General features: G+C 46.1%; 52 protein-coding genes (1 of these 52 running past the window's edge). 18 read left to right on the top strand and 34 right to left on the bottom strand.

All coding sequences use genetic code 11. The features are described from left to right. The 3 genes from AC3WU2_RS14995 to AC3WU2_RS14985 form a co-directional block, all read right to left on the bottom strand. Window positions 1-580, bottom strand: the 5' portion of a protein-coding gene (locus AC3WU2_RS14995; protein ID WP_492455431.1) for an ATP-dependent DNA helicase. It extends 1355 nt beyond the left edge of the window; the window shows 580 of its 1935 coding nt (coding positions 1-580); its start codon is at window positions 578-580; its stop codon lies beyond the left edge, outside the window. Between the two features lie 87 nt (window positions 581-667). After that, window positions 668-1762 carry a winged helix DNA-binding domain-containing protein gene (locus AC3WU2_RS14990; RefSeq protein ID WP_492455429.1) on the bottom strand — a complete coding sequence of 365 codons (1095 nt, stop codon included), beginning with the start codon at window positions 1760-1762 and terminating at the stop codon, window positions 668-670. 16 nt (window positions 1763-1778) lie between these two features. Further along, entirely contained in the window at window positions 1779-3488 is a 1710-nt protein-coding gene (locus AC3WU2_RS14985) for a proline--tRNA ligase (protein ID WP_492455427.1), read from the bottom strand. Window positions 3489-3898: 410 nt separating this feature from the next. Here AC3WU2_RS14985 and AC3WU2_RS14980 point away from each other — a divergent pair, with 410 nt between their 5' ends. From AC3WU2_RS14980 to AC3WU2_RS14970, 3 genes are all read left to right on the top strand, one after another. Next, window positions 3899-4225: a PadR family transcriptional regulator gene (locus tag AC3WU2_RS14980; protein ID WP_492455425.1), complete on the top strand. Its 327-nt coding sequence runs from the start codon at window positions 3899-3901 to the stop codon at window positions 4223-4225. A 1-nt stretch (window position 4226) separates the two neighbouring features. After that, window positions 4227-4964 carry a VanZ family protein gene (locus AC3WU2_RS14975; protein WP_492455423.1) on the top strand — a complete coding sequence of 246 codons (738 nt, stop codon included), beginning with the start codon at window positions 4227-4229 and terminating at the stop codon, window positions 4962-4964. Window positions 4965-5087: 123 nt separating this feature from the next. Next, complete coding sequence (locus AC3WU2_RS14970; protein ID WP_492455421.1) at window positions 5088-7397, top strand: glycoside hydrolase; 2310 nt, start codon at window positions 5088-5090, stop codon at window positions 7395-7397. A gap of 90 nt (window positions 7398-7487) precedes the next feature. On the opposite strand, the gene AC3WU2_RS14965 is transcribed toward AC3WU2_RS14970, so the two are convergent. From AC3WU2_RS14965 to AC3WU2_RS14935, 7 genes are all read right to left on the bottom strand, one after another. Next, window positions 7488-8213 (bottom strand): endonuclease/exonuclease/phosphatase family protein, encoded by a 726-nt coding sequence (locus tag AC3WU2_RS14965; RefSeq protein ID WP_492455419.1) that lies wholly within the window; start codon window positions 8211-8213, stop codon window positions 7488-7490. 142 nt (window positions 8214-8355) lie between these two features. Next, window positions 8356-9963 carry a sensor domain-containing diguanylate cyclase gene (locus AC3WU2_RS14960; RefSeq protein ID WP_492455417.1) on the bottom strand — a complete coding sequence of 536 codons (1608 nt, stop codon included), beginning with the start codon at window positions 9961-9963 and terminating at the stop codon, window positions 8356-8358. A gap of 83 nt (window positions 9964-10046) precedes the next feature. After that, window positions 10047-11156: a YheC/YheD family protein gene (locus tag AC3WU2_RS14955; RefSeq protein ID WP_492455415.1), complete on the bottom strand. Its 1110-nt coding sequence runs from the start codon at window positions 11154-11156 to the stop codon at window positions 10047-10049. Between the two features lie 103 nt (window positions 11157-11259). Then, entirely contained in the window at window positions 11260-12486 is a 1227-nt protein-coding gene (locus AC3WU2_RS14950; RefSeq protein WP_492455413.1) for an MFS transporter, read from the bottom strand. 203 nt (window positions 12487-12689) lie between these two features. Further along, on the bottom strand, window positions 12690-13706 hold the full coding sequence (locus tag AC3WU2_RS14945; RefSeq protein ID WP_492455411.1) for an S-layer homology domain-containing protein: 1017 nt from the start codon (window positions 13704-13706) through the stop codon (window positions 12690-12692). A gap of 404 nt (window positions 13707-14110) precedes the next feature. Beyond that, complete coding sequence (locus AC3WU2_RS14940; RefSeq protein ID WP_492455409.1) at window positions 14111-18637, bottom strand: endo-alpha-N-acetylgalactosaminidase family protein; 4527 nt, start codon at window positions 18635-18637, stop codon at window positions 14111-14113. A gap of 141 nt (window positions 18638-18778) precedes the next feature. Then, window positions 18779-22777, bottom strand: coding sequence for a family 20 glycosylhydrolase (locus AC3WU2_RS14935; protein WP_492455407.1), 3999 nt, complete (start codon window positions 22775-22777; stop codon window positions 18779-18781). A 441-nt stretch (window positions 22778-23218) separates the two neighbouring features. On the opposite strand from AC3WU2_RS14935, the gene AC3WU2_RS14930 reads away from it, so the two are divergent. Continuing rightward, the gene (locus tag AC3WU2_RS14930) at window positions 23219-24049 is read left to right on the top strand and encodes a MerR family transcriptional regulator (protein WP_492455405.1); all 831 of its coding nucleotides are present in this window, start codon (window positions 23219-23221) and stop codon (window positions 24047-24049) included. A gap of 83 nt (window positions 24050-24132) precedes the next feature. Here AC3WU2_RS14930 and AC3WU2_RS14925 read toward each other — a convergent pair whose 3' ends face one another. After that, window positions 24133-25032, bottom strand: coding sequence for an alpha/beta fold hydrolase (locus tag AC3WU2_RS14925; protein WP_492455403.1), 900 nt, complete (start codon window positions 25030-25032; stop codon window positions 24133-24135). 236 nt (window positions 25033-25268) lie between these two features. Between AC3WU2_RS14925 and AC3WU2_RS14920 the strand changes: the two genes are divergently transcribed. Then, on the top strand, window positions 25269-25724 hold the full coding sequence (locus AC3WU2_RS14920; RefSeq protein ID WP_492455401.1) for a RidA family protein: 456 nt from the start codon (window positions 25269-25271) through the stop codon (window positions 25722-25724). A 22-nt stretch (window positions 25725-25746) separates the two neighbouring features. Here the strand turns inward: AC3WU2_RS14920 and AC3WU2_RS14915 are convergent, their stop codons facing one another. The 5 genes from AC3WU2_RS14915 to AC3WU2_RS14895 all read right to left on the bottom strand — a co-directional run bounded on the left by AC3WU2_RS14915 (window position 25747) and on the right by AC3WU2_RS14895 (window position 28088). After that, window positions 25747-26325 carry a DUF1572 family protein gene (locus AC3WU2_RS14915; protein ID WP_492455399.1) on the bottom strand — a complete coding sequence of 193 codons (579 nt, stop codon included), beginning with the start codon at window positions 26323-26325 and terminating at the stop codon, window positions 25747-25749. Between the two features lie 13 nt (window positions 26326-26338). Then, window positions 26339-26707 (bottom strand): glyoxalase superfamily protein, encoded by a 369-nt coding sequence (locus AC3WU2_RS14910; RefSeq protein WP_492455397.1) that lies wholly within the window; start codon window positions 26705-26707, stop codon window positions 26339-26341. After that, window positions 26704-27204, bottom strand: coding sequence for a cysteine hydrolase family protein (locus AC3WU2_RS14905; RefSeq protein WP_492455395.1), 501 nt, complete (start codon window positions 27202-27204; stop codon window positions 26704-26706). Before AC3WU2_RS14905 ends, AC3WU2_RS14910 begins: the two co-directional genes overlap by 4 nt. A 3-nt stretch (window positions 27205-27207) precedes the next feature. After that, window positions 27208-27681: a VanZ family protein gene (locus tag AC3WU2_RS14900; RefSeq protein ID WP_492455393.1), complete on the bottom strand. Its 474-nt coding sequence runs from the start codon at window positions 27679-27681 to the stop codon at window positions 27208-27210. Window positions 27682-27812: 131 nt separating this feature from the next. Beyond that, window positions 27813-28088, bottom strand: coding sequence for a hypothetical protein (locus AC3WU2_RS14895; RefSeq protein WP_492455391.1), 276 nt, complete (start codon window positions 28086-28088; stop codon window positions 27813-27815). Window positions 28089-28206: 118 nt separating this feature from the next. On the opposite strand from AC3WU2_RS14895, the gene AC3WU2_RS14890 reads away from it, so the two are divergent. Further along, window positions 28207-28422, top strand: coding sequence for a hypothetical protein (locus tag AC3WU2_RS14890; RefSeq protein ID WP_492455389.1), 216 nt, complete (start codon window positions 28207-28209; stop codon window positions 28420-28422). A 37-nt stretch (window positions 28423-28459) separates the two neighbouring features. On the opposite strand, the gene AC3WU2_RS14885 is transcribed toward AC3WU2_RS14890, so the two are convergent. The 8 genes from AC3WU2_RS14885 to AC3WU2_RS14850 all read right to left on the bottom strand — a co-directional run bounded on the left by AC3WU2_RS14885 (window position 28460) and on the right by AC3WU2_RS14850 (window position 34843). Continuing rightward, complete coding sequence (locus AC3WU2_RS14885; protein WP_492455387.1) at window positions 28460-28996, bottom strand: hypothetical protein; 537 nt, start codon at window positions 28994-28996, stop codon at window positions 28460-28462. Between the two features lie 16 nt (window positions 28997-29012). Next, window positions 29013-29489 carry an SRPBCC family protein gene (locus tag AC3WU2_RS14880; RefSeq protein ID WP_492455385.1) on the bottom strand — a complete coding sequence of 159 codons (477 nt, stop codon included), beginning with the start codon at window positions 29487-29489 and terminating at the stop codon, window positions 29013-29015. A gap of 196 nt (window positions 29490-29685) precedes the next feature. Continuing rightward, window positions 29686-30177: a GNAT family N-acetyltransferase gene (locus AC3WU2_RS14875; RefSeq protein ID WP_492455383.1), complete on the bottom strand. Its 492-nt coding sequence runs from the start codon at window positions 30175-30177 to the stop codon at window positions 29686-29688. Between the two features lie 24 nt (window positions 30178-30201). After that, a complete protein-coding gene (locus AC3WU2_RS14870; RefSeq protein ID WP_492455381.1) occupies window positions 30202-30810 on the bottom strand; it encodes a hypothetical protein in 609 nt (202 codons plus the stop codon). Window positions 30811-30832: 22 nt separating this feature from the next. Continuing rightward, entirely contained in the window at window positions 30833-31390 is a 558-nt protein-coding gene (locus tag AC3WU2_RS14865; RefSeq protein WP_492455379.1) for a class I SAM-dependent methyltransferase, read from the bottom strand. A 144-nt stretch (window positions 31391-31534) separates the two neighbouring features. Then, window positions 31535-33382: an FtsX-like permease family protein gene (locus AC3WU2_RS14860; protein ID WP_492455377.1), complete on the bottom strand. Its 1848-nt coding sequence runs from the start codon at window positions 33380-33382 to the stop codon at window positions 31535-31537. An 18-nt stretch (window positions 33383-33400) separates the two neighbouring features. Then, window positions 33401-34162: an ABC transporter ATP-binding protein gene (locus AC3WU2_RS14855; RefSeq protein WP_492455375.1), complete on the bottom strand. Its 762-nt coding sequence runs from the start codon at window positions 34160-34162 to the stop codon at window positions 33401-33403. 252 nt (window positions 34163-34414) lie between these two features. Continuing rightward, entirely contained in the window at window positions 34415-34843 is a 429-nt protein-coding gene (locus tag AC3WU2_RS14850; protein ID WP_492455373.1) for a c-type cytochrome, read from the bottom strand. 72 nt (window positions 34844-34915) lie between these two features. On the opposite strand from AC3WU2_RS14850, the gene AC3WU2_RS14845 reads away from it, so the two are divergent. From AC3WU2_RS14845 to AC3WU2_RS14830, 4 genes are read left to right on the top strand one after another with little or no spacing between them, the layout of a single operon-like run. Then, window positions 34916-35689, top strand: coding sequence for a gluconate 2-dehydrogenase subunit 3 family protein (locus AC3WU2_RS14845; protein ID WP_492455371.1), 774 nt, complete (start codon window positions 34916-34918; stop codon window positions 35687-35689). A gap of 31 nt (window positions 35690-35720) precedes the next feature. Beyond that, complete coding sequence (locus AC3WU2_RS14840) at window positions 35721-37442, top strand: GMC family oxidoreductase (RefSeq protein ID WP_492455368.1); 1722 nt, start codon at window positions 35721-35723, stop codon at window positions 37440-37442. A 35-nt stretch (window positions 37443-37477) separates the two neighbouring features. After that, window positions 37478-38203 (top strand): twin-arginine translocase subunit TatC, encoded by a 726-nt coding sequence (gene tatC, locus AC3WU2_RS14835; RefSeq protein WP_018758139.1) that lies wholly within the window; start codon window positions 37478-37480, stop codon window positions 38201-38203. Window positions 38204-38229: 26 nt separating this feature from the next. Further along, window positions 38230-38427 (top strand): twin-arginine translocase TatA/TatE family subunit, encoded by a 198-nt coding sequence (locus AC3WU2_RS14830; protein ID WP_314588575.1) that lies wholly within the window; start codon window positions 38230-38232, stop codon window positions 38425-38427. A 79-nt stretch (window positions 38428-38506) separates the two neighbouring features. On the opposite strand, the gene AC3WU2_RS14825 is transcribed toward AC3WU2_RS14830, so the two are convergent. Continuing rightward, a complete protein-coding gene (locus tag AC3WU2_RS14825; RefSeq protein ID WP_492455365.1) occupies window positions 38507-39397 on the bottom strand; it encodes an EamA family transporter in 891 nt (296 codons plus the stop codon). A gap of 98 nt (window positions 39398-39495) precedes the next feature. After that, window positions 39496-40266 carry a DeoR/GlpR family DNA-binding transcription regulator gene (locus AC3WU2_RS14820; RefSeq protein ID WP_492455363.1) on the bottom strand — a complete coding sequence of 257 codons (771 nt, stop codon included), beginning with the start codon at window positions 40264-40266 and terminating at the stop codon, window positions 39496-39498. Between the two features lie 285 nt (window positions 40267-40551). Between AC3WU2_RS14820 and AC3WU2_RS14815 the strand changes: the two genes are divergently transcribed. The 4 genes from AC3WU2_RS14815 to AC3WU2_RS14800 all read left to right on the top strand — a co-directional run bounded on the left by AC3WU2_RS14815 (window position 40552) and on the right by AC3WU2_RS14800 (window position 44127). After that, on the top strand, window positions 40552-41754 hold the full coding sequence (locus AC3WU2_RS14815) for an MFS transporter (RefSeq protein WP_379347434.1): 1203 nt from the start codon (window positions 40552-40554) through the stop codon (window positions 41752-41754). 125 nt (window positions 41755-41879) lie between these two features. Further along, complete coding sequence (locus tag AC3WU2_RS14810) at window positions 41880-42734, top strand: carbon-nitrogen hydrolase family protein (protein ID WP_492455360.1); 855 nt, start codon at window positions 41880-41882, stop codon at window positions 42732-42734. A 10-nt stretch (window positions 42735-42744) separates the two neighbouring features. Then, window positions 42745-43410, top strand: coding sequence for a GNAT family N-acetyltransferase (locus AC3WU2_RS14805; RefSeq protein WP_492455358.1), 666 nt, complete (start codon window positions 42745-42747; stop codon window positions 43408-43410). 45 nt (window positions 43411-43455) lie between these two features. Then, window positions 43456-44127: a GNAT family N-acetyltransferase gene (locus AC3WU2_RS14800; RefSeq protein WP_492455848.1), complete on the top strand. Its 672-nt coding sequence runs from the start codon at window positions 43456-43458 to the stop codon at window positions 44125-44127. A gap of 80 nt (window positions 44128-44207) precedes the next feature. Here AC3WU2_RS14800 and AC3WU2_RS14795 read toward each other — a convergent pair whose 3' ends face one another. From AC3WU2_RS14795 to AC3WU2_RS14785, 3 genes are all read right to left on the bottom strand, one after another. Continuing rightward, window positions 44208-48758, bottom strand: coding sequence for a discoidin domain-containing protein (locus AC3WU2_RS14795; protein WP_492455356.1), 4551 nt, complete (start codon window positions 48756-48758; stop codon window positions 44208-44210). Window positions 48759-48999: 241 nt separating this feature from the next. Continuing rightward, a complete protein-coding gene (locus AC3WU2_RS14790; RefSeq protein ID WP_492455354.1) occupies window positions 49000-49344 on the bottom strand; it encodes a GNAT family N-acetyltransferase in 345 nt (114 codons plus the stop codon). A 138-nt stretch (window positions 49345-49482) separates the two neighbouring features. Next, window positions 49483-49977 carry an HAD-IIIA family hydrolase gene (locus tag AC3WU2_RS14785; protein ID WP_492455352.1) on the bottom strand — a complete coding sequence of 165 codons (495 nt, stop codon included), beginning with the start codon at window positions 49975-49977 and terminating at the stop codon, window positions 49483-49485. A gap of 98 nt (window positions 49978-50075) precedes the next feature. On the opposite strand from AC3WU2_RS14785, the gene ku reads away from it, so the two are divergent. From ku to ligD, 3 genes are read left to right on the top strand one after another with little or no spacing between them, the layout of a single operon-like run. Continuing rightward, window positions 50076-50930 (top strand): non-homologous end joining protein Ku, encoded by an 855-nt coding sequence (gene ku, locus AC3WU2_RS14780; protein ID WP_492455350.1) that lies wholly within the window; start codon window positions 50076-50078, stop codon window positions 50928-50930. Between the two features lies 1 nt (window position 50931). After that, window positions 50932-51873: an ATP-dependent DNA ligase gene (locus AC3WU2_RS14775; protein ID WP_492455348.1), complete on the top strand. Its 942-nt coding sequence runs from the start codon at window positions 50932-50934 to the stop codon at window positions 51871-51873. Between the two features lie 19 nt (window positions 51874-51892). Further along, window positions 51893-52795, top strand: a complete 903-nt coding sequence (gene ligD, locus AC3WU2_RS14770) for a non-homologous end-joining DNA ligase (protein ID WP_492455346.1) — start codon at window positions 51893-51895, stop codon at window positions 52793-52795. 3 nt (window positions 52796-52798) lie between these two features. On the opposite strand, the gene AC3WU2_RS14765 is transcribed toward ligD, so the two are convergent. Together AC3WU2_RS14765 and AC3WU2_RS14760 are read right to left on the bottom strand one after the other, a co-directional pair. Beyond that, on the bottom strand, window positions 52799-54118 hold the full coding sequence (locus AC3WU2_RS14765; RefSeq protein ID WP_492455344.1) for an FtsW/RodA/SpoVE family cell cycle protein: 1320 nt from the start codon (window positions 54116-54118) through the stop codon (window positions 52799-52801). Then, on the bottom strand, window positions 54115-54447 hold the full coding sequence (locus AC3WU2_RS14760) for a PadR family transcriptional regulator (RefSeq protein ID WP_492455342.1): 333 nt from the start codon (window positions 54445-54447) through the stop codon (window positions 54115-54117). Before AC3WU2_RS14760 ends, AC3WU2_RS14765 begins: the two co-directional genes overlap by 4 nt. Before the next feature lie 251 nt (window positions 54448-54698). On the opposite strand from AC3WU2_RS14760, the gene AC3WU2_RS14755 reads away from it, so the two are divergent. Further along, on the top strand, window positions 54699-55262 hold the full coding sequence (locus AC3WU2_RS14755) for a GyrI-like domain-containing protein (protein WP_492455340.1): 564 nt from the start codon (window positions 54699-54701) through the stop codon (window positions 55260-55262). On the opposite strand, the gene AC3WU2_RS14750 is transcribed toward AC3WU2_RS14755, so the two are convergent. The 3 genes from AC3WU2_RS14750 to AC3WU2_RS14740 all read right to left on the bottom strand — a co-directional run. Further along, on the bottom strand, window positions 55263-56072 hold the full coding sequence (locus tag AC3WU2_RS14750) for a PEP/pyruvate-binding domain-containing protein (RefSeq protein WP_492455338.1): 810 nt from the start codon (window positions 56070-56072) through the stop codon (window positions 55263-55265). It abuts the gene before it with no gap. Beyond that, on the bottom strand, window positions 56069-56791 hold the full coding sequence (locus AC3WU2_RS14745) for a PEP-utilizing enzyme (protein WP_492455336.1): 723 nt from the start codon (window positions 56789-56791) through the stop codon (window positions 56069-56071). The genes AC3WU2_RS14750 and AC3WU2_RS14745 overlap by 4 nt, the downstream gene beginning before the upstream one ends. A 497-nt stretch (window positions 56792-57288) precedes the next feature. Beyond that, window positions 57289-57671 (bottom strand): transposase (locus AC3WU2_RS14740; RefSeq protein ID WP_492455334.1); only part of this gene is annotated, 383 nt, incomplete at its 5' end.

The following is a 57671-nucleotide window of genomic DNA, read 5'->3' as shown; positions in this document are numbered from 1 at the left end:
GGAACACATCCCAGCCTATTCTCCCCCATTGCTCATCCGATAGATGCGGAAATTCCTTCCGGTTGCCGTATGGGTGGAACGCTTGCATCGTGTCCGGGAAATGAACAAAATCCGGCAGATCTTGATAAATCGTTTGGTAGCTCTCTGCATCCTCAAATCCTGACTTGGCTTCATCGAGTTTATTCAGGCAAATATATTGTGTCGGGGATTTACTCAATCTCGCATCGATCGTGAGGTCCAAATAGCGAGCAAGCTTGGCGATATCTCCTTCCGGCTTGACCAATTGTTCGATTAAGGACTCATCAGCACATGCAATAACCGCAGGTTTCCGCGTATATCTTGCGTAACTGATCGCATAGAGCAGGTAGACGAGCGTCTTGCCGGTTCCAACACCCGCTTCAGCGAAAATCGTCTGCTTCTCACTATAGGCCCGTTCCAGCTGAAACGCCATATAGATCTGTTCGTCCCGGATTTCAAAGCCGGCTTCCGGTAAAATCTCATAGAATACATCCGCGATCCAATCACCAGCTTGTTTCATGAAAGACTCTCCGGGGTTAAATGCAAATGGGTACGTAGTCAATCGAATTTTGCCTCCAAATCATTAAGAAAAATACTTCACAAAAAACACATCCTACTACTATACACTAAAAATACCGATCTGTGTGCTTCAAATCCCTTGTATTTCCCGGAAAGTCGTATCCGGCGCTGTAAAAGATAGCAGCCTTGTCCCTTCCTCCATCAATGCTTGTCGTATATCCAGTTCCAGCGGAGCAAAAGGTTCAATCGTTAACACTGCTTGTTTCTTCTTGTTCTCGATTTTCCATAGACCTTGAACGAACCCGTCAATTAGAATTGTCGACCGAATGATACCATTATCGGTAAATACACGGGTACGATATTCATCAGCCATGATCCGACTTCGATCCGCGAAAGATAGCAGCATATTATCGAACTCACCAAGGAATCGAACGGGCGCTTGCGTATCCGCTGACGGACGAGGTGCATCTGGTAAATCATAGAGTATATGTCCTTCTTCATTTTGAAACGTCAGCAGCTGAGGCAATAGACGATCTATGGCCTCACGAAGCTTCGTTAACCCGCTCCATGTCTGCATATCCTGCACCGTTGCCGGGCCGAAGGCAGCAAGGTACCTCAGAATCATTGCATCAGGGCTCGTGGTGGTAGTGAGCGCTTGACCAAGCCATGCTTCGATTGTCGTATGCGTCGCACTCCCGCTCTTCCCCCAGAGACCCCGCGGCGGAATTTGGACAAGCGGAACCTTATTCCGAACGGCATTGGCTAGCGCAGCAGCATTATGATCAGGCCACTGCAACTGTAGGAGTTTGCCTAATTCAGCGAATGTTCGAGGATGCTCTTCTACCAGCTTTCGACCAGATACAGCGACCTCCTCGAGATCAGCTCCCTGTAACTGTCGCCCATAAGAGCCCTGAAGACCACGATCCATCACAGGTTGAAGCATAGGTCTAAACGTGAGACAATCTTGATCTGTCACAAGGTGAATCGTGGAGCGCATCAGACTAATGCGTACGACACGTCGAGACAAGATTAATGCCGATAAATCGTCTGGTTGAAATTCTCGTAGGCGTGACCATAATCCGAAATAAGGTGGATTCGGCACCTGTGATTGCATACCTACTAAATGTTCAATCGCATTGTAGACGGGCATATCAGCACGCTCTAATAATAGCTGGCGCGCGAGTAATGAGCGGTTTAAGGCTCGTTTATTTAACATTTGAACCATGGATTACCTCCTCTTTCTATGCATTCATTCGCACGATAACTTCTTCGAATGTCACCACTTCGGCATCCTTCTTGTTGCGCTGCTTCAGTTCAACCTTTCCTTCGGCTGCTTGCTTTCCGACAACAATACGATACGGTATCCCAATCAAGTCCGAATCTTTGAATTTAATGCCTGGTCGTTCCTCGCGATCATCGAGCAGTACTTCGACACCGTTAGCTCGCAAACGTTGATATAAGGAATCCGTCAATTCCGCTTGACTGGTATCCTGCAATGACACTGGAATAAGGTGTACATGAAATGGAGCAATTGCTTCTGGCCAGCATATTCCATGCTCATCATGCTGTTGTTCAACGACGGCCGACAATATTCTCGACACGCCAATCCCATAACATCCCATAACCATCGTCTGTTCGCGTCCGGATGCATCTAAGAAAGCTGCTCTCATCTTCTCGCTATATCGTGTTCCAAGCTTAAAGACTTGCCCGACTTCAATTCCACGGCTGAACTGCAATCTACCTTGATCACAATGCGGACATGCATCTCCTTCAACAACATTCCGCAAATCCAATACGGTATTCATGTCAAAATCACGCCCTGGTCGTACATATCGGATGTGATAATCTTGTTCATTCCCTCCCACAATAGCCTCTTCCATCCGTGCTACAGCATGATCAACATAGACCGGTACGGCAAGACCGAGTGGTCCTGCGAATCCGACTGGCGCCCCAGTGATACGTTCAACGGTAGCTGCATCGGCCAATTCGAGTTGTTCGACGCCAAGCGCATTCATGAGCTTGATTTCATTGACCTCATGATCACCGCGTACCAACGCAGCAATGACATGATCGCCTATACGATATATTAACGTCTTGATCAGGTGCTTCGGGTTGAGATTCAGCAGCTGCACTAATTGGTCGATCGTATGAATGCTAGGGGTATAGAATCGCTCAGGCATATCGAGAATCCGAGTATTATTAATATTATTTCCCGTCTGTTCACTTGAGAGTCTAGCCACCGCTTTCTCCAAATTCGCCGCATATTCACAACAATCACAAGACACTATTGTATCTTCTCCAATGTCCGCCAGTGCCATGAACTCATGCGTACCGCCATCTCCGCCAATCGCGCCTGCATCTGCTTCTACCGCTCTGACATGAAGGCCGAGACGGTTGAAGATCCGATGATAGGCTTGAGACATGATTTGATAGGACCGATCGAGACCTGCCATGTCTGTATCGAAAGAGTATGCGTCTTTCATCAGAAATTCTCGACCACGCAGCAACCCGAATCGAGGTCTTCGTTCATCCCGAAATTTCGTCTGAATCTGATACACGATAAGAGGCAGCTTACGATACGTGTTGATCTCATTGCGTACAATGGTGGTGACGACCTCCTCATGGGTAGGACCAAGTGCGAATTCACGCTGATGACGATCGTGAAGACGGATGAGTTCAGGTCCATAGATTGAATACCGTCCAGATTCCTTCCAGAGCTCCGTTGGCTGCATCGAAGGCATGAGCATTTCTTGAGCACCTACTACGTCTAACTCCTCGCGAATAATGTTCTCAATATTCCGCAGCACCCTCCTTCCTAACGGCAAATAACTATAGATTCCTGCAGCTAACGTGCGAATCATGCCTGCTCGAAGCAAAAGCTGATGACTGATCGCATCTGCGTCCGATGGTGCCTCTCGCAGGGTAGGTGAGAATAATTGACTTTGACGCATCGTATACTCCTCCTCTTTCTCTGTATGACAAAAAGACACATTCGTCAGGGACGAATGTGTCGTGGTACCACCCTTATTTCATCATCACACGGCGTATGATGATTCTTCGTCGATATAACGGTCGAACCCGGTATTGGTAAAGTTGTCAAACTGGATAAGCCGCAATCACCAATACAGCTCACAAGACAGGGGCATTCATTCGTAGCTAGAAACCTTGCAGCCAAGGGGTCTCCTCTCTGACGCGACGAAAGGCTGAATACCATGATTCTCGGTCAACACTGTTGAATATTAACGACAAATCTACAATATCGCTGAGCTATTGTCAAGAAGAATTTGGAAATCTAATTACCTTGTATTACGATATACTGTGTGATATTCTGTTAATCACGAAGTAGAAAGGAGTGAATATCGTGAACAAAGAACTATTAAAAGGCAGTATTGATCTTATCCTACTGAACCTCATCGCTCAGAAGGATCAATATGGCTACGAGCTTTCCAAAAAAATTCGATTGCTTAGTAATGATGTCTATGAAATCGGAGAAGGCACACTCTATCCAGCCCTTAAGCGTTTAGAGTCTCAAAAAGCCGTCGAATCCTACTGGGGAGAATCGATTGAAGGCGGACGCCGTAAATATTACCGCATTACGAACGAGGGAACCAAAATCTTGCAATCGAAAATGAAAGATTGGCAAACGCTGACGCGCCTCGTGACCCTAACGCATGAAGGGAGCGAGTAGCATGGATTTTGAACAATATACATCACAGATCGTTCAAGGCTTGCCTTGTTCCAAGCGTGAGAAGAAAGATATGCAGGACGAGCTCAAGGATCATTTAACCGAACTACATATGGACCTGATCGAAGAAGGCTGCGACGAGCATACGGCTTCAGCTATGGCCATCGAACGATTCGGGAAGCCGCAGTTCATCCGCAATCAGCTATGTCATGCTCTCCCGCTCGTGGACAAGTATATACGCAAATGGATTCTAGCGCTTTTCATTCTCTATACCTCCCTCCTCAGCTACGTCATGCTCCTATCGAGTGACCGCTGGGCACGTCGGGCGTTTACAATCGAATGGAAACGTAAAATGCTTGAGTATGGACATACGCAGAGTATGCACTTATACGAGAATACAGTCCCTTTTCACACTTTGCGTGATTATATCGTGAATCATCATCGCTATACCTTTACAACGATCTTCTTGAATTTGTTCGGCAATATCGGGGTTTTCATCCCGTTTGGTCTATTATTACCCTTGCTCTTCCCTTACTTCCGGTCAATTCATCGCATCTTTCTTGCTTCATTTACCGGATGTGTTCTCATCGAGATGCTGCAATATGCTTTCACCTTAGGCAGCTTCGATGTGGATGACCTGATATTGAACTTAATTGGCGGTATCATGGGATTCGGATGCTATAAAGTGATACATGCCTTGGTCAATCAATACAAACATGCAAAGTTCCAAATTCATGAATAAGCACGTTACACGATGCCCCTTGCCATGAAGAAATGATCTCATCACTTCATCAAGGGTTTTCATTTCAGTAAGTACATCGTAATACGATCTATATTGTGATATATATTCCAAAGGAGTTCCATCATGAAACATACCATGTATATTCTACTAACTTTAGTACTTATTTTATCCGTCGGAATTACAGGCTGTTCAAGTCCTGCTGCTCCAACTGCTGTACCCAAACCGATTGTTGTGAATCCTGCTTCTCCATTTACGTATGATGTTGTGCCCGAGACGTTCCAAATCTCTGTTACAAAAGACGGCAAGACAGAGATCGCGTCCGAGCCTCAACCCATACGTAAAGTCTCAAATGTGCAACGTGTGGGCGATAAAATATCATGGACATATCCTGACGATGGCCTACAGGTTCAGTTAACACGGGCAAAAGACGCGCTTGAAGTTCAAATGACGTCGACCGCAGCGAAGTCCATCACATGGCCAACGTTAAGCGGAGACAGTTATATGATACCTTGGGGGGAAGGGAAATGGATTCCTAGTCATGATCAGCACTGGAGAGCATTCCTAGCGGACGAGAGTCTGTCCTTCAATGAATCCTTCTCCATGCGTTTCATGACGGTGAACAAGAGCCAATATGCAATCATGTATGTTCTCGACAATCCTTATAACAATACGGTAGATTTCACGGTCGACCCACGGATCACGATCTCGTTGACGCATGATTTTCCCTCTATTAATCCGGATAAATCGTATAATTTCCGTATTTATGTAACCGACAATGATCCTGTAGCAATCGCCGGTATTTATAAAAATGAACTGCTCGCACAAGGAAAATTCACGACACTCCAGGAGAAAGCTGCGAACAATCCGAATATCGAGAAGCTCTATGGCGCACCGCATATTTATATGTGGAATAAATCTCTCCTCTCCGAGGAGGATATCCTTTGGCCGAAGTTGAAATCGAAACTCGATAAGCCATTTCTCGATTGGATCACTTCGCAGTTACCACGTGCAAGTGATGAAGGGAAAGAGCAAGCAGCCCAGTTCCGTGCTGTCATGAAGCAGGATTATTATGATAAATATCAGAAAAATAGTATGATCAGCGGGTTTAACGCGCTGCTCCAATCCAAGGATTTCTACCAGCCGGAAATATTCAAATCCCTGGATCGGTCAACCGAAGCGTTGATCGCCCAAGGAATCGACAAGCTGAATCCCGTACAATTATTCGAATTGAACAAACGTCTGCTGAAGGCTAAACTCGGCGATGCCGTCGTCGAAGTCGATCACTGGAATGAGAAGAATACCGTTCATTTACTACAGCAGTTCCAGCAAGCCGGTATGACAAAAGCTTGGCTCGGTCTGTCCGACTGGACTGCTGCTTATATGAATCCTGAGTTCGTTAAGAAGGCGGCGGAGCTCGGCTATTTGATTGGGCCCTATGATTCCTATCATTCCATTCATCAAGAGAAGACAGGCGATTGGGAGACAGCTTTCTTCCCTGATGCAAGTCTCTACGAAGACGGTACTATTACGAAGGCAAATGGGGAGAAAAAGACAGGTTTTCTGAAGAAAGGCCGTCTGCTCAACCCGACCTTGTCACTGCCAAGTGTCAAGCAGCGGATGCAAGAAATTATGGGCACCGGTGTAGCCTTTAATTCCTGGTTCATCGACGTGGATGCCGCCGGTGATTTCAATGATGATTACACACCGGGCCATGAGACAACAGAAGCGCAAGATATGCAGGCCAAGCTTGATCGTATGGCGTATATCCGTGACGAACAGCATATGGTGATCGGTTCCGAGACAGGGAATGATTATGCGAGCCAGACGATTGCATTCGCACATGGCATGGAAGCGCCTGTGATCAAATGGGGCGATGCCGACATGCGGACGAACAAACAAAGTCCATATTATATCGGTGGCTATTGGGGGCCGCAGGGACAAATTCCGGAACGTTACAACAAACAAGTTCCAATTAAAGAACTCTATGATCATATCTATATTGACCCTACGTATTCCCTTCCACTCTTCAAATTGGTGTATAACGATTCCGTGATTACCACAGCGCACTGGGAGTGGGGATCCTTCAAAATTAAGGGTGAAGTCGGTACAAGAATGCTGAAAGAGCTCCTCTATAATGTCCCTCCGCTCTATCATATGAATGAGCGAGCTTGGAACATCAACAAGCAGCGTATCACGGATTATTTGAAGGTGTGGTCCCCTTTCCATGCGGAAGCTGTCCAGAAATCGATGACAGATTTCAAGATACTGTCTGAAGATAGGCTCGTTCAACAGGCTTCATATGGCGATCAGTTACAAGTTACCGCGAACTTCTCAGATCGCAAAGTGAAAGTTGGCAGCGAGACAATCCCTGCACGTGCAGCACTCATCATTCGAAATGGCGAGCGTACATGGTTCCAGGCGCCGCAAGAGTAATTGGAAAAATAGAAGGACATCTCGTTCACGAATGAACGGATGTCCTTCTTCATGTCTCGCTAATCATAAACGGTAGAGCTGAGACGTCGGCTAATAGCGCATCCAGTCCAGCACAGCAAGGACCGGGCGATGATCCGATGCGACGTCTTCCTTCATCACGATCGGCTCTCCCACTTGCCACTGATCCTTCGCCCCAACCATGATGTAATCAATTTTACCATCTTCTGCATTCGTCCAGTCCGTAATGCTCGCCGTGGCATCTGTCCACACGGCTGACATCAGCTTCATCGTATCCGATCCAGGTATTGCATTTAGATCCCCTGCGAGAACATAAGGTGTCTCTTTGCTGTGCAGCTCAATAATTGCTGCCGCTTGCTTAGCTTGAATCTGCTTCGGATTCCACTCCAGATGGACAGCGGAGAACGTTAACGGCGGAAGCTCTTCCCCTAAATCCAACTTCACCGTTAAGAGTATTCGCTGCTCTCCCTGCTTGACATTCGGCAAGTACGTCTTCTGTTCAGTGATTACGGGGAACCGAGATAATACCGCAACACCGTACTCCCCGCCCATCAAATCAATGGCTTTGCCGAATACCCCTGTCATTCCCATTCGCCGAGCAAGTTCAGCAGTCTGGTCCACGTCATCACTGCGCGGTACATATTTGTCGACTTCTTGCAGCGCAATAATGTCCGGTTGTAGAGACTGCATGACATTCGCAATTCGCTGTAAATCTACAACACCATCCATGCCTTCTCCATGATGAATGTTGTATGTCAGCACTCGCAGTCTTACAGACGTCTGTTCCTTCCTGTTCATCGTCATCCTCTCATCGCACATCCTCTCCACCATGACGTTTCATCTTCTTCCCTCAAGATATCACAAATCCGATCGAAAAAGGCATGAACCTCAAGAAAATATCTTCTTGTAGCTCACACCTTTTTGTCTTATGTTACGCGTCTCATTTCGAGGACATGATGTCTTCCATGCTGCGATACATGACGACCCGATTTCTCCCTGCATGCTTGGCCGCATATAATGCTTCATCCGCCTTCTTCAATAAGCATTCCATCGTATCTTCAGAACCCTCTGCATTCGAGGAAATACCGATGGACAGCGTCACTGGACGTCCGATCGGACTTATTGAAGTTTCCATTCTTGCTCGTATCTTATCTGCGACGATGTAAGCTTCTTGTTCTGTCGTTTCCGGCATAAGGATCGTGAACTCCTCACCGCCATACCGACAACAAAAGTCTTGGTCCCGCTTCACTTCCATCATCACTTGCGCTAGAAATTTCAGCACTTCATCGCCAAGTTGATGACCATATGTATCATTAACCGATTTGAACCGATCCAAATCCAGCATGGCGAAAGCATAAGATATCCCCTGCTCTTCCCAGAGTGACGTGATAGCCATCATTGTTCTTCGGTTCGTTAATCCTGTCAGTGGATCCGCCATCGCTTCTTGTGACAGCTCATCGGTCTTCTGCTTCATCCGATCGAAGGCGATTGCAATCGTCTTCGCAAGCTCATTCGTCTCATAATTCCAACTCGGTTGAAGCGGGATAGAGGTTAAACTCTCATCCCCTTGCGAGAGACGTGATGCGGCATTCGCGAGCTGATACAAAGGCTTGGACAAGCGACGGGCAAGCCAGATCGACAACAATAATAGAACGATCAAGTACGGCATCGAGAACACGAGCATATTCTTAATGAGCTTGTTGCTGCGCGCTTGAATATAACTCTCTGGTGTTTGCGATACAATCCCCCAGCCGACTTCATCGACCTTCGCAAATCCTGCCAGATACCGAACACCTTTGATATTTGTCACTAATTGCTGTCCACTAACCCCATGGATTAGATTCTGTACAACAGGATTCTGATCTACTTTCTCCGCAATACGCGATGAATCCGGATGATAGATTAATCGGCCCGAAGAATCGACGACATAATAATACGATCCATTCTTATTTTTATTTTGGGTACCTAGAATGTTCTGAAAAATATTCGGCTGTTGCAAGTAGATCGAACCCGCAACAAATCCTTTGTAAACGCCTTTCGAATCGTAGATCGGGTGGCTAACGAGCACGATCAGCCGCTTTGTAATGGCCAGAAACGGCTCTGAAATAAGAGGGGTACGACGTTCGAGCGCCTCCTGCGCCGCTTGCGAGCTAAGCTTCTGGCCGATTAAGGACAGGTGGCTCGGTGAAGTCGATACGATCGTCCCCCCAGCATCCACGACCACAATTGAATTAAAATAATGGTTGGTATCCATAAAGAAATCAAGCTGTGACAGGACATTCGAATCGGTTAGAGGTACATCCGCGAAATAATCTGCCGTCACTTTAATGCTCTTCTTCATCGATACCATCAGAGATTGTGTCATCTTACTGAGATCTGTCGCGTTGATTTTGTTAAATTCTATCGTGTTGTTATATAACGAGATGCGCTCCGCTTGATAACCGACAATCGTATTGATAATAATTGTAACGAAGACGGAGATGAGTACAACAATTGAAATGATTGCCGATAATTTTAAGCCTTTTCGTGGCTGCTTGTTTGGTTCCATATCGCTCCTTTATTGAATGGTTGATCGCCTATTACCAATTTTGTCGAATCGATGGTAGAATCTAGTGCATTCTTCCTAAAAGTCTATTGTAGCACTTTCTTTTTCGATTGTTCAAGATTTGGTAATTTCAATCTGGAGCTCTTTTTCTTCAATAGCAGAAATTTGGCGTACCGCAGCGGCGTTTCATACGTACGATAGAACGTCTTCTTCATATTTGCTTTCCGGAACGAATAACGTTGATCCCTGCAGTTCATCTCAATTAATTTCACTTGCCCGAACTCATCAATCCCAATATCTAGTCCCACGTCAGCCAAAAGCGGCAGCTTGGTGCTTAGGAATTTAACCATCTGAAGGGAAGACCTCTCGACCGTACGCTTCATAATCACCGGATGGAAGCCGCTCCCGCGGAACAATACCTGTGTGCGTTTCACCTTCCCGCCTTTGGCGACATTGGTGACATGGCTTCCCTTCGCAGCGACCTTCCCTACGATACCGGTAATCTGCCACCTCCCATCTCCCCCTCGTTGGACGGAGACGCGTAGATCATAGACATTCCCCTCATGTTTGGCCAATTGAATCGCTTCTTGAATCATATATTTCTGTCGGCCAACCTTCTTCTTAATCCAGGCGATTGCTCTGTCCTCATTTAACAGATACTTTTCTCTCTTCTTCCAGGTCAAGATCCATAATCCGTTCATGTCTTTCTGAATCTTGATGATGCCTTCCCCCACACTGCTGCTCGTCGGTTTAATATAGAGTGCATTATGTTTTACCATCGCTTTACGAAGTTGTGCAAGTGTGAATTTCACAGACCACGGGAGGAAACGCCGCATGCGCTTTTCCTTGTACATGAGCTGATAGATATGCAATTTATCAAACCGATTAACGCGATTAAAAATCGTACTGCGTGCAGCCAGCGTCGCCATAAGTTGCTTACTCGATTTCGAAAAAGCCATCGCGCGATTATGCGTCACACTCGGGATAGGACGTCTAACAAGATGAAATTTAGGATGTCTATAGATTAATCCGATAACAACATTGTTCCGAATTGGCCTTAGTGACATAAAGAGGGGCGTAATGCCAAGTTCTTGACCCGCTTTCTGATATAAGGCAATGCGTTCACTGCCTGTTTTCCCGCTTCGTATCCCCGCATATGTCTTCGGATCGAGGAGAACACCAACGATTGCACCCATCTACTCACCACCATCTATTAATCATATGTCACTCACAGAGTATGCATAGCCCATTCGGATTAACACGGTGGAAGCCTACGACACAGAATTAATGGCACCCCCATCACGCTTCAGAATTTTGAACAACTTGAGGGACCTCCACTGCATCCTGTACATGTTTACGGTATAGAGGCAATAGAACCAACATCCCAATGAAGAACAAACAGCCACTTATCAGATAGACCGCAGATAACGATAGCGCGCTTTTGAGAATCCCGGCTATCGACATCCCGATCACCATCATCCCCATAAAGAGCGGTGTCATGACGCCACCGACGCGGCCGATGAACGCACCTTCGGTGTTCTTAATCATCAACGTATTGATGCCGATCATTATGAACGGATAGAAAAAGCCTCCTAACACTTGACAGCTCATAGACAGCGGTACGCTAACGGAGAATCCAAGTCCAATTGTTGTGAATGTACTGATCGCTAGACCCAAAGTTAACAAGGTCTGTGGTTTTATTTTCTTCGCGATTCCCATCACGACAGCTCCACCCACGAGCATTGCTGCACCATTGGCCATCATCATCCACTTCAATTGACCCTTATCCAGTCCTAAATTCTCCATCGTGACGAAGATCAGCATCGGTTGAACTAACCCCGCGGCGAAGCCTGAGAACACAAATGCGCCACCAAGCGCTCGAAGCTCTCGTTTTCGCCATACATAATGAAGCCCATCCTTCAAATCCTGCATAAAATGGGTCTTTTGCTCCTGACATACATCTTCAGCATCCTTCGGTAACCAAGAGAGAATCCAACCTGCACCTAAGAACAGCACGGCAGTGATCGCTAGGGCCACTTCTAACCCATATTGTTGATAAATAAATGTCCCTACCATCGGTCCAATCACGACAAATACCGCCGTAAGCGTCTGGTAGATCCCCATTACCGCTTGCAGCTGCTCTTCCGGTACATGCTGCTTATAGAGCTTCATCGCGGACGGTTGCGAGAATTGCGACAAGATCGAAGAGATTAATGTCGCGAAAAACAATGCATGCCATGCCCCATACAGAATGACCAACAAGACCGTAATAATCGATAGTGCGGATAACATATCACTACCGATCATGGTCCTTCGTGGCTTGGATCGATCGGCGAAAGTGCCCCCAATGATCGCGAAAATGAAAATGGGCGCATATTCAACCACCGAGATTAGCGAAACATATAGTGGATCGTTATGCGTCATATCTGTCACATACAACAAAATTGCAAAATTCCTTACCCAGATGCCAAGGTGAATCAGCACACGGGACGAGATGATCGTCCGGACATACGGATTTTTAAACATCGAATTTCCTTCTCCCTTCAACACCACGTTTTTATTAATAGACATTTACGTTTGATGTCTATAATTACAATGGATATATTATCATTACGTTTACTTTTACGTCAAACATTATTTTATCCCGTTTATTTTTGAAGATACAAAAAAATCCCCAGAGCCTAAGCCCTGGAGATTGATCTTTATTCTTTATTTACTTCTGTATCCAATTAATTCGAATCTAGCATGCGCAGTACAATGACGGTTGCTTCTGCACGCGTTGCTCCGGCTTTTGGAACGAATTTATTACCTTCACGGCCTTTGATGATCGACTTATCCACTGCCGCTTCAACCCATCCTTTTGCCCAAGCTGGAATGACATCCTTATCCGCGAAATTCAGCTTATCGCCTGTTCCTTGCGTGAGCTTCAATCCACGTGCTGCCATCGCTGCAATTTCAGTACGTGATATTGTACTATTCGCACGGAATGTGTTGTCATCATAGCCTGTGATGATGCCCGCTTTGACCGCTTTAGCCACTTGCGGCTGTGCCCAATTCGGGATCTTGAGCAAGTCATTGAATTGGAGTGCATCGCCATCTGGCAAATTCAATGCACGTGCAAGAATGGCCGCAAATTCAGCTCGGGAGATTGGCGCATCCGGCTTGAACGTGCCGTCTGGATATCCATCGACGATGCCCTTCTCAACGGCTTCAAGGATTTGATCCTTCGCCCAATGATTCTGGATATCTGTCAGCGTGGGCGCACTTGCTTTACCCGCAACCTTGAACGAAGCCGAACTGTTAACAGTTACAGTAGCCGAGGTGAGATTATGATCGACGGTCTTCATCGCCGTCCAAGTCACTTTCGCATCGCCCTCTTTTTTAACTTTGAACGAAATGGTGCCGATATCGAAATCCCCATCCTGCCCATTGACCTTCCCAATTTTCGTATGTGCGATCGTAATCTCCGTATCTTTCTTAATTGGCGATACAGAGAACCCCTCCATTTTGGACTTCGCGGTTACGACTTCCAATTGATTCGGGTCATAAGTAAATTTAGCTTCATAGGCATACAGGTCTTTAATTCCTTTACCACTCAAGGTTAGTGAGACCGTCTCACCTACTTTGGCCTGCTTCTGATCTGCTGTTAAAGAGAACGCAGGTCCCGTAGCTGCGAATGCTGTATTCAATACAAGCGGCAGACATAAGATGCCGGCAAGTAACGTGGATAGTAATTTCGTTTTCATAGGATCGTCCCTTCGAATTTCAGTATATTTTTAGTATGGGTATATAATTCATGATTTAACGCATACCTTAAAATTCGAATCATCCCTCCCCTATCTTCTAATCTAGTAACGTTTTCAAAATTATTAACGAAATTAATGTTACTATTTGTATCTAAATTACCGCGAGCCATCACATTTTGCAAGTCTTTCGACATAACTTCTAATAATCTTATAAAATTCATCATAGAACTGTTAATGTAATGTAAAGACGCGGTTTTTACCCCTTTTTTTCGACAAATAATAATTCATAGTCTTATAGATCTAGGTCTAACGAATGAGATTATTTCGATACCCAAAAATGATCCATTATGTATCATTGTGAGTTCAAAAATAGCAGCCCTAGATTTCTCTCGGGCTGCTATGTGTTATTGAATAAGTTTTTGGGCAATAGCAGCCAAATCACTGATGTCAATGACACCATTGTTGTCAAAATCAGCCAACTGCACCTTGCTCCAGTTCGGACTTGTCTTCGTGGCACCATAGTTCGCAGCTGCAATAGCCAAGTCGCCAATCGTCACTTTGCCGTCACCATTCAAGTCGCCTGTCGCAACTGGCGGTTGCTCCTTCGACACTTGTACGGTTGCGCTTGCATTGCCGACTGTCACTTCAGTTCCAGCAGCATCCGAAATGATGGCCTTCGTGATTGCAATGTTGCTGTTCACAGCTTCTGTAACTTGCTTCGCTTTGAACGTGAGCTCGAGGACATCCTTGGTTCCTGTTACGGCATTCCCTGGCCCTTCGCTTGCAACGATGAAGCGCAGCTTGCCATCTGGTGTTGTCTTCTTATCAATGATACTAATGCCTGTAATCAGCGATTTTGCATGCAAGAATTCCATTGTTGCTGGATCGAAATCGACAGACAAATCCTGTGCATATACACCCTGCGTCACGCTGCTTAGACCGACTTGAACTTTGAACTCTTTGCCAGCGAAAGCCGAAGCCGGTGCTGCGATCGAGCCCGATGGCGCTGCCGTTGTGGAGACCGTTATTTTGCTAACGCCTTTGAATTTACCATCCTCTGTCGTCACCGTAATGTCAGCCGTCCCCAGCTTCTTCGCTGTGACGACTGCTTTTCCGTTCGTTACGGCGACGGATGCCACAGATTCATCGCTGCTCGACCATGTGACATTCTTATTCGTCGCATTGCTCGGCTCAACCGCTGCATTCAATTCAACAGTCTGACCCACCGTAAGTGTTGCATCGGCTTTATCCACCTTCACACCTGTTACTGCCGTTTGTGTGGTCTCATCGACCACACGAATCGTATCGAGTACCATGGTTCCTGTTAATTCCGTACCTGCATCTGATGTGAAGTTCTTGTTTATCGCCAGATAGATATCCTTCGCATTCGCTGTCTCGAATCTCAGATCTAATGTCCCCTTGCCTGCATCCAATTTCTGTGATGCCAAGTCCTTCACCGTTCCTCCAACGTTTCCGCGAACGGATACGGTATACATATCTTTCACTTCAGCGTTGTAGGCCATGGTAAGATGATATTTCTTTTCTGGCATGAGACGTAATGTCTGAGGTAGCGTACGCAGCACTTCACCCGTACTCTCCTCATTGGTCTTGAGCGATGTTTTGCCGTCAATGACATATGACTTGATCTGACTATCGAGCTTCTCGACAAGATGCGTCCGTACAGGGCTGTTCTTCGAATATACGAATGGACCATATCCTTCATCGATATTCTCGAAATCCTCGTAATAGAATGCGCCGCCATCATGCTCATCCGTCTTCGTCGGATTCTCCCAGACGCGAACGTCATCGAATTGGACAACCGCAGAGCCCGGGTCTACATTCAGCGCGAGTGTCGCTGTCGTACCAACCGCGTCGAAATTCACTTTCAGCCGCTCAAAATTCGTATTCAAATATTTGTGCTGCTGTGCCCAAAACTTCACGTTGGTGTTATCCAAGTAATTACTATTCTCTTGCTCGCCTTGCTTGACGCTGATGGTTGTGCGGCGTTCACCATTCACCTTCACCCAGACCGAGGCACTATATGTCTTCCCTGGCGTTAATCCTGTAAGCTCTTGCGTGACCTTTGCATCCTGAGGACCTGCGACTTGCAGCTTATCGTCCGCATTCCCATCCTTCACAATCGTAACGTGGTCGGTATTCCCGCCAGTCGAAGATTTCTGCCACTTCGTAAAGCCTTGGCTGTCAAAGCCGACATCCTTCGCAGCGCCATTGCCGCCCCAATTCATGTCTAGAGCCGCTGGTGCATCTGACTTATAGAGGACATAACCGACTCGTTGGTCCGAATTAATCGTTACTTTGCCATTTACGACGGGGACGTCCTGAACGAACTCGCGCCCTAAATCCGAAAGCTTATAAAGCTTCGCACTGCTCACTTGACCCCATGAAGTCGGTACATCCCAGGTTGTGGATCCACCTGCAGGATTCCAGTGGTAGATCTTATCTTCTTTGACCGGATCCCATGGAATGAATACCGTGCTATCTGTAATTTCGCTGCTATAAGTCATGATTGCGATATCTTTGCCATCCTTCGTTAAATGCACCTTACCATCTTGCAGACGGGCAACAGAGACATTATTCGTGAAGTCAATCCGATCATTGATCATTTTAGTAATTTGGAAATACTGCATATACTTCGTAGGCAAATTATGCTCGAAGAAGGCTTCTGTCGTCTTCTTGTAATCATAGAATGCAGGGTTATTCTGCCAGTATCCAACGCCAACTTGCTTGTTCCCCTTTAAGAGCGGATCACTTAAGAAGCCATCCATCGTGTCATTCCGTAAGAAACGCATTATCTTACTAGTGTTACCTTGATTTGGATAGCCCGGATCCGTTCCCCAATGCACCCAAGATACTTGTTCGTTGAACGGGCCTGCGAACTCCGTTCCGAGCATCCAGCCATTGTCTTTCGCGTACTTCGCTAGTTGGGCAGCATTCCAGCCAAGGCCGGAATAGACATCGACATAGAGGAAGTCCAGGTTATTTCCGGTATCGGATTTTAGCATATCCAGACGACGCTTCAGCTCTCCCGACTCGATATCCTTCGTCTTATCCACGTAATAGGCTTGATCCAGCCATCCCCATCCTCTGCTTAGAGGTTGAATCAAATTCTCCATTTTCGTTTCTTTGGCATCCAGCATGTATTCGGTCGCGTTAATGTGCACGCCGCCTTTGATGTTATACTTCTTACCTTCTTCAAGAATATAGTTAAAATCCTTCGCTCCACCCTGACGAATACCAATGTGACCGCCATAATCCGGATGAGAATCGTCATGGCCTTCCGCTTGATATCCTTTATGCAGCACAATTTGACCAAATCCATCGGTTAGATTCGAGATTTTCTTCGCGTCATCAAATGCACGCATGAATGGATTCGTATTCGTCGAGCCGAGGTTAATGGCAATGTAAGAGATGTTATCGCGTATCATATCACTGCGGTACGGCGCAGGTGCATTCGCACGATAGGCTATCGCTCCGTCTTGCCAGTTGATGATACCGTCATTGTTCGCATCCGGCGTGATAATGACTTTGGACCATGGCAGCTCTTCTGGGCCAAAGCCAGGCGCAAGACTTCCCCGATATGTCCATGCCCCGTTCCACAGCGCGGCCTTCTTAAGGCTATCTGTCCCCGTAGAGACTTTCACGCGAAGTTTATCGTCCCCATTAATGACATTGTTCACGATCGTTCCAGCAAGATAACCATTGTTCAAGAATGCGTAAGTTCGGCTTCCGCCACCATCTGCTGCATTGTCCTTCAAATTCTTATATTCTTCATTAATGGTGTTCCATTGCGAAGTGACTTGTACGGCTGTCTCATCGGCCTTTGGCTCTGTAGATACGACGGACACAAGATCATGATTCGGGAATTCGACGGTTCGAACCTTGGTCGTACCATTCTCGGCTATTCGTGTAACGCGGAAGTTAAGAATGTTATCCTTCACTTCGAGTTCAACATCCATATCCACGTTCTGATCTGGAAAGCTTAGGGTATAGGTCGCCGATTCCCCTTTCGTCGAAGTCGCTGCATGCTTCGCGTAATTCGTAGCGATTGGGTAGGAGGACACGCCATTAATTTTCACTTCATTTGCACCATTGATCTGGCCTTGTATCAGCTTGCCTGTTGCATTCCACGTATATTGCTTAACCCTAGGGAATTCTTTATCAATCTCAGTTGTTAAGATGTTGGAAGCGAGCGTGTCCGTGATCGTAATGGGTCTAGTATTTGAGCTACCGGATTCTTTCTCCACCAATTTGATATCATCAATGTTGATGGTCTTATTCGCGAACCAGCTTCGAATGCCGATCTTACCCGGAGCCATCGGAATATCCGAAAGTGTGGTATTCAGCACTTCCTGTCCATCCAGCCACAATTGAATGCTATCATCGATATATTTCACCTTGAACGTATATTGTTTATTGGCTTCAAATACAGGATTCGAGACCGTCTCGATTCCGCCGTAGGTCTCCGTGCCGTTCTTAAGGAAATCCCAGCCCCAATTATTATTATCATAATGAATAAGTGCATAGTTATTGGCATCGACATAGCGAATAAGTAGTCCAATCCGGGATGGAACATCTTTGAATTTCATCTTGATTTCATATTCCCCGTTCTTAATCGAAGGGGAATCCGTATCAACGAGAACCGTTGATCCAACAGTCTCCGCCTTCAACGTGCCATTATCCGCCGTGAGCGTAGCTGTACCTTTTGCCACCTTCCAACTGGATACATTGCCGTCATTAAAATCCTTCGTGTAGCTTGCTAACGCCACTGCTGCTGTGGCAGAAATGCTCGACGTTACGGCACTCGTCGTCCCATCGGCGAATACGAGCGTCGCTGGAACCCCCATCTGCACACTCATCAATAGAGCGATCGCTGCGCTAGTCTGTTGAATAGCTTTTTTCTTTTTCTTCATTGGTTATATAATCCCCCCATTTCAAGTCATGTTCTTACGCCCATAAGAGCGATCTTACATAGTCCGAAATTGCAAGCACAAAGACACGGCATTGTCTCATCATTCTCATGAAGCAAGCCGTGTCGGATGTCATTTCCCTATTTAATTCTTGTTCGTACCCATGATTCGCTGCGCGACCCATACCAGATCATCTAGATCCACTTTCCCGTCATGATTAACGTCAGCTCTCTTCGCGGTATTCCAGTCTGAATCCTTATCGGTCTTGCCGTAATTCGCCGCGATGATTGCGAGATCCCCGATGCTGATCTTGCCATCGTCATTCAAATCGCCTGGAATACCCGGCTCATTCACCGTTACTTGAATGGCAAGAGACGATGCCTTCGCAGTCACCTCTACGCCACCACCATCCGATACCACGGCATTTGTCACAGCAAGAGTCGTGTTCGTGCCCTGCGTTAATTCTTTAGACTTGAAAGTGATTTTCAGCATATCAGGATTTCCGGTCAATGCTTGCTCTGGATCAATACTTGCAAGGATGAAGCGCAATGTTCCATCTGGCTTGTAGACCGACTTGATCACGCTGACACCATTGATCATAGAGCTCGCATCCACATACTCCAGCACTGTCGGATCAAATTGCAGGGAAATATCTTGAGCGTATACACTTTGAGTAACGTTGCGAAGCCCTAAAGTCACATCGAAAGAATGTCCGGATACGACAGACGAAGCACCGATCAATGCCGTAGACAGTTCCTTGTTCACGGACTTCTCAATGGTAACCTTTGAAATAGCTTCAAATTTACCATCTGTCGTCGTGACTTTAATATCTACTGTCCCTTCCTTCACGGCCGTGACCTTGGCTTGCCCCGCGCCCGTCGCCGCCACTGTCGCAATTGTATTGTCGCTGCTGGACCAAGTCACCTGTTTATTCGTCGCGTTCACTGGAAGAACGGTAGCTGTCAGATCTGCCGTCTCGCCTTCCTTCAGTGTGATGGTAGCCTTATCAAACGAGACCCCCGTGACGTTGATATTCGTAACCGGTACGTTGTTGTTGTAATGGAAATCATCGAAGACCGCTGTAGTCGTTCCGAACACTCTCGCGCCCATTTTACCTGCCGTATTCGGAATACCGCTAATGACGTTGTCATAATACGTCACGCCGTTCACGATCAGCGCGACGGAATTACCTTCGAATTTCACTTTGACCGTCGCAGGAACACCCTTCGTTAACTTCGCAGCGGGATCGCTGGTCATCAGACCGTAGCTGTCTTGCGCATTGACCCAGTACCACGATGTCTTATCGAACCCTACCGAAGCCCACGAATCATTCGAATCGTATCGAAAAATAATCCCTAGACGCATGTTGTCGGACTCCGGAAGAACCTTGAATTCGACCTCACCGTCCTTCACAGCAGGTGAATGCTGATCCACGAAAATATTGTTCGTTCCATTGGAAGCCAAACGAAGCGCAAACTTGCTTGCTCCCGTAGGATCGTCCACTAATGCCATGGTTCCTACACCCTTGCCAATCACATGTTCCCAACCCTCGATAGCGTTGTCCTCGAAGTTCTCCGTGTAACGAATCGCTTCTGGAACAGTAACTGGATCATTCGGATTCGGTTGATAGACTTCGAATTCATACAGCGAATATCCATAAGTACCTACTCGCTTCGTTCCTAACATTTTCACATACCTAGCTGTCGTCGCAGGGAATCGGATAATTTCTGTTCCGCCGGCACCTGCTGTTGTCGTGTAGACATCGCTCCAGTTCTGATCATCGTCAGAGACTTGGATTTTGTAACCTTTCGCATAGGCAGCTTCCCATTTCAGGACTACTTTATCGAACGCCTTGCGCTCTCCAAGGTCGACTCGAATCCATTCATTATCCGTATACTTCGAAGCCCATCGAGAAGTGCTCGATTCGATTTCATCAAATGCGAGATTAGGCGTCAGATAGTCCACTTCAGACGATGATGCAGTGGCCGGCTGATGCGCAGCGATATTGATCGTCCATGGCGGTGATCCAGCAGCTGCTGCAATCTCTTTCGCGGAGAGTACGCGATTCACCACTTGCAGATCATCCAAAGCACCAACAAATCCATGGCCTCCACCAATCGTTGCGATCGGCAGCAGTGTTGTATCTTTCAACGTATCCTTCAATACCCCATCCAGGAACAACGATGTGCCGCTTAGATCCCCGCGAAGTGCAACATGCACCCATTTGCCAGTAGGAATGACTGCATTGAAGCTGTAATCATACCCTTCACGCGAAAATCCAATTTTGCCTGTTCCGGTTTGTTTCAATTGAATTTTACCGTAGTCGGACTGCGTAAAGGTCACTTCGGAAGCGGCACCGGTCGCTTCTGCATCCAGATTCACCCAAGCCGAGACGGTCCATGGGAATCCTTTGTCCGGAAGTCCTGTTGTAATGAACCCGCTCGCATCGTTGAACTGTACAGCCTTGCCATTCTTACCCGACTCAGCCCACGTTCCCCCCTGCATCGATCCGTCATAGCCATTGCCGGAAGTATCGTGCACGGTTTGACCGTTACCTTCTTCAAATGGATAAGATAGAACCACTTCGGTTTGTGAGGCTACACGATGCTGCAAATTCGTCCCAGGCACATCCCCAATGGATTTGCTAATTTGCTGGAATTGTGCGTAAGTCGAATCTGTCGTTTTACCGCCCCACATTTTCTGCGCCAATGCTGGAAGTGCTTCCTTAACGCGATCATGGACGTCCTCGACACTGACTTTTTTGCCTAATAGGTCATTCCATACTGCGAACATGGCCCCTTGCAGCTTCGGTTCGTTCTCGCTTAATTTGATCGAGCCGCTGAAATATGTAGGATCCCAGCTCTCATAAATCCATTTCGTATTCAAATAATCGTAATAATAGCCTGCTTTGGGTACGATATATAAGTTACCGTCGACCGTATTAATGATATTGAACCCATCGCGAATCGCATCATTCGGATTATGCCATCCGTTATTCCAGATATTGATCGTAATATCTTTGTTCACAGGCGTCGTGCCTGGGAAGAACGAGAGGCTTCCCCACATCCGAGATGTCTTGCCTTTACTCTTGAAATAGTCATCCATCGAATTCAAGAATTGTCGATAGGCTTCCACCGTCGACTTATCATTCCGATCGAATTCATCGCCGCCAAAATGGAGTTCCTTCGCATCGAACCAACCGCCATCGATATACTCTCCCCATACATCTTTGACAAACTCAACCGCCTCCGGGCGAGTAATATCCAGATGATCCACGGGAAGCGTGTCCTTAACGAGATCAGGTCGAATTTTCGTCAAGGATAGCGCATGGCTTGGTGACTCCAATTCCGGGGTAATGGTCATGCCGTGCAAATTCGCCAAATCCTGCAGTTCGCGGAATTCCTTCTTTGTGTAATGTCCATCCTTCGCCGTCAAATTCGGATACTTCGTGCTCTCCAATCGGAATGCCTCGTATTTATCCCAATGCGTACGACTATTATCTTTGAAAATCTCGTTATCATTTAAGTGAATTTGGAAGTCATTCATTTTGTAATACGACATAAACTTCACATATTCTTTGAGAAAATCCATCGGGAAATATTTGCGGCCGACATCCAGCATGAAGCCGCGCACCTTGTACTTCGGAAAATCCTTCGCATTCCCCTTAGGGATCTGAATGTGTGCTCCATCTTGTGCTAGAATTTGAAGCGCAGTCCGCGTACCGTAGAACACGCCCGTATCCGTATTCGCTCGAATGGTGACATAATCGCCGACTTCAAAGTAGTACCCCTCATCACCAATCGACTCGTCTCGCTCATTCGTCATGGTAAGGACAATATCTCCCGCCTTCGGCAGGTTGCTGACAGCGGATACATATTTGCGCCCTGTCAATTCCTTCAGATCGCTCTGGAATACGACAGCGGTTGCGCCTAACTTACGTGCGTAGCTCGTAGGCAGTACGAGACGCGAGTTCTCCGTCAGCTTGAAGCTGCCTGTTCCCCCTGTCCATTCTTGCAGGCTTGGAATAACAGTCGGCTTCAGATTCACGCTGCCTTCTGCCGCATTAGCCGTTGATAGCGGTACCAACGTGAGAATCATGCCTAACAAACATAAAATTGTTGTAAAGGTTTTGATCTTCTTCACGATTCTTGTGTTCCCTCCTTCATCATATTTGAATGTTAACGTGAAGACTGCCCCCTCAGCGCCACAACATTGCTTAACCATTCCCCTCGATTACGTCCAAAAATATCGGCATCATCATCTCCTTTTCGTTTTTTTGCCCAAATTGTTGCCTAAAAAGGGCGTAAAAAAAGCATGAGCAAAAAGAGTTGCCTCTTTAAGCTCATGCCTGATTCCAGTAACACGCTTAGATTTGAGGGGTGGTATAACCCTAAAATAGTGGATTCCTCTCCCCATAGCAATACATTCGACAAAGGTTATCAGAATAATGGATAATCCTACTTCGATGTCGATTTATACGTAATAATTGACACAATAATGCCCCATTGAGCAGGTACCTTAAAAATAAAAATTCCTTGCTCATTACGTTACGTTATGTGGTGTAATGGTAAGGAGGTGAGATGCATGGACGGAACAGACAAAATCTTTTTGATCGGCGAACTGGCCGCGGCAACCGGTGTAACCGTAAGAACCCTTCAGCACTACGACAATATCGGGCTTTTGCCGACATCCGGCCGTACTGATGGCGGGCGACGGTATTATACCAAGGAAGACATGCTCTGTTTAGAGCAAATCATGTTCTATAAATCATTAGGATTCTCCTTACAAGAAATACGTGACAAAGTGGTTAAACGTCCGCAGTTATCTCAGATCGATCAAATCCTGCACGAGCAAGAGGTTGTACTCTATAAAAAAATAGAAGACGCTCATGCAAGCATTGCTTCAATCGAGGCATTTCGGACTGCCATCGCAGCTGGAAACGACCCGTCGTGGCAGTTGATATCCGGTTTTATCCGAACCTTAAGGAACAGTAATCTGTTGGATTGGGGGCAATACACATTCAGTGACAGCCTGAAGGAAATGTTGGGTGAACATTTTGCCCAAAAAGAAGCCTTCGATTTTTATCATACATGGAGAGCAATCGCATTGAAAGCCGTGGCGCTTGCCAAGTCCGGGATGGCACCGGAAGATCCGATTGCACAAGAATTAGCCAAGGCTTGGTGGAAAATAGTACTGGAAGTAACTAAAGGGGATGATGAACGAATCCATGCTTTTGCACAAATTCAAGAAGATCGAGCTTCATGGCCTAAGGGAGACTACGATCTCATGGATGCATCTCAATCTTTTATTGATCTTTCTGTGAAATACTATTTAAAGTCCCGACCCAAGGACAGCAAAGAATACAGCTCTTTAAAGCGTAAATACGACCAAACACAATCAGAGGAGATTCCCTAATTAAATGATTACGAGCAAAAACTCATCTTTTAAACCAAGTCCCACAACACGTACTTGACCTATGCTTGACTATCTTACTGACCCTAGTCCCGCGAATGCTTTTTTACAAATACCAGTATTCTGCTGTTTACTTCTTCAGGATACTCCCCATTTATCGCATGTGAGGCATTAGGCCAGCTTTCGATATCAATATCTTTTACATATTTTTCACCTTTTTCAACTGCCTTTTTCGAATTATGCATTGTGCTGTTTTCAGCCATTAACGCAAGAATAGGAAGATCAATCTTTTTCAAATCTTCAATATTAATTTGATCAGGAGCCGGAAGCTTAAGCTTGTAGTTTCTCATTGCTGATTCTATTAACTTTGCTATCGGTTCACTTTCATCAGCCTTAGCACCTCCAGAAATATAGCTTAACATCTTTTCTCTGATAGCTTGGGGAAAAACTGGCACAGATGCCGGAATTGATAAAGCAATCATCTTTAGTGAAATGGGTGCGAATACAAAAACTGGATCTAGAAGGCTAATAGATGCTATTCTTTCGGGGTAATATCTCGCTAAATTTATGGCAGTCCAACCCCCTATTGAAACGCCAACAATATGAGCTCTATCTAAGTTTAACGCTTCAAGCACCTGAATTAACCATTCAGCTTGTACCTGCCGGTTGACAATTGCAACTGTCTGTATGCTCATTCCAGGCTCCCCGAGTAAATCAATTGCATAGATAGGCCTTTCCTTCATTAGCCCCTCCAAATTCGGCTCCCACATCGGTGTAGAAGCTGAGCGTCCAGGAAGCAATACGATAGGCTCTTTGTCCCTGTTTTTCTCTTCAGTAAAGTAATAAACACGAACTATACCATATTTCGTTTGGATATCCTTTGTTTCATTAGGCTTTGGGATAAGTGCCATTGCTTCATGATAAGCATTCTTAAACTCTGCTTCTCCCTCTTTAGAAGTAAAATGACCTAGTTTACTTTTTATCAAAATAACTCGTTCCCCCTTAGAATCAACACCCTTAAGAATATGTACCTGCTTGCTGTACAAGTTTCTTCCAGCTCATTAATCGCATCTTTAGTTATGATTTAATCATATTACGCAACGTAATGAGCAATAGTTATCTTCAATGGTCGATCATTTTGTTTGAATTTAAGATTGAATCCAATTTAGGCTTGTGGTATGTTCTTCCATAATCTATATTTTCATATTAGAGGAGGATCGCTATGACCGTAGAACAGCGTCTCGCAGCATTAGGATTTACCCTGCCTGAAGCCAGCCAGCCCGCAGCAAAGTACTCGAATCTCGTGAATATCAATGGACTCGTATTTCTATCCGGCAAAGGACCATCCGGTCAACCGAAGGGAAAACTCGGCATCGATTTCTCGACGGAGGAAGGGTATCGCTTTGCAAGGCAAGTTGGGCTTGAGGTACTGTCGGTACTCAAGGCCGAGCTCGGATCGCTCGAGCGAGTGAAGCGTGTCGTCAAAGTCCAAGGCTTCGTCAATGCATCCTCTGATTTTGAAGAGCACCATAAAGTACTCAATGGGTTCTCTGAGCTGATGATCGACGTTTTCGGTAATGAAGGGCTGCATGCGCGATCCGTGTTCGGCGCTGTCTCCGTGAGAGACAACCTGCCGATCATCGTCGATTCGATTTTCCAAGTTGATTCGAACATCTAAGACGACAAAAGAGGCTGGAGTCCTATGACTCGAGCCTCTTCACTTCCCCATCGACAAAATGTCGGATGCCTTTATCTTGGGCAAACTTGGCATGGTTGTATTGCTTGGACTGATTCTTCGGAACAGAGAGACTGTTCCATGCGCCATCCTTGAGCGCTTTGGCCGCATAGATGATCTGGCCGACATGGTACGGATAATGCGCAAGCTGGCGATTGATCGCATCCATCACGGTATGCCCTTCGTTCCGGATATAGATGATGTCCATCAATTGATTCGGTTCGATCGATTCAAGCGCATCGAACAGACAAGTCCAGCCTTCGTTCCATTGCTTCATTACTTCTGTCGGATCTTGCTGATCAACCTCGAATTCTGCATCACGGTCCCGCCATTCCTTCTCCCCATCCATCGTACGAAAGTCCGTCCATCGCGAGCGCATATTGCCCCACAGATGCTTTACGACCGATGCTATCGTATTTGAATCGTCATTAGGAGCGAAGAATAACTGTTCCGGTGTTACCTGCTCCATTGCCTTCTCACCAAGCATTTTATAATAGCGGAACTGCTTCTTCACACTATCCAAATAGACTTGATTCATCTCCATCGATCCTACGCTCCTATCCTGCATCCATTTCATAGAATACGAGTCGGTTCCCGAAAGGATCCGCCACCGTCATCTCGACGTTATCCCAAGGGGTGCGTTCAAGGCCTGGCCGTGCAAATTTGTATGTCTTCGCCAGCAGCTTCTTATGATAATCTTCCAGCCCAGACACACCGATTCGTATCGTCGAACCTGGCGTTGCATCGCCATGATGCTCTGACAGATGAATTGTAATACCAGACATCGTAACGGACATATATAACGGAAACCCATCCTCAAAACGATGCTCAAAATCGACCCCAAATTCTAAAAATTCCAGATAGAATTCCCTCGCCTTCTGTTCATCGAATATGCGAAGAATTGGGGTCATGCTATGACATATCATGCACTGCCCCTCCCGACCATGAACTCAATTACCGGATAAGAGATCATGTGCCGATCACGGGTTGTCATTGCAATAATATCTGGCAAACTCACAATGCCATTCTGCAGCATAACTGTTTTGAATCCACGTTCAATCGCGCCATTATAGGTGAATAACACGCATTGCTCCGCAGCGAACCCTGCCACGATAACCATGCCAACACCCTGAGCCCGTAGAATTTGCTCCAGCTCTGTCTGCCAGAATGCATTTGAGTGAACCTTCTTCACTTGAAGATCATGCACATCGACGTGAATCTCGGGGATGAAATCGAGCAGCGCTGCGTTATCATCCGTTGAATCTTCAACGTCCTGGATATGTACGACACAATGACCATGCGTGCGAAGCTGATCCGCAACATGATTCACGTATTCGCATGCTCTAGCAACACCAAACTTCTCCATGTTATTCTCTAAAAATAGACGCTGCATATCCACGATAAGCAAAGCAATTTTCTCCATATATTACACTCCTTTTGTTGTATCTATTGATTGTGTTACTTGCCTACATAACCGCCTGGTTAAGACGAGACCTATCCATCCACCCACCGTATTCAACATGATGTCATCGACATCGAATCGGCCTACATAAGTCAACATCTGTGCACATTCGACGACAAAGATGAGGACCACCACGAACATTACGAATTTTGCGACCCGCATAAACTTCTGATTCAAAAGTGGAATGAAAATCCCTAACGGAATAAATAAGATGATATTCCCGAACAGATTTTTCACCCATGTCTCAGTGCTAAAGTGGTCTCGATGGATCACAAGTTGTTCAATCGTAGCAAATGGGATGAGATTGTAGTGATACATATCCAAAGCATGCCTTGCCCGAAAGAACAGCAAGTTCAACAACACCAAGCAATAACCTACTAACGCGACGAGTAAGATAGCAGTTACGACATTATTCCTATAATATCTATGCTTAAACATTTCAATGATGTGTCTCCTATTCCATGCAAGTTCAACCACAACCATTGTACCATAATCATCCATTTCTCTTCACGTTAAAATAGACGAAGAGTTCCGTGCATCCACGAATTTTTCAGCCACTTCTGCGTAGGCTACCTAATCTTTTGCGTACGAATCATGGCGATCCGAATTCCGTAATAGATTGCGCTAAGACCTATACATCCGAGCAGCCAGTACACCGAACTCGATTCATTGCTTGTCCCGAACGATATTTTCTCATCTAACGTTTCAACGGTTGTGTAAGTATCAATCACATCGGGTTTATAGTTCAATGTCAGAAGCATCCCATTCAGGACTTGCCATCCGTAATAACCTAGAATCAGCAGAATACCTACAATGAGTGATTCTACAAAGACTCTTTTGTTCATTCCATCCCTCTCCTTTCCAGGCGTTGTCCATCGCTCCATGTATAATTTCCTTCCATCATTGTCATCTTAAGGATGAATCTGTTCTGCATTCTATACATGACAAGGAGCGTTAACAACCGTGACTACATCCAACGAAAATTCCAAGAGCACGAAAATTTTGCAAGATGCCGTGGATAGCTCCGTACAGCATTATCAAGCCGTAGAGGACTTCTTAGACGAGCATGCTGACGAGATGACTCCGGAGAACGCTAGACGTGTCCGCGAGAAGAACATCCACTTGAAACACAGCATTCAAGGCCTTCAAGCGGAGATTAAGAACGAAACAACGCCTTAAAGCTATAGCACCCTGACCCGAACCAAAGCCGCAGGTACTATTGCCTCGGCTTTTTCTTGTTCACCCTGCGTACTTGCAATAGCGCAGCCCATAGATAACCCAGCATGACCGCTATCTTCAACCCAAGACTATAGGTAAATACATTGATAAATGCCGTATTCGTATACTGATTGACGACTCCCCATCCATATATTGCGGAATAAGGATCTTCTGGCCATCCTCCTAAGCTATTAAAGATCATATCCGCATAGGTACGCGCTCCAACCGCGAATATCACACTAAAGACGATTAAGACGATGAACATTCCTATACTATCTAAGCCATCTCGGAATCTATCTCTGAAAATCACCCCAGAGATCACCGTGATTATCCCGAATAACATCACATACAAAGGAACCAGAATGAATACAAAAATAAGTGCTGGGTTTCCATTCCCCGACATATGCGACTTTGGGGTCATTCGAAATGTAAATAAATCAACAGCACCTAACAAGATGACCGTGAGAAAAATCAATGTGAGTAGTATCGCGCTGGCAACATAATGCTCTTTGATATATGCAGTCATTCGTTCCATTACAATCTTTTCACCCTCAACTCTCTCGTTTCTTACGCCATTCTTCCTCAATCAATCGCTTCAACTGTTCATTTCGGTATGTAAGAAATTTGGTCATATAGCTTTTAAGGATGTATCGATCAGCCCACCGACCCATAGCACCGAATGGTGCAGCGAACTTAAGTTCATCCCGCATAATCGTCAGTTCCTCACGCTCCAAGAAAACGTGCTTATGACGCATGAAATGAAAGGCACCAGATACCATTTCATCAACAAAATACCGCGGCCGCTCATATTCCACAACACAGGAAGTCAATCGCTGCCTAATCCCAAAGTGCGTTGCTTCAAATGTAACTTGGTCACCACACTCTACCTTTCCTCGTACCTTCCCCTTCACGAGACGTTCCTTCGTACGAGGCCAGACCGTTCGAGGGTGCAGATCCATATCCCGAGCCATATCAAAACATAATGCTACAGGTGCATAAATTACTATCTCCGTTCGGATCGTTACCATGAACTCCCCCTCCCTGCACGCACCAGCTTTTGAATCCCTCGCAATCGAAATCAAGGTCGTTCTCTGTATGCAAGATCCCTTAGAAGTTCATTCTGCTCTTTCATCAATAATTGCATCTCTCGCATCTGCATCATCCTAACCAACACCTTTCCTTCTATCCACTCTATGCCGGTCTAACCTGTCTACATGTTTCTTTTCACTGCTGTTGTTCTTCCACCTCAGTCGCTAAGATCGAGAACAGGTAGGAGTCGTGATATTGCCCTTTATGATACATATGCTCCCGCAAATGCCCTTCTTGCTGCATCCCTAGTCGACGCATCACATTCGCAGAAGAGGAATTCCCAGGACGGCAGGTCGCATAGATCCGATGAACTCCTTTCTCCTTGAACCCGAACGTTACGAGCGCTTGCGCTGCTTCTGTCGCAGCATTACAACCTTCAATATGAATGCCGCATCCGCCAATCAATTGATTCGTGTCTCGCAGCACAACAGCCAGCTCAAATCCGGTACGCACCTGCTGCTCTTGCATGCTAATCACATGTTCCATGTAAGCCTTCGTCTCATCGATCGAATTCGGTCCCCAGATCATGAAGGCCGTCACACCTGGATTTGATGCATACCGATGCACCTGTTCCCAGTCTTCACGTACAAAATCACGTAGGATTAATCTTTCTGTTTCAATCTGCATGACATACGCCTCTTTCTATTGGATTTACTCTGTCTGGATCGTCTTGGTGTACGTCGAGATATCTTCATCCATCTCAACGACATCAATGATTTGATTCTTCGTTGATAAAGCCGTAATCTCAAACTGTTTGCCTTGTCCTTGTACCTCATCCAGCAGTAAAAACCAGATGCGATAAGGATCACGTCCATTCGATAAGATTGCCGTTCTGAAGTTATCCCCGGTCTGTTTACTAAGTACGCTGATGTATGCTACGTCCGGATTCGTAATCACACCGAATAGCATAGGATAAGGCATATACAGCGCCATCCCCCTTATGCTCGGAAAATATTGCGAAGAAAAATCCACATGCTCGTACTTCCCTGCCTGCTGCTTAAAAACAGGGATCGTGTGTCCTCCACCATATCCCCATTTCCATCCATTCCAAGACTCTTTAACAAAGTCAGCATTGATCGAAGAGCCCCGGCTATAGAATATCAGTCTCCCTTTCGGAACATCGATCTCCTCGTAAATCTGACCTGTACCAATCCTATGAGCGATCGCTTCATGTGGTGAAGCTGTGGACTCATCCTGGAGATAAATAAATACCCCGGCGCCTACGAAAATAACAAATAAAATGATCCAAAATTTCTTCATCTTGCCACCCCTACACATGCTGTCACCTTTTACGTAATACAACCACGGTAGCCTGATAAGGAATATGAAGTAATGCTGCATGTCCCTTCAATCTTCCCATCAAATCCGCCGTCACGAGCTGCAGTACGCCGAATGTTAACTGTGCGATGTCCGAATCCGATCGGAAGATGGAATTGATGATGATCAATATCCCTTCTTCCGTTAGATGTTTGTCAATATTCTGAAGTGTCTTCGTTCGGTCGAACCAATGCCAAGCACGTGCCGCAATCATGATCGGAACCCGATGATCCACTTCAAATGACTCCGCCGCCGCACAGATGTATCGTACCGAGCCTGCTGAGGTGCCAAGTACCGATCGTTCCGCTTGCTCGATCATCTGTGGCGATGGTTCGATCCCAATGACGTGTGCACCTAACATGGCTAAATCGCGACTAATGATGCCCGTCCCTGCTCCCAGTTCAATAATCTGGTTCCCCGCGAAACAGACACCTTGGTCAATGAGCTGATTGAACAAGACCTGTGGGAGCGCATCCCGATATTTTGCATAATCATCTGACACATTGCCAAATTCACTTGTCATAGACATCACCTCCATTCGATCACATGCGAACAACAGCCTAGCGTTGAAAATTTTGTTATATTATACCATCTATTCCTTCCGAGTGGTTTCTTTTTAACACATAAAAAAAGAGCGACTTTTGTCGCTCTTGTAGGAATCCTTGATCTATTTCTTACGCGGCATAACTATACCACGATAGAGTTGTACGGTAATGAAATAGTATACCGCATAGATCACAAGGAATATCAGAATCGGCAGCCAAACTCGGAAGTAAGGGTGCACAAGGATAAAGGAGAACATCTCCATCCCGATGAGCACATGGATAATTCCGATGATTGCCGGGAATAGGAACACATAGAATAGCTCTTTGTACATCGATTTCATCAACAACTCACGACGAACCCCAATTTTACGGAGCATTTCATAACGATGGATATCTTTCGATGCACCAGTAAGTATCTTGAACATGAGACAGCTAGCCATCATCGCGAGGAACGCAATCCCTAAGAAAAAGCCCATGTATACGGTACCTGCCGAGAAAGCTCTGAAGCTCGTATAATTACTATATTTGGTGTTGATATATTGATCTGAAGCAAGCTTGAGTTTGCTCTTCTGCATCGAATCGATCTGCTTCCAAGTGGACAAATGAGCATCGTACTGATCCGATTTGCCGAGAAGCGCTACGCCCTCTTTCCCCTGAATACCATCATACATTTGCTGATCAGCAATAATAACTCTTTCACCTTTATAGACATAATACGGTTGGATCATCTCCATCGCCTCGTACCAATCATTTGGCATCTGAGGACTATGCTTGTCATTCTTCTCACCACGAATTTCAGCTCCTGTCGGGAGCTCTGCAGCCGGAACCTTCGTTTTGCCGAAATCCTCTTTACTGGCCCTTATCATGATACGTGGCGGGTGATTCATCAAATCATCTTTCAGATAATAAATCCCTTTGTCACTCACTTTATACCGGTATTCCTTCTGTTCGGTGAATGGAATGCTGGCGAGCAATTCCTTCTCCGCCTTCGTCGGATTATGAAGCGTTACATCATAATATTCAGCGCCGTCGACCATAATCATAATGTTATTCTTGAACGACATTCCCGCGGTAATCGAACCGGCAGATAATGCAATCAGCATGGTTACTGTTGCCAATACTTTCGTGAGGGAATTGATACGGAAGTTGAGCTGAGCATAGGTAAATGCATTTAGCCCTTTCTCCGTACGGTTCTTATTCCGTTTCATCGCAAGAATGATGAGCGGCAGGAAGGTCATGAAGAGCAAATACGTCCCTGATGTGATCGTAATTAGCGCGATAATAACACCTAATTGTTGTAGGTAAGTCATGAAAATCATGGAAGCATAACCGATGAGCAATAGAATGATCGATATAATAGCTGCAAAGATCGTCTTCTTCCCACGCTTCGCAATTTTGTCCGTCTGGACATCCGCATGAACTAGCTGCAATACGGTAACACGCAGCATTTTGATCGTATTCATGATCGCTGAGATCAGGAATAGCGCAGTGAAGAAAATAGCTGTTACGATCAAGGATGGAAGATAAAGTGCATGGTATCCGTCGGAATTAAATTCTAGTTCTTTCATAAGCATTGACCCGATGACTTGTGCTAGACCGACTCCCACAGCAATACCAATGACGAGTGAAATTAGACCAATGACAACCGTCTCCATGAACATGAGCCGTGTAATTTTGTTCTTTCTAGCCCCGAGGGTCATATACATCCCGAATTCTTTCTGCCTTAGAGAGAGTAAGAATGAATTCGCATAGAGAATATAGAAGAACGTTACGATCGAGAGCAGCACCGAACCGGCGTAGAAGACGAATTGGATCGGCCCAATCATCGCGTTTGCTTCAATAAATGCTTTATTCATTGCGAGCGTCTGGAACATATAAAAGATGGAGATAGACATCACAAGACCCGCAAGCAGAACGATATAATCTTTATACTTGCTGCGCAGTCCTGACATCGATAATTTGAATAACATGACTGAATAACCTCCCTTCTACGCCTTCGTCGTCCCTAAATCTGCGAGCACATCAAGTATTTCCCGATAGAAATCTTCACGGGAGGATTGACGATGAATTTCTTTGTACAACTCCCCGTCCTGAATGAATAGAATTCGTTCGCAATAGCTCGCGCTATAGGCATCATGGGTGACCAACATGATGGATACGCCATGCTCTTGATTTAAGTTCGTCATCGCTGTTAATAGGCTCGTGGCATTCTTGGAATCTAGTGCTCCTGTCGGTTCGTCTCCGAGGATAATCGCTGGTTCATGAACGAGTGCCCGAGCAGCTGCGCACCGCTGCTTCTGTCCTCCTGATACTTCAGCTGGATTCTTATGTAGAATCGCGGTAATCCCCAGTGTCTCGGCTACCTTCTGCACTTTCGGTCCAATTTGGCGCGATGGCACACCTTGCAGGGATAGCGGTAATGCAATATTTTCATAGATTGTTAAGTTCTCTAATAGATTGAAATCTTGAAATATAAATCCGAGTTTCTGTGAGCGAAAATCGGATAGCGCCCCTTGCTTCATCTTCGTAATATCGCTGCCTGCAATGCGGACCATGCCTTCCGTCGCTTGATCCAGCGTGGAGATCACATTCAATAACGTTGTTTTCCCCGAACCAGACGGTCCCATAATTCCAACGAACTCACCTTCATGAATTGTGAACGATACACCATTTAGTGCATAAGATTGATTCTCTCCGGCTTTCCCATATACTTTCTTCACATTACTCACTTCAACAACTGGTGTTTTCATCTAGATCCTCCTATACGTGATATGAAGCCGTACCGACCTCATATGAGACGATGTTTTGTTTTCTTTCCTAGAATTTACCGAACTTTCGTTCAAACACCCATCGATTCAGATTACATGTATCTTACATTGTTGTAAGACTTCATAAGAAAGAGGCATCTTCCTGTAAGATAGATGCCTCAAAAGGTTTTAAAAGCAAAGCAAAAATGCAGCCGTTCATCCAAGAACTGACTGCATTTTTTGATGTTTGGATATTTATTTCTTTGTCGATAACCAATCCGCGACCCCAGCAATTTCCTCACTGGACAGCTGCCCTTTGAAGCTCGGCATTCCGCCTCGTCCGTTCGTTACAACCGCATCAATATCGCCTTTGGATAATTTGCCGCCGACTTTCTGCAGATTGGGACCTACAGCCCCCTCTAGATTGTTTCCGTGACAGCTTACGCAATTCGCCTTAAACACCGCTTGTGCATCAACCTTTGTTGTTGCTGCGCCAGTCCCTGCCCCTTCTTTGGGAGGCACTGGTGTCTTGGTGCTCGTACCACCACCGCAAGCGGACAACGCGATAACGATCAACCAAGAAAAAAGTAATGCTGCTGTTCTTTTCAAATTGATGACCTTCCCTTCAATCATGCTCAAAAATGACTGTTCTACGGTTACAATGCCCCTATTTTCACATTTCATGTATAAGAACTTCCAATTGGAACAAAATACAATTGCATAAATTGTCCAGATTCCCCAGAGGAGGTACAACATTTGGCAGAACAACACAACCATCAGCCACCAGATAAGTCGAGACGTCAATTCCTTAAATATTCAGGCGCAGCCATTAGTGGTGCTGTCATTGGCGGTGTCATTGGCGGAGCGATCGCAGGCGGTTTCAAGAAGAAAGCCCCTGTTCCAACACCCACGCCAACAACACCGGGTGGACAGGCTGCAGCTGCTGACTACAATCAAGCGACGATGTACTTTACACAAAGTCAACTTCAAATTACACAGGCTGCTGTGGAGCGGATATTCCCCAAAGACGATCTTGGACCTGGCGCTGCCGAGCTTGGCGTCGCTTACTATATTGATCATCAGCTTGCGAGCCCTTGGGGGATCAATGGACGTGAATATCGGATCGGACCCTACGTGAAAGGTGAGGCTACGCAAGGGGACTATCAAAGCATCAATCGCACCGAAGTGTTCAATCTGGGTCTCATCGCCATTCAACAAGCCAGTATGAAGAAATACAATAATAAGTTTCCTGATTTAACAGATGAGCAAAAAGATGCCATTCTGACCTCGTTGGAAAAAGGAGACATCGAAGTGATCAATGGCATTACGGGCACGAGCTTCTTCAATCTGTTACGGACTTTGACACTTGAAGGCGCCTATGCCGATCCGCTCTATGGTGGGAACAAGAATATGCAGGGTTGGAAAATGCGCAAATACCCAGGCAATCAGATGAGCTACGCCAACATTATGGAGAAAGCAGAATTTGTGGCGATGGAACCGATGAGTTTACGCGACCATATCGCACACTAGACCCTATTAAGCTAGAAAGAAGGTGCCTTTCATGGCAACAAAAATGCCAAAAGTCCCTGTCGTCATCGTCGGGATGGGTTGGCTCGGAGGGATTATAGCCGCCGAATTATCGAAACAAGGCGTCAAAGTTGTCGGGCTCGAACGCGGCAAACCGCGTGCTACGGAAGATTACTACATGGTGCATGATGAGCTGCGTTATGCGCAGCGTTACGACCTCATGCAAGATCTCTCCAAGGAGACCATAACCTTTCGCAATACGAGTAAAATGACAGCACTGCCGATGCGTTCCTATGGATCCTTCCTCCTCGGCGAAGGACTTGGCGGTGCGGGAATCCACTGGAATGGACAAACCTTCCGCTTCTTGCCCTATGACTTCGAGATATATAGCAAGACCGTTGAGCGGTATGGCAAGAAGAAAATTCCAGATGGCATGATGATCCAGGACTGGGGGATTACATACGACGAGCTTGAGCCGTATTTCTACAAGTTCGAAGAGTTGGCAGGCATCTCAGGCGAGCAAGAACAGACACCGCTCGTCGGAAAGCGGTCTAAGCCTTTCCCGACCAAGCCGATGATGAAGACTCCTATTCTCAAAATGTTCGAAGATGCAACGAAAAAACTCGGATATCACCCCTACATGATGCCATCGGCCAACTTATCAGAACAATATACGAATTCTGACGGGATTACTCGCGCAGCGTGTCAATATTGCGGATACTGTGAGCGATTCGGTTGTGAATATGGCGCTAAGGCGGATCCCGTCGTGACTGTGCTCCCTGTGGCGAATAAAACCGGGAACTTCGAGCTCAGAACTTACTCCAATGTCGTTGAAGTTCAACATGACGGCAAAAAAGCTACCGGCGTGGTCTATGTCAACACGGTAACGGGTGAACGATATGAACAGCCTGCTGATGTTGTCATCCTCGCGAGCTATGTATTCAACAATGTGAGGCTCTTACTTACATCCAAATTGGGTAAACCTTATGATCCGAAGACAGGAAAAGGTGCCGTGGGCAAAAACTATTGCTATCAGACGAACGGCGGCTCCGCAACAGGCTTCTTCGATAATAAAGAATTCAACCTCTACGCGGGCGCAGGGTCGCTGGGAATGGAAATCCCCGATTTCAATGGAGATAACTTCGACCATACAGACTTGAACTTCCTGCATGGTGCCGGGATTCGTATTTCTCAGACAGGCCAACGTCCTATTGCGACGAATCCTGTTCCGAAGGGAACGCCGACATGGGGGGCCGAATTCAAGAAGCAATCCTTGAAGTATGCGAACAGCACCTTGACTGTCTCGCCGCAAGGAAGCAGTCTACCTTGGCAGCATCATTATTTGGATCTCGATCCTACGTTCAAGGATGCTTATGGATTACCGCTCATGCGAATCACCTTCGATTTCGAAGATCAAGATCGTGAAATGATCAAGTACGTGGCTTCGAAGACAGAAGAGATAATGAAGGAAATGAATCCGACATCCATCGGCGTATCGAATAAGCTAGGTCCGTACAATATCGTACCGTATCAATCCACGCATAATACGGGCGGTGCCATTATGGGCGCTGATCCTTCAACATCCGTCGTGAATTCTTATCTACAAATGTGGGATGCGGAAAATGTATTCGTCGTCGGTGCATCGGCCTTCCCGCACAACAGCGGATACAATCCGACTGGTACCGTCGGTGCATTAGCTTACCGTGCTGTAGACGGTATCGCCAAATATTTGAAAAATGGCGGTATGGTCGTATGACAAAACAACACCATCGATAGAAACGGAGGGTTGATATGGAACAGGACAACTTGATATTTCACTTTGCGGAAGTGCGCAAACGATTGATTATCGTGGCCATTTGGTTCATTATGACCTTCAGTGCGGGACTCTATGTATCCCCAGCGATCTTGCTGTATTTGAAGTCGCAGCCTCTTGCAGAACCGATTGCTTGGAATGTGTTTTCGTTCACTGACGGGCTGTTGATCTATATGAAATGCGCCTTATTATTCGCATTATTGTTCACCGTTCCTGTCATGCTCTATCAGTTATGGGCATTCGCAAGACCGGGACTTACCGAGGAGGAGGCGTCGAGCGCCTTCCCTTATATTCCGGTAGCGTTCCTGTTGTTCTTGACCGGGATGTCCTTCAGTTATTTCGTGGTCTTCCCGATGATGCTGCGATTCATGAAACGAATGAATCACACCATTGGCGCGATTGAAACCTATGGTATTGACCGATACTTCTCCTTTCTATTCGATTTGGTCATTCCCTTAGCTGCCGCCTTTGAGCTCCCAGTGATCATCTTGTTCCTTACCCGAATTGGATTATTGACACCGGAACGCCTCAAAATGACGCGAAAATATGCTTATTTGGGACTTGCAATATTCGGCTCTTGCATCTCACCGCCAGATTTCGTCTCCCATCTATCTGTTACGATTCCTTTAATCCTGCTGTTCGAGATAAGCATCTATATTTCGAGTAGACAATGGCGTCGGATGCAGACACGTACTGAATCATGAAATGGAATTAGAAAGGATGAAGGCACATGTTCAATAATATCGGTGTATCCGGATTGATAATAATTTTGGCGATCGCGCTCATTCTCTTCGGCCCATCTAAGCTGCCACAGCTAGGAAGAGCCTTTGGCGATACTTTACGGGAATTTCGCAACTCAACCCGAGGTATGGTTGAAGAAGAAGATCATGAAGCAGATCCACAGACGAAGCAAATTGCTGAGAAATAAGTCTGACCGGTGACAAAAAAAGGAAGCTCTCCATTTTGCGACATTGGAGGCTTCCTTTTATGTATGATAGGTTGTGCTGCTAAAATCCCGAGAAAGCAATGAGCAATATCCCCGCCACGACACTGCATGCTGCAGCAATTCTACGCATACCGCTCTTCTCTTTCAACACGAGAATACCGAGCACAGTACCGAAGACAATTCCCACTTCCCGAAGCGGCGAGATGTAGGATACTTGCACATGCTGCATCGCAAATAAGAATAATAAATAGGATCCCGGTGAAAGAACAGAACCAATGATAAAAGTGTGCCAATTGGATCGAAGCACTGATTTCACACGTCTGGACTTGATCACACTTGGTGTTAATCCGATAATAAAACCAATATTCGTGAGAGCCAATAAACTTAATGGGGATAAATACAATAGATTCTGCTTATCAATCAAGGTGTAACACGTCACACACAATCCCACAGATAGAGCATAAAGCCATGGTTTGTAGGAAGTGTTGAACTGGTTCTTCTTCCAAGTCCATCCACTCATTAAGAAGAAGCCTATCAACATACACGTAATTCCAATCCAGCCCCAAGCCGCTAACGATTCACCGAATACGAGGACCCCGAGCACCGGAATGAGCAATGTCGCCGTACCACGCATCACAGGATACACTTGGGATAAATCCCCCATTTGATAGGTTCGAGATAATAAGGTTGCGTAAATGGCCTGCATGGCTATCGATAGACCCATCCACACAAAAGCAACGACAGGGAAAGATTTCGACGCCAGCTCCATAAAGAGCGTGGGAAGTAGAACGACCGTTACAGGAATGAATATCAACCATAAGAACACACTCTTATTCTCGCTTTGCTTCGTGAATAAATTCCATACGGCGTGCGCCATACCCGAGCAAAGGACGAGTATTAAGGAGATAACGACCACCTGTGTCACCTTCACTTCTTCTGTATTATGTACCAACACAATACCACACAAACACACATAAACACAATATTAAATTTGATTATCGCGTTCGCAAAAAAGAACCCTAACACCATTCGGGTCAGAGTTCTTCGTATTTACAATGAATATGTTATTTCGATTCCGTGTTCTTTGTACTTCTGCACGATGTTTTCAGAGACATGAGAGTCCGTGACAAACCGTTCAACCTCAGTGGCACCGCAGATTTTGATCAGGGAGATCGCGTCAAACTTGCTGCTATCCGCCAGGGCGATCGTACGCTTCGCATTCTTGTGCATAATCTTCTTAATTTGCATTTCTGCAAGGCCATAATCCGTAATCCCTTCGGTTAAGGTCACCCCGCTCATACTCATGAAGAATACGTCCGCATGGAACCGGCTAGCGAACTCCTCAGCCAAGTCACCAATTGTTCCCTGCTCTGAATTCCGAATAACCCCGCCGATCAGAATGATCGTATAGTTAGGCTTCGACATCAGATCATTCGCAATCGGAAGGGAATTCGTAATAATCGTTAATCGGTCGAATTTGCGCTTCAGCACTTGGGCGAAATGATTATTCGTCGTGCTCACGTCCAGTGCGATGGATTGACCTTCTTCGACGAAGGACGCCGCAATCTCCGCGAGTTCATTCTTCTCTTCCAGATAGGTATGCTCACGCAGCGTCCGAGGAATTTCACGGCTGTAATCCATTTCTGTCAGGATCGCACCACCGTGTACCCTTTTTAGAACCCCTTCACTTTCTAGGAATTCTAAATCTCTGCGAATCGTCTCGAATGATACCTGAAAGATCTGAATCAAATCCGAAGCTCTAATCGATTTCTCTTGCTGCAGCTTATGTAATATGGCTTGATGCCTTTCTTCTACGAACATCAATTTCCTCTCCTTTCTTATTCGAATATCGAAGAACAACCCTAAACACTCATTCCTCCAGTATATATGACCACTGCCCAAAAATAAACGTTCTGGCGAATCGATCACTTTTCTGCCTTAATTTTCCGAAAAAGCTTGGTTAGTACCACCTAGTCCTCTCTTGTTCCTTATTATGCTCAGATATGAGCTTATTTCGGAGTTGAAGTAAGATCTCTACGTTTATATTCATGGTACAATTAAATTTCAAAATAGGACCGTGAATAGGCAGAATAGGATGTGAACCCCGTGGATTCTTGGAAAAAAAATCTCTATGTACTCTGGGCTGGCGTTTTCTTCTGCAGTACCGCTTTCTCCATGTCAGTCCCCTTTCTTTCCCTCTTTATCAGCAGTGATCTGCATGTAACGACGAATTTATCATTATGGTCCGGCATTGCGTTCGGCATTACGTTTCTAGCGAGTGCCATGATCGCCCCGTACTGGGGATCACTCGCGGACAAATACGGTCGGAAGCCCATGCTGCTCCGCTCCGGATTCGCACTTGCCGGGATTTACGTCTTGACAGCACTCGTACAGAACCCTTATCAACTAATCGCTGTCCGAATACTCTCAGGACTTCTTGCAGGCTATGTCCCCGCTGCCATCGCGCTCGTCGGTACGAATACACCGGAGAAACATGTCGGTCACGCGTTAGGCATTATGGCCACAGCCAGTGCGGCCGGAAGTATTATTGGTCCGATGGTCGGCGGTACCATGAGCCGGTTCTTCGGATATCGGGAGACGTTCTTCCTCTCCGCTGTGGTCGTGCTCATCGCTGCATTGATCGCACTGATCGGTATTAAAGAAGAGAAATTCGATCGCAACCGTGCCCGTTCGCATGTGATTGATGATCTCAAGCAAGCGGCAAGCAATAGGCCTCTCATGAATCAATTCGTTACTGTATTGATCGTCAGCGGATCGGTCATGATTCTTGAACCACTGCTTACGCTATATGTGCTGGATATGGGCATCACGCATGGCGATGCGTCCTTCAGCTCAGGTATCATTTTCTCCGCTGTTGGGATTGCAACCGTTATTGCCGCACCACAATGGGGCAAGCTCGGAGCCAAATACGGCTATCGCAAAATCTTGATGATTGGTTTAATTGGAGGTGGAATTGGAAATCTCCTTCAAATATTCTTCCATCATATCGTTGGATTCGGTATTCTACGGTTCGTCTATGGACTCTTCTTCGCCGCCGTCTACCCTGCACTGAATGCCCTGATCGTGAAGGCGACTACACCAGACTTCCGGGGCCGCGCATTCAGCTTGAATCAATCGGCGAACCAGCTTGGCACGATGGCAGGCCCGATGATTGGCGGCGCGCTAGGTGGATGGCTGCCAATCCCGTACGTCTTCGTCATCAACGGATTGCTGCTCTTGATGACCGCAGGAACCATCCGGCTTCAGGATCGTAAGAAGCAGCAGCAGGCCGTGAATAAGCTCGCATAAATCGAAGGACCTTCACCTTGTTCATATGACGGGTGAAGGTCCTATTTTTATACTTGTTCTATTGCTCCCTGTGCTTCATAATAGGAATGTTATTTGGAACAAGGTAAATTAAGGGAGGCGATGAAATGAAATTGCGGGTATCTGCCGTACAATATCATTTACACACCATTTCGAAATTTCAAGAATTCGCGGATCAAGTCGAGCATTATGTAAGAACCGCGGATGAGTTTAATACGGATTTTGTCCTCTTTCCCGAATTTCTGACTACTCAGCTCATGTCCATCGGGAACGACAAAGCCGCAGCTCTAACCATTCAAGAACTGCCAGATTATACGGATGCCTACTTAAGTCTCTTTACAGGACTCGCAAAAAAATACGGGATGCACATTATCGGTGGAACCCATGTCATCCGCAGGAACAACAAATTGTATAATGTTGCGCATCTCTTCTATCCGGACTGTCAGGTAGCAGAGCAAGCGAAAATTCATATTACGCCAACCGAAGTCACCGAATGGAACATGTCCGCTGGCGATGGCGTTGAAGTGTTCGAGACGGATAAAGGCAAGATCGGCCTTTTGACATGTTATGATATCGAGTTCCCTGAGATCGTTCGGATGGTGCGCGCGAAAGGTGCGGATGTCATCTTCTGTCCTTCCTGTACCGATGACCGACACGGCTTCCACCGTGTTCGCTATAGCTGCCATGCACGTACGATTGAGAATCAGATCTATGTTGTTACGACTGGAACTATCGGTTCCCTGCCGACCGTCGATTTCATGCGCGGGAATTTCGGACAAGCTGCAGTCTTGTCGCCGAACGATGTACCGTTCCCACCGCGAGGCATTATCGCAGAGGGCGAGATCAATAACGACATGATTATTACAGCGGACCTTGATCTCTCGCTTCTGCATCAAGTCCGTGAGAGCGGATCCGTTACGACTTGGCGTGATCGCCGTACGGACCTCTATCCAGATTGGTAGGATGCCGTTAATGACTTACAACAAATCATTCTACGTATTTCTAGACGAGACGCCATTGCCTGTCACCATACGCAATTATCAAGAACAAGATATTGCTGAAATGATTGACATTCAACGAGAGAGCTTCCCGCCGCCCTACCCTTCCGAGTTATGGTGGAACGCAGAACAGCTGCGCAGTCATATGAAGAATTTCCCTGAAGGCGCATTGTGCGTGGAAAGTGATGGGCATCTCATTGGGTCGATGACAGGTCTTATCACACAATTCGATCCGGGACATCCTGAGCATACATGGGAGGAAGTCACGGATCATGGCTATATTCGCAACCATAATCCGAACGGAAATTCCTTATATGTGGTGGATATCGGCGTCCGACCTGCCTACCGCAAATGCGGCATCGGCAAATGGTTAATGCAGTCCATGTATGAGACGGTCGTACAGCTTCGATTGGAGCGCCTACTAGGCGGAGGACGGATGCCGGGCTATCATCGATTTGCAGATCAATTGACGCCTGAACAATATGCAAGTGCCGTGATGAAGGGTGAACTACGCGACCCTGTCATTACATTCCTGCTGCGCTGCGGCCGTACGCCAGTCGCTGTAGCCCACAATTATCTTGAAGACGAAGAATCCTGTAACCATGCGCTATTGATGGAGTGGAAGAACCCCTTCCAATAGACGATAGACATGAATCCACACAAACTGAGAGGAGCAACGATGACTATGGAATATATCCGCATAACATCGATTGAAGATCCATTGTTCACCCAAATGCATAACTTAATGAAATCTATTTTCCCACCAGAAGAAGTGCTTGCCTTCGACCTCTGGCGAGAACCGTTACAAGACCCGGATATTCGCGTATTCGTCGCTGTCCATGAAGGACAAGTTGTCGGTTCAACGGAATACCGCTATGTCACAGCATTGAACGTTGCCATGACCGATTTCACGATTATCGGCAAGCCGGGCCTTGGCATTGGACGGTTCCTGTACAAAAACCGCGAGCGCGATCTTGACCGGCTAGCTGCCGAAGCAGGCGTCCAAATGCTCGGCATGTTCGCAGAAATCTATGACCCGTATCAATCCAATGAACTAGAATTCGGCGGTGTTGCGCCGATGAATCCGATCGTACGGCGTGAAGTGCTCTCCCATCTTGGCTACCAACGACTTGATTTCCCTTACGTGCATCCATCATGGGGCAATGACGGCGAAGCAGTGGACGGTCTTGACTTCTGTTTCATGCCAAAAGATGATCAGATGGCATCCCTGCCTGGCCAACTGATCGTTGACTTCCTATCTTGGTACTATTCGGTGCTTCCGAACAAACCACAAGCATGGCTTGATATGATCGAGCAGCTGAAGGAGACGCCGGAGGTTGCTCTTCGTCCGCTATAATGCCTTTATCATCCATGCACCAAAAGACGCTCGCATCACCATGACCGGTGATGCTGAGCGTCTTTTTTACTTGCCTGCGTTTATTTGACTGGGAATGCCTTCAACAAGACCGTCATCGACTCCGCACGCGTCGTCGAGGCACTCGGCGCGAATTGATTGCTGCCCCGCCCTTGAATCCAGCCTTGCTGCACAGCAGTATCAATGGCTCCGATCGCCCATGCTGGGATCAGCTTGTCATCCGCGAAGCTCGTTCTTGCGCTTGCGTCGGTAGACAGCTTCAATGCTCTCGCGACCATCGTCACCATCTCTGCGCGGCTGATCGGCTGATTCGGCATGAACCGTTGATCCGCATAGCCTTGAATCAGTCCGAGCTCTACAGCTTGCGCCACGGCCTCACTCGCCCATGTCGGGATCGAGGCTTGATCCGCGAACGCCTTCGTACGGCCTTCGCCGCTTAGCTGCATCGCCTTCGCGAGCCATACCGTGAACTCCGCACGCGTCACGGACTGATCCGGTTTGAATGTTCCGTCCGGATACCCGTTCGTCATCCCGCGCTGCACGGCGGCTTGAATGTCCTTGGCAGCCCAGTGACCTGTGATATCTTGGAATGCAGGCTTCGGCTCGGTCGGCTTACGATTGACGGCAAAGACGGCGAATATACCGACATTACGCGTATCCGCTTGAATCGTACTGCCCGTTACCGTGCCTCCGAGTTCCACCCAACGCGCTGTTGCTTTATCGTATTGGAACACGGATGCTTGTTGATCTTTGCCTAGCTTGCTGGTATCGAACGTCAAGCTGATCTGAATCGGCTTGTCGAAGCCGCCCTTCACATCCTTCGACAATTCAAACACCGGGCTAATGGCATTCGGCTGCTGCTTCAGCATATCAGCGACACTGTCGATTTTTTTCAGCTGCAGGATCGTCGTTTCTTTCACTGCACCTGCCGGAACGGAGACGGTGATTTGCTTGCCTAAGCTGACCGCTCCCGCTTCGCCGGCTTTGATCGTCGCTTCGCCTTCCTTCACGGCTGGCGGTTGGACGGTGCCGGACGTTGATGAGCCAGGTCCAGGATTATCAGTGACTGGAGGTTTCGGATCCGGTTTATCGATAGAATCCTTCAACCTCGCGTTCAGATCGCGCAGCGTATCCACTACTGTCTCGAAATGATACGGGTATCGATCCAACAGCTTCATCACCTGATCGCGAAGCGCCGGTTTCCCTTTGCCCGTCGCGATTAACTCCTCGGCTGTACCAATTAAGTCTTTGTACGGTACCATCAGATCTTCGCCGTACACTTCGAACTCATAGATAGAATAGCCGTAATATTCGCCATAGACCGGCATTCGCTCAATGCCTTGGAATTTCACGTATCTGGCCGGCGTAGCGTCGAATACAATCGTACTCGTCTCCCGCTTATCACTGGCCGTAAGAATTTGATCGTCCTTCATCACATTGTTCCACGTTATGTTATCGGTGGAATAGAGAATCTTGAACCGTTTCGCGGCTGTCTCCCATCCGATGACGACTTTGCTAATATTTTGCGTTTTGCCAAGATCAACGGTGAACCACGAATCGTCTTTGTACGTACTCGCCCAACGCGTGAGCATATTACCATCGACCGCTTGGCTCGAAGGCACCCACGCCGCCTCCAATCCAGAGGCATCGGTTGCCTGATGCAGCGCATAGTTGTTCACATCGAGCAGCGGAATGAATCGATTATAGACTTGCAGATTATCGATTGTTCCTTTGAACGCATTAGTGGCGCTGCCGATTTTCGCGACAGGCAGGACGAGCGTCTGAATGCGCGGCACCGGCTGCGCCAGCTTCTCGACGTATTCATTCCCGTTCACATAGAGCGAGACGCCGTTGCTGTCCCCCGTGAGGAGAAGATGAGTCCATTGCCCTGCCGGCACTTTGTAATTGAATGCGCTATCATATCCTTCTTTAGAGAATCCTAATTTACCCTCGGTGCCGTGTTGCTTTAATTTCACCGTTCCCGCAGGCGATTCCATTAATACGGCATCGTCCGGATTGTCCGCATCCGGGTTAATCCACATGGATACGGTCCAGCCGAAGCCTAAGCTGTTCAGCGGAGTCTCCAAATAACTAGCACCGCCATTGAAATGGGCACCTTGCCCGTACTTTCCTTTGACGAAATCAACGTTATTGCCTGTAGCATTGTATTCGTTACCGGATGCGTCGTTGAAATTGTTTTCGAACGAATAATTAAGGACGCTTCCTTCCGTATTGTTGACTTTCACGTCATAAGAAAGGTGAGTATTCGGCGCATCTCCCATCCCCGCTGCCGTCTTCACAAATGTGTCGTAGTCCACATCGCTTCTCGCGCCATGCCACATTTTCTCGGACAACACCTGGATGGCAGGAACCAAGCGAACATGCGTATCGTCTGAGGACAGACCCGCTTCATACGAAATATCATTCCAGAGTGCGAACATGCCGCCCTTTAATTTCGGATGACCGAATGGCACTGTCTCACCGTACCATTTCACAGGTTCCCATTCGTTATACAGCAGTGAGGCATTTAAATAATCTGCATAAAGCCGCGGTACGAGGTACAAATAACTGTTGTTCGTATTAATGATGTCATATCCAAGTTCAATCGCCTGACTCGGCCCGCCATACGGTAAATGCCAGATCGCCATCGTCGCTTGATTGCTGACCGGCGTCTTGCCGGCATAGGCTTGCATGCCACCCCATAAGATTGGATGCTTGCCTTTACTGTTGATGAAGTTGATCATCGTGTCCATATACTTTCGGAAATCTTCCGTGTTTCCTCCCGCGTATTCATCTGTTCCAATTTGAACATCAGGACCGATAAATGTAGGTTCTCCACCAGCGTATCCGTCAATATATTCACTCCATAAATCCTTGACAAAATCGACGGTCTTGGGTTTAGAGACGTCGAGATGCGAACCATTCCCCAGAGAAGAATCGATTGTCGTAAAAGCACGCGAATGACCCGGCGTATCGATTTCAGGGATAATATTAATACCATAATCTTGACCTAACCGCTGCAAATCGCGGAACTCTTCTTTCGTATAAAAGCCTTCTTTACTTGTTAATTCTGGATTCCTCTCGTTTTCTAACCGAAACACACCGCGATTACCTATATCATCATTTAGATGGATTTGCAGGTCAGTCATCTTGTACCAAGCCATCATTTTGACGTAATCCCTCAGGAAATCAATCGTATAGAATTTGCGTGCCACGTCGATCATGAACCCGCGTGTCTCGTATTTCGGATAGTCGCGGGACTGCCCCTTCGGAATCTGATCATGACCTTCATCCTGCTTCAGGATTTGGAGCACAGATCGCGTCCCGCTGAATACACCCTTGACCGTTGGTGCCGTAATGGATACATAATCAGCGATATCGAGTATGTAACCTTCTTGACCTAAGACCTTATCCGACGGATTTAAGGACAAGTACAGATCTCCGCTCGATGGAGCCCCTTGGGTAACTTGCAATTCTAATCCCGTAATCGCTTTCATATCTTCTTGAAAGATCGCTGCTGATTTGGCTAACGACAGGTCATTATAGACAATCTTCGCATTCTTCGTTGAAGGCGATAATGTAAATTGATCTTTTCTCCCAATCCATTCTTGCAGGGATGGAATGACTTTCGGTTCCTCATTCAGCCCTTCGATCTGCTGATATAATCCTGTGACCGTAACTTCGAAAGACGGCGTTATCGCTTTCTGCGTTGGGTCCTCCACGCTCTGTACTTGCAGCATCACATGAACTTGTTTATCCACCAATGGAGGGTGAATGACGCCTTCCTTGTCAATGACAGGCAGCGCATCCGATCCGTAGATAGAGATTCGATAACCTTCCGGTACAGTCGGGAATGGGAACTCGGTCTGTCCTTGACTGATCGGTTCAATACCGCGAATCCCTTTGATGATTTTCGCTAGCGGGTCTTCGCTATAGACCTCAAATTCATAGAATGAATACCCGTACAAAATGCCATCAACCGGTTTCCGCTCAACCCCTACAAACTTGACGTATCTTGCTTCTCTTGACGGGAAATTTAGGACTTCCGTTCCGCCTTGGCAATTAATAATGCCATCATTCTCAAGTGTAATGTCTTCCCAATTATCACCATAGACCGAAGTCAGCACACGGTAAGACGTCGCTGGCGTCTGCCAGCGGATAATCACTTGGCCAACATCTTTTTTCTCTCCCAGATCGACTTCGAACCACTGATCATCGAATTTGTCGGAAGACCAGCGACTCGTTAGATCGCCATCGACGGCGTTTTTAGGAAAATGCGCATCATCAACTTCATTGCCCGACACCCTAACTTGCTTATGTAGCGCGTAATTTTCCCTTGCGCCGCTCGGCGCTGTTGCCGATACAATTTCTTGCGCATTAGGCATGTCAGGTGAGACAATCGCATCCGGCATATCTTCCGGAGGTGGTGCCGTCGGTAAGTCTGGCTCTGTCCCCGGTACCGGAATCTCCGGTGCCGGCTGCACAATCTCGTCCGTAACTCCTGCTCCTTCTGCGAACATCACCTGCGGATTTACGGAAAAAACAATCGAAAAAAACAAGATAACCGATAACAACAACGAACACCACTGTCGATACCTTTGGCTTGACTGCATTTCTTCATCCTCATTTCCTCGTATGAAATGATATATTGTGTTTTTTACTGCTAACTTGAGTACTCGTCATAGGCGGTTCCCGGGCGCCCATTCCTTACCAAGAGGCCTCCTCACAGTTAATACTATGAGACGTATTCGCCATAGAAAAATAGATAAGTTCTTACTTTCATATACATTTGTTTACATTTTCATCATATTAATATAAAATCCCATCAAATCTACCTTGATGGGATTCAGAACGCTATGAAATAGACTTTTGCAGATAGTAGCGTTGATGACCCAAGGGACAATTTTCTAATACGCCGAAAATCATATAACCGTGTTTCATATAAAAATCTTTGGCTTGAAAATCAAAGGTATCGACATGAATTAGATGGCATCCATGCGCTTTTGCCGCGTTCTCGATCTCTGTTAATAACCGGGACCCTAGACCCGTTTTCCGATAGTCCTCTCGTACCCACAATGCATCAATCGCAATGCATTTCCAGGCATAATGGATACAGTTTATCCCAGCAACTATGTCGCCGTATTCGTCTTTTATATGCCTATTGATAGTCTCAACTGGAATAGGTGGTTCAAAAGGCACGTGTGATAAAATCCATATCCTGCTTTGAACTTTCTAATATCCGTGTTGTATTCATGATTATTTCAATTCTCTCCTTTAACTCAGTACTTTCATTCTAAAGGAGCCAGAAATAATGTATAGACAAAAAATCGTTATAAATCATTTATGCCCTACGCTATCAAGTCGGAAGAACGCATCTGTCCATACGAAATCAATACCTGCATCCTTCGCAGCTGCTTCATCTTCAGGGCGATCACCTATATAAATAACACCCTCTGAGGCCGCTTCAGGGTTCATAGCGATATGCTCCCGAATCATCACGCCGGAAGGCTTCCGCCGGGCAACAGCTTCGCGCTTCCGATAACGAGGAATCCGTGCTTTCGGATGGCCATAGCTCACTTGGACAGCAGGATATGGCGTGAGCTCAAGAGCATCGAATACAGCATGAATTCTCTGCATCGCCTTCTTCTCTGTAATATGACCAAACGCAACACCGGCCTGATTCGTGACAATGCCAATGGAATGCCCTTGTGCCAACAAGGCGTGCAGAATCTCTTTTCGACGGGGCAAAATTGTCCAGTGATCATAATTCCGATCCGGATTATCCATATATGAACTAATCAGCGTTCCATCCAAGTCGAATAAGACCAGCATTCGCAATCCCTGCTCCCTTTTCCCATTATAAATCGCAGTTACCTGGACCATACTAATGACAAGCCTGTACGAAAAACGTTCATGGAGGTTGATGTGTCATGCATACAGTCTGGAAAGGCGCCATCAGTTTTGGGTTAGTCAACGTTCCTGTGAAAATGTTCTCGGCAACGGAAGATAAAGATATCTCGATGCGTTACATTCATAAGAAATGCAATACGCCCTTATCCTATGTAAGAAAATGCAAAACATGCGATACCGAAGTGGAGTGGGAAGAAATTTCGAAGGGTTATGAGTATGAACCTGGAAAATTCGTTATTTTCGAGAAGGATGAACTGGAGAAATTATCTGGAGAGATCACCAAGGAAATCAAGATTCTGGACTTCGTCCATTTGAACGATATCGATCCGATCTATTTCCAGAAAACGTATTATCTCTCCCCGATTGAAACTGGAGCGCATGCGTATAATCTACTGCTCGAATCGATGAAGCAAACGCAGAAAATTGGTATTTCTCAAGTATCTATTCGCTCTAAGAGCAGTCTCGCCGCCATTCGCGTGATCGACAATTGTATTGCGATGGAGACGATCTTCTACCCTGATGAGATTCGACCCGTCAGCCAAGTGCCGAACTTGCCGCAGACGCCTGTAACCGTGAACGAGAAAGAACTGGATATGGCGAAAATGTTGATCGACCAACTAACAACTCCTTTTGAGCCTGAGAAGTATAAAGATACGTACCGCGTAGCATTACTGGAAGCCATCGAACATAAAATCGCCGGAGAAGAAATTAATGTAGCACCAGCAGCACAGAAGACGAATGTCATAGATCTGATGTCGGCATTGCAGGCGAGCCTTGATGTCGTGAAGCCAGTTGTCGCAGCAGACACGGGTGGACCAGCACCTACCAAACCGAAGCCTCGCAGCCGCAAAAAGGCGAAGGAAACGGCTTCTTAAGATGGGATTCACTGGACTGCATGTTTATGGTATGACTCTTCCGATTAAGCCGATGTCCCCCATTTATCAAGATCAACTTCCGACGGGATCCGATATTGGGTATCAATTGAAGTGGGACGGCGTTCGCTCTCTCGCTGTATTATCGGAAGGGAATGTTACGCTCTATTCTAAGAACATGCTTACGCAAAATGCTGCTTTCCCTGAAATCGTAGCGCTGCTGCAGAAGCAATTCCCAAGTGGCAACCTTCTGCTTGACGGAGAGCTCGTTATGTTCGATACCGTACTGCAGCGGCCCGATTTCAAACGTATCCAACAGCGTGTTCGCAGCAAACGTGTCGTATCAACCGAATCACAATATCCAGATCATCAACCGATGTACGTCGTCTTCGATATTCTCCATGAAAACGGTTTAGATTGGGCACTCGAGCCTTTTCGGTCGCGTCATCAGCGTCTGAATGAATTATTGCCGGAGAAGCTGCCGCAGCTTTTCGTGACCGATCTATTCTTGAATGGGGACCTGCTCTGGAACTGGGTGGAGGAGCGTCAGTGGGAAGGTGTTGTCAGTAAACGCTTAACAAGTCGATACCATGAAGGCAAGAAACATCAAGATTGGTGGAAACGTAAAACATCCATCCTTCGTGAAGTCGACATCTATGGTATTACCATTCGCGAAGGCCGTATGGCAAGTATGGTCATGGTGAGCGATAGGGCTTACTTTGGCCGTGTTTCTTTAGGACTGAATGGTGCGGACAAGGAGCAATTAATGGCCTACGCAGCAACTCATCCGGCATCGAGTGCACCCTTCTCTCCACTTCCTATGGATCTAAAAAAAGAACACGTCCTGTGGCTATCTAAGCCGTTAAGCTGTGAAGTCACAGGTCTTGAAGTCACACCGCAGGGCGTACTTCGACATCCAAAAATAAGCCGTAAACCCAAAATATGAATCGATAAGGAGCAACCACATGAGCGTCGGCCAGAAAGAGAAAATCAGGATAGAAGGTAACGAACTCACCATTTCAAATCCCCATAAGCTTCTCTGGCCGGAAGCTCAAGTGACGAAGCTGGATTACTTGAACAAGCTCGTGTTTCTTGCACCATATCTGCTCCGATATTGTGCCAATCGCCATCTGACGACCATTCGGTATCCGAATGGCGTTCAGGCTAAATCGTTCTACCAGAAAAATTGTCCGACCGGGAAACCAGATTTCGTGCAGATTGCCCCATTAGAAGATATTGATTATGTGAACCTCGATTCGTTATCTACCCTCATGTGGCTTGGCAATCTGGCTTGCCTGGAATTTCACCCATCACTTCATTATATAGGGCATACGGCACCCGTCGAGTGGATCATCGACCTCGATCCGAGTCGCGACCCGGAGCCACGCATTATGGAAGCAGCGCAAGCGATTGGTGAAATTCTCGATTCGCTGCGCATTACCTCCGTACCCAAAACCTCTGGTGCTACCGGTGTACAGATCTACGTTCCTCTCCCGACCGACGAGCGGTATTCGTTCGATCAATTGCGCCAGCTCGGGCATTTCATTGCCTCTTTCGCGGTACAGAAGTACCCAAAGCTATTCACGATTGAACGGTTCAAGAAAAATCGCGGGGATTTGATCTACATCGATTATCTCCAGCATGGCTATGGAAGAACGCTCTCTGCCCCATACACACCACGCGCAAGACCGCATGCGACACTATCTACGCCGCTACTCTGGTCCGAAGTGGCTCTTCACCCCGATGCGAAAGAGTTTAATCTACATAACATTGAAGAACGATTAAAGAAGCTAGGAGATTTGATCATGCGAGTTCCTGGACAGAATTTAGATATGGTATTGGGAAAATTGGGCACTGTGGTCCATTAAGTATTAATTTGCGAGTTGACTAATCATTTTCTTTCTCCGGTAAACACTTAAAATGATTCCAACGACGCTTAGATTAACAACCATCATCGTTCCCCCATATGAGACAAATGGCATATTAATCGAAGTTATCGGCAGGATTCCAACGGACATAAGCATGTGGTAAAAGAACTTAAAACATAGGATCGAAGATAACCCGATGACCAGCGCTCTTCCGAATGGTTCCATGAGCTCGAGGGTCAATTTAACGATACGCCACAACATGATACATACTAAAATGATCAATAAAAGTCCGAAACCCCAGCCGAGACTATAAACTAAGTAAGGAAATAACATATCATTTTGGATATTGGGAAGAAGCTTGGTTCGCACTCCAAAGCCTTGTCCCCACATTCCAGCAGAGCGAAGCACTTTCGAGATGGTTATATAAAAATAACCACTACCGGACGGATCATGCATGGGATTTAGCCACCCGGAGATACGCGTTATCATGTACCCCTTATCATACATGAATAACAATGCAGCCAGTCCCATCATGAAGAATGCTGACATGCTTCCTAGAAGCAGCTTCACACGACGACTCAAGCAAACATGCATGACGATGATTCCACTGCTATGAATGATTAATCCACCGATCGAAGGAGCCGTGACGTAGAAATAACCCGGTAAAATCAGATAAAATAGGATCGTCATCCAAGTCTTAACTTGCTGACCATCATACTTCTTGCGATTGGTCACAATCATACCCGCAAAAGCAATCATGAATAAATAAGGGACAAATTCATAGATATTCACATAAAATCTTCCGGGTAGACTGAGAAATTGCTTCATACCATTCATTTTAAGACCGTACCCTTGACAGAGCACCATTAACCCGATGGCAACCCCATATATCCACCATGAATACCTCTGCCATTTGCGGTAATCGAAAAAGTATATCATGACCATAACTAGCATCCCTATCGTGACATAAGATAGTTGGTTAGGTAAAAAATTACGATCTATAGCAAAATTCATTGCATACATCGCCAAAAGACCCAAACCGACGAAGATCGCAACGAGAGCAAGTAACCCCCAGGCCATCACAGGTTTATGTGCAGTGTGGAGTTGCTTCCCTACTAGGACCGGATTACCCATCTGTACTATTGCTTGCTGTATCGCTTCCTCTTTAGACACCCCTTCAATCATCATATCATCTACGAGCTCATTCAAATGACTTAACAATTCCAATCGGATCTCTTGATGAACTTCCTTCGCCTTAATTTGACTACATACTAGATTGAGATAATCTACGATCGATCCATGTTCCAACAATGCTTCACTCATGCTTGACCCTCCCCAATCACATGATCAAGCGTTGATCGGAAAAGTGTCCATTCCTGCTTCTTCTCTTCAAGCTGTCGTCTCCCCTTATCCGTAATGCGATAATATTTACGATTTCGACCGCCTTCATCACTCCAATAAGACTCTACCAGTACATCTGTCTCCAGCGTGTGGAGAATGGGGTACAGTGTCCCTTCTTTAAGTGTAAATAGCCCGCTTGATCGTTGCTCTAGCTCTTTGACCATTTCATAACCATACATTTCCTTACGACTTAATAAAGTTAGGATCAAGATGACAGTACTGCCTTTCATTAATTCTTTGTTGATCTTCATAACGGCCTCCAATTATACATCGGAATTAGATGCATCGATTATCTAGGTATAATTATAAAGCTAGTTCCAAAATATTACAATATAATAAATCTGTTGTATGTGAGAGTGCATAACATTTGAATAGTCAATCCATTTCATTTAAGATATCCTCGAGGCTAGCCAAATGGATTTATAGATGAATGGGAGTGAATGCGATGAAATATGAATGGAGAAAACAAGAAAAAGATCTCTATCTTCCTTAAAACGAACCCGTGCTCATCACCGTGCCCAAGCAGCAATTTCTAATGATTCGAGGTAGAGGAAACCCGAACTCTACAGCATTTTCTGCGAAAGTCGAGGTCCTCTATGCTCTATCTTACGCCATTCGAATGATGCCTAAGCAAGGGTATACGCCACCTGGTTACTTCGAATATACGGTGTATCCGCTAGAAGGTGTGTGGGATCTAGCAGAGGAAAGCCGCTCTGTTGAGACATTGAACCTAGACGACTTGATCTACACGATCATGATTCGCCAACCTGATTTCGTCACAGAAGATGTTGTCAGCCGCGCGTTAGAGGCAACGAGGAAGAAGAAACCAAACCTTGCTCTTGATGAGGTTGTGTTCGATTCTATTGAAGATGGCAAGTCCGTCCAAATGCTGCATATGGGACCTTTTGCTGATGAAGTACATAGCTTCGCGAGAATGAAGCAATTCATGCAAGAGCATAACTTAGAGCTTAGCCCACGTACCCATCGCGAAATTTACTTGACGGATAATACGAAGACAGAACCCGCCAAGATGAAGACAGTATTGCGGTATTTTCATGTAAAATAGCTATGTCGTCATTTTCCGGCATTGCAGTAGATACAACGAATTGCTCGCAAAGGCCCATTCCAAATCAAGTCCTGCTCCGAAATGCTCTTCACTGGTTTGGGCTAAGCGATCAAGTTGTCTAACTTGATTATCGTTGAGACTAGCCTGGTCTTTCAGATGGTCTTCAAGCTCAACTTCAACTGTGCCTCCGTTCAATGAGGTATAAATGGCTGTATCTTGCATTCCTCTAACCAATTGACTACTCGTTGCTCCTCTATTAACCCTGTATTGATCAGGAATAATTCTACCTGATACAACACTCTCTCCTAGCCCCCAGCATGATTCAATGATCCGTTCATCAATATGCGTGATCGGATGCCTTGTAAACATCACACCTGAACAATCAGCTCTGACCGTTTGCTGTATAATAACTGCCATCTTTGGAGTCGATGTCACGCCCATTTTGTTACGATATTGATTGGCTTGATCGGAATGAATTGAGGAAGCAACCCGCCGAATTGCATTCAAAATTTGGGATCGATTCGTCAAATGAAGTTCAGTCCTAAATATTCCTGCATAACTTGCCTGAACCCCATCTTCACCGACAGCGGAAGATCTAACCGTACAGGAATCTCCTAGTAGAGATATAATTTCATCTAACCCATTTAATAAATGCTCGTTTTCATTGTTTACAATCTCCTGAACAGACGGATACGATACGCCAAAGCCCATGGGTACAGGCAATCCAGCTCGCATTGCAAATCCTAATTGTACAGCCTTCCCACCATAAGAAAATTCATCGGATACGTTCATAAGTGGTAGAATACTCATCTTGGTAACCTCACCACAATCCCTGTATCTGCATCGAGTCTGATCCGCTCACCATCTTGAATTTTCTTCGTTGCATCTTTACAACCAACAACACATGGTAAGTTGAACTCTCTAGCTAAAATAGCTGCATGACATACTAACCCACCTTTGTCCGTTACTAGACCCGAGACAAGACTTGCATAAGGTACGAAATTCGGAGCTGTCATTGAAGTAACAAGAATATCTCCTTGGTTGAGTTTCGATATATTGGCTTCATCCAGAATGACACGAGCGATACCTTCCACAACACCACGGCTTACACTCATTCCACTCGTGATGTACTCGACAACGGATTCATTTCGAGTCATCTCTACACTCGTCGTGTTCTGTCTCTCATTCAAGAGATCTCTTAATTCTTTACTCCATGGCAGATCCGCGAAAATTCCAGCTTCGACACGAGCATGTAGTTCATATATCGCACGATCAAAACAAATGATCAAATCGTATGCCTTCAGTTCTTCTTGTTTTGCCAATAATTCAATGTAACGTTGCTTGTATTTAGGAATATGTGTTTTGAAAAGATTTAAATAAGGTAATGTGGACTTCACCGCTTCACGCATCTTGATTTCATTATTCTGGATACGATCTTCTTGATAACTTAGTATTTCTTGATAAACAGTCCGTAGAATCACTTTTAATTCCTCGACTTCGTTTGGATACAAATTTCTAATTGTATTCATTGGCATTCCCCCTCTTTCATTCTGAACAACAAAAAAAGACCACGGCGTACATCACCATGGTCCTATCCCAATTACTCATGAATTAATTACGCATACAAAAAATACGTATCGAGTAAGGGCGGTACAATGAGATTACAACGCACGTTCATCATTCTGTGATTGAATTCAAACTGCTTCAACATTGAACACTCACCCTCTCCTATAAAAAGTAAATTCCTACCACAATCGTAATGTTACACTCATGATTTGTCAATTACATCCACTCTAAAAATTCAATCCGATTGCCAAAAGGGTCCTGAACATAGAAACGCTTCACACCCTCGTCCGCCCGTGCCGTATCGTCCATCACTTGAAAAACAACGAACATTGCTAGTGATATTTGGACTCTATCCCCCTCGATATCGATTTCATACAATCTTTGCATACAAAAAAAGACGACAGCTACCCATATTTTGAACAGCACCCCGTCAAGTAGACAGTACAAATAATAAAATCAGTTAAGCGGCCTTGTTCCTGAATTCCATCGGACTAAGGCCGTTTAATTTTGCTTGTAATCGTTCGTTATTGTAAAAATAGATGTAGGCCTCAATGTCCCTCTCGAGGTCATCAAAAGTTTCGTATTTATGTAAGTAATACTTCTCGCACTTTAAAGTCCCCCAGAACGACTCCATTGGGCCGTTATCGATACAACGACCAACCCGAGACATGCTCTGAGACATCTTGTTTTCGTCCAAAAGCTTCTTGAAGTCCAGTGACGTGTATTGAAAACCACGATCACTGTGAAGCATTGGTTTGCTTCCTGGAGCTAATTGGGCAGCTTGTTCTAATGTTTGGAATACCAGCGGATTGTTATTTGAATGCCCCAATACATAAGAAACAA

This window comes from Paenibacillus sp. EB106-05-06-XG162 (assembly GCF_058791655.1).
Note: the sequence above shows the minus strand (reverse complement) of the source record. Positions and strands in the feature narration are given on the sequence as shown.

Excerpts from the sequence above, each read along its gene's own strand:
- AC3WU2_RS14785 (WP_492455352.1), bottom strand. The coding sequence starts at position 49,977 with ATGCTGGTCTTATTCGACTTGGATGGAACGCTGATTAGTTCATATATG.
- AC3WU2_RS14905 (WP_492455395.1), bottom strand. The coding sequence starts at position 27,204 with ATGGAGAAAATTGCTTTGCTTATCGTGGATATGCAGCGTCTATTTTTA.
- AC3WU2_RS14865 (WP_492455379.1), bottom strand. The coding sequence starts at position 31,390 with ATGACAAGTGAATTTGGCAATGTGTCAGATGATTATGCAAAATATCGG.
- AC3WU2_RS14930 (WP_492455405.1), top strand. The coding sequence starts at position 23,219 with ATGGACGGAACAGACAAAATCTTTTTGATCGGCGAACTGGCCGCGGCA.
- AC3WU2_RS14985 (WP_492455427.1), bottom strand. The coding sequence starts at position 3,488 with ATGCGTCAAAGTCAATTATTCTCACCTACCCTGCGAGAGGCACCATCG.
- AC3WU2_RS14875 (WP_492455383.1), bottom strand. The coding sequence starts at position 30,177 with ATGCAGATTGAAACAGAAAGATTAATCCTACGTGATTTTGTACGTGAA.
- AC3WU2_RS14800 (WP_492455848.1), top strand. The coding sequence starts at position 43,456 with ATGGAATATATCCGCATAACATCGATTGAAGATCCATTGTTCACCCAA.
- AC3WU2_RS14850 (WP_492455373.1), bottom strand. The coding sequence starts at position 34,843 with ATGAAATGTGAAAATAGGGGCATTGTAACCGTAGAACAGTCATTTTTG.
- AC3WU2_RS14750 (WP_492455338.1), bottom strand. The coding sequence starts at position 56,072 with ATGAGTATTCTACCACTTATGAACGTATCCGATGAATTTTCTTATGGT.
- AC3WU2_RS14970 (WP_492455421.1), top strand. The coding sequence starts at position 5,088 with ATGAAACATACCATGTATATTCTACTAACTTTAGTACTTATTTTATCC.
- AC3WU2_RS14945 (WP_492455411.1), bottom strand. The coding sequence starts at position 13,706 with ATGAAAACGAAATTACTATCCACGTTACTTGCCGGCATCTTATGTCTG.
- ku (WP_492455350.1), top strand. The coding sequence starts at position 50,076 with ATGCATACAGTCTGGAAAGGCGCCATCAGTTTTGGGTTAGTCAACGTT.
- AC3WU2_RS14960 (WP_492455417.1), bottom strand. The coding sequence starts at position 9,963 with ATGGAACCAAACAAGCAGCCACGAAAAGGCTTAAAATTATCGGCAATC.
- AC3WU2_RS14915 (WP_492455399.1), bottom strand. The coding sequence starts at position 26,325 with ATGGAGATGAATCAAGTCTATTTGGATAGTGTGAAGAAGCAGTTCCGC.
- AC3WU2_RS14955 (WP_492455415.1), bottom strand. The coding sequence starts at position 11,156 with ATGGGTGCAATCGTTGGTGTTCTCCTCGATCCGAAGACATATGCGGGG.
- AC3WU2_RS14775 (WP_492455348.1), top strand. The coding sequence starts at position 50,932 with ATGGGATTCACTGGACTGCATGTTTATGGTATGACTCTTCCGATTAAG.
- tatC (WP_018758139.1), top strand. The coding sequence starts at position 37,478 with ATGGAACAGGACAACTTGATATTTCACTTTGCGGAAGTGCGCAAACGA.
- AC3WU2_RS14975 (WP_492455423.1), top strand. The coding sequence starts at position 4,227 with ATGGATTTTGAACAATATACATCACAGATCGTTCAAGGCTTGCCTTGT.
- AC3WU2_RS14810 (WP_492455360.1), top strand. The coding sequence starts at position 41,880 with ATGAAATTGCGGGTATCTGCCGTACAATATCATTTACACACCATTTCG.
- AC3WU2_RS14910 (WP_492455397.1), bottom strand. The coding sequence starts at position 26,707 with ATGATATGTCATAGCATGACCCCAATTCTTCGCATATTCGATGAACAG.
- AC3WU2_RS14950 (WP_492455413.1), bottom strand. The coding sequence starts at position 12,486 with ATGTTTAAAAATCCGTATGTCCGGACGATCATCTCGTCCCGTGTGCTG.
- AC3WU2_RS14965 (WP_492455419.1), bottom strand. The coding sequence starts at position 8,213 with ATGAACAGGAAGGAACAGACGTCTGTAAGACTGCGAGTGCTGACATAC.
- AC3WU2_RS14885 (WP_492455387.1), bottom strand. The coding sequence starts at position 28,996 with ATGGAACGAATGACTGCATATATCAAAGAGCATTATGTTGCCAGCGCG.
- AC3WU2_RS14805 (WP_492455358.1), top strand. The coding sequence starts at position 42,745 with ATGACTTACAACAAATCATTCTACGTATTTCTAGACGAGACGCCATTG.
- AC3WU2_RS14795 (WP_492455356.1), bottom strand. The coding sequence starts at position 48,758 with ATGCAGTCAAGCCAAAGGTATCGACAGTGGTGTTCGTTGTTGTTATCG.
- AC3WU2_RS14880 (WP_492455385.1), bottom strand. The coding sequence starts at position 29,489 with ATGGTAACGATCCGAACGGAGATAGTAATTTATGCACCTGTAGCATTA.
- AC3WU2_RS14940 (WP_492455409.1), bottom strand. The coding sequence starts at position 18,637 with ATGAAGAAAAAGAAAAAAGCTATTCAACAGACTAGCGCAGCGATCGCT.
- AC3WU2_RS14765 (WP_492455344.1), bottom strand. The coding sequence starts at position 54,118 with ATGAGTGAAGCATTGTTGGAACATGGATCGATCGTAGATTATCTCAAT.
- AC3WU2_RS14920 (WP_492455401.1), top strand. The coding sequence starts at position 25,269 with ATGACCGTAGAACAGCGTCTCGCAGCATTAGGATTTACCCTGCCTGAA.
- AC3WU2_RS14895 (WP_492455391.1), bottom strand. The coding sequence starts at position 28,088 with ATGAACAAAAGAGTCTTTGTAGAATCACTCATTGTAGGTATTCTGCTG.
- ligD (WP_492455346.1), top strand. The coding sequence starts at position 51,893 with ATGAGCGTCGGCCAGAAAGAGAAAATCAGGATAGAAGGTAACGAACTC.
- AC3WU2_RS14900 (WP_492455393.1), bottom strand. The coding sequence starts at position 27,681 with ATGTTTAAGCATAGATATTATAGGAATAATGTCGTAACTGCTATCTTA.
- AC3WU2_RS14840 (WP_492455368.1), top strand. The coding sequence starts at position 35,721 with ATGGCAACAAAAATGCCAAAAGTCCCTGTCGTCATCGTCGGGATGGGT.
- AC3WU2_RS14860 (WP_492455377.1), bottom strand. The coding sequence starts at position 33,382 with ATGTTATTCAAATTATCGATGTCAGGACTGCGCAGCAAGTATAAAGAT.
- AC3WU2_RS14990 (WP_492455429.1), bottom strand. The coding sequence starts at position 1,762 with ATGGTTCAAATGTTAAATAAACGAGCCTTAAACCGCTCATTACTCGCG.
- AC3WU2_RS14745 (WP_492455336.1), bottom strand. The coding sequence starts at position 56,791 with ATGAATACAATTAGAAATTTGTATCCAAACGAAGTCGAGGAATTAAAA.
- AC3WU2_RS14820 (WP_492455363.1), bottom strand. The coding sequence starts at position 40,266 with ATGTTCGTAGAAGAAAGGCATCAAGCCATATTACATAAGCTGCAGCAA.
- AC3WU2_RS14760 (WP_492455342.1), bottom strand. The coding sequence starts at position 54,447 with ATGAAGATCAACAAAGAATTAATGAAAGGCAGTACTGTCATCTTGATC.
- AC3WU2_RS14830 (WP_314588575.1), top strand. The coding sequence starts at position 38,230 with ATGTTCAATAATATCGGTGTATCCGGATTGATAATAATTTTGGCGATC.
- AC3WU2_RS14855 (WP_492455375.1), bottom strand. The coding sequence starts at position 34,162 with ATGAAAACACCAGTTGTTGAAGTGAGTAATGTGAAGAAAGTATATGGG.
- AC3WU2_RS14870 (WP_492455381.1), bottom strand. The coding sequence starts at position 30,810 with ATGAAGAAATTTTGGATCATTTTATTTGTTATTTTCGTAGGCGCCGGG.